This window comes from Pseudomonas sp. JS425 (assembly GCF_018223845.1).
Taxonomy (GTDB): Bacteria; Pseudomonadota; Gammaproteobacteria; order Pseudomonadales; family Pseudomonadaceae; genus Aquipseudomonas; species Aquipseudomonas asiatica.
The window spans coordinates 4,547,852-4,604,608 of the sequence record NZ_CP073661.1; the positions used below are offsets into that span (position 1 = coordinate 4,547,852).

The window sequence follows — 56,757 nt, forward strand, 5'->3', positions numbered from 1 at the left end:
GTCCGAGTCAGCGTGGAATCCGCAGGACTTGGCCCAATCGCTTTCGAGCAGCTCACCACAAGCCCTCGCCAGAGCCTCTTGCCAGGTAACGAACTTGAGAAGCTGCTCCAGCAGGTCAATGAAGGCGTCTTCGGCGTTTTTCCCCAAGCTCCAAAAGCACTCAGCTAGGAGGTTGGTCTCAACAAAGCGCGCTCTCTCCCCAGAAGTGAAGCGCACGTTCGCTTCATGCTGGGTATGTAGTCCCGGTCCGGTGTAGTTGCTGGAACCGACCGTCACTGCTCCAGCAGAGCAATACATTTTGGCATGCAGCCGTCTGTACCCTGTGGGATAACGGATTCTCACGTGACCAGCCCGAATCAGCTCGATGCAGTGCAATACCTGGCCGCACAGCGAGAGCGAGATTCCGCGCTTGAGCCAGTACTCTCGCATTTCCTCTGAAAAGTCGTAGCGCTTGAGATTGATCTTGGGGTTTTCAACGGTGACGGGGTCTGAGCCAAGGATGATGCGCATTGGCGTCCTCCCTACCCCACGTCCAGTGATGAGCTGAATAAGCTGCTCTAGACCGCTGTAGCCGGTCACAATCAACGATCCCCATTCGTTACAGAGGTCTCGGTCTACCACTGAATGAACGGTGCGCTCACCTAGATTGAGCGGCATTCTTGATTGATCAGGCAGTTTCTTACCGTCGAACGGGTTCTGCTCAGGATCGAACAATGAGCTTTGCATAACCACCTCGTCACCTGTGGGTGAGTGACGTAGCTTAAGGCGATTTCCCAAGCTCCGGTGACGACCCGACTGAGGGTAGGCCACAGCGGCCTAGGTCTCGCCATCCGCCGCCTCGCCCGAGATTCCTCAAAACAGAGGTTCGTAGTAGCATTTTGCAGTCATCGTGCACGCAGGGAGCCGAGTGCCTGCGACCAAAAGCAAAGGCGAAGCCAACACATGAAAATTGAATTTCTGACTGATCGTGGTTTTGAAGGATCTGTCTCAGTTGAGGCAGGCCCTTTTAAAAAATGGCTCAAGATCAATCATCCAGAAGTGGAAGTCGTATCTCCACAGAACGCAACAATCTTTGATCTTCACGACTACTCTTACATCATGCCTTTGGTAAACTTGGCCAATGACATGACTCTTCAAAACCACCTATCTCTTGTCATTCAATACCTAGAAACCTACACAAGCAGCCGCCTAGAGGGCGACACTGACGAAGTACAGATAAGCGCCTTCTATCAAGATGGAAGTATCACCAAGGAATTCAAATTTAAGGGCAGCACAGACGCCCTTAAAAGCAGTATGAAAAAATTCGACCTAAACAAATTCATGGAAGCACCTTAATGTATGGACTAAGACTTCTCGAAAATGAATTTCCAGAATCACAGACCCTCACCCAGCAGATCTTAAAGCTCATATCCGCCAGAAGCTACGACGATGCGTTAACGCTTGCCAAGAATACACATACCACTATCAACGATATCAAAGCTGGTGCAGCCGAAGATTTCGTAAAAAATAATTGCTTCATCTATTCCGTCTTCTTTGAGTTGCTATCCAGCTTAGCTTCCTACTGGAAATGTATAGAGGCCGAAAAATATCATGACTCATGGTGCAATCTACAGGACGCCCTGGATTGCCTTAGGCAGCTAAAGCGCTTTTACAAAGAAGACAGCATCATCCTAACATTTCTGACTCGCCAGCTTCTTTCTATAGAGAAAGCCTATCCCTACAAGCACTTCTCAAGCTGCGGGTTCATAATTGAAAAATTTGAGTGCAGTATTTGCTCAAAAAACTTGGATGGTGACGAGTGCCCGCATATTAAAGGAGAGCTATATTCTGGCGTCATGGCGAGAGCCATCGCACGGCAAATCAAAAACATTGATCACTTGGCGATCGTAACAAAACCTAAGAACAAGCGACTAGTGCTCATACCGGATGACAACCACCAGCAATTTGATTTATTCCGAAAGCTGATATCTGAATTCAACTCAAAAAAATGCTCGCCGCTAAGCATTGCCCGAGTTAAATTGATTGAGTCACATCGCCCAGACCCTGACCAAAAGCGCGCACCCCGGAACTCTATTTGCTATTGCGGGAGCGGGAACAAATACAAAAGCTGCTGTATTAAATTAGAAAGAATGGCACACATCCACATGGACATTGCTCTAGGATCTTTGATGGACCACCAAGTTATCTAGCAGGCTTCGCCGGAAGGTAACCAGCATTCATTAAGCCGGTGACTAGCGAATGTGGAGCGAGAACCGGCTTTCCAGAATGAGAGGACACAAAAATTACGCTCAATTGAATCAACCCGGAAATCAACCCAAGCGCGCTGGAGAATGCTCCGCATCCTGAGACGCGGAACATCGCTGTAATAGATACGACAAATTTCCAAGCACTTTATCTATCTGGAGTTAAAGCTCCGAATCAGAATGTTTTTGAAACGATCGGCTTGGAATTACCTTTAGCGATTAGGTTGATCCGCTGAGGCTCAACAAGAACATGACGCAATTCGACTGGTTTACCGCCAAGCCGATCTCGCTCTACGTAGCGTACGTATCCGTAAATCTCATACTTCAGACTGGCTCGGTTTGACTCGATCAACCTGGCAATAGACTCATCAGAAATTTCGAGATTCATCTTGGAGCCATTCACCACGCCGATCAAAAAGTTTGTTGTGCTAGGTTGGAGATAACACCTAGGCTTCTGCGCCCTTGAAAATGAATTCGAATTTCGCATCTCCTCAGGTGTGTATCCCAACTTTTCAGAGAACAGACAGTTTTCCGAAACAAACTTATGACCCTCAAAGTCATAGGGTTTGAAATGTAACTGCTCCATTAACCCAACATTCAAATCGTTTAGCTAATCCCGGATGCTGTGCTCCCGATTTCTTGCTGGCGCCCATCCGCCATGATGCGACCTCGATGCAAAAGTCAAAAATCTCTAGCCCAAACCGTCGACTTCTGAAAATCCATCGACGGCCTACCTGCTCTGGTCAAGTCGGACATCAATCTCGCGGTATTTGACCCGTGCTTTTCGTCGATAACCTTCCCCAACTGAGGATGAAACCTGCGCAGCATTACTGTCAGTCGATCCTCCATGCCAAGGTTTTCTACCCGTAACTCACCAGGGGCCAGAGGCTGCTAGGCGCGGAACCCAAATTTTGCACCATTGAATAGCCATTACCTGGCGATTCTGTGCCACTGAAATGGCCTGGCCTTGGCATTCTTATACCGACTGAATGGAATCGGACTATTTAGCACCATTTCTGTGCCACAGAATTGCCATTTAATGCCACGGAAATGCAGGATTCTGTTCTTTCTGTCCTCATTTGAGCCCCTTTGGTCCTGTACCGGGGGTAGGACTTTTTTTGTATCGGGCTCAGGACTTTCTAGTTTTCCAGGGGAGGCAGCCCCAAAAAATGTCCCGAGTCTATTACGTGTTTGGCGTATTTGGCGGTACAACAAAGGACATCCCAAGAGAGCCTCGGCATGACCCACCCTGGGATAGGTTCAGGCTTGACGTGGTAACTCTCGCGAGCAGTTCCACGGCAGCAGCGCTTCATAGTCCGCCACCGACTGCGCATGCGGCAGTCGCTCCAGCACGTGGCGCAGCCACGCATAGGGCTCCTGACTGTTGGCTTTGGCGGTCTCGACTAGGCTATAGATTTGAGCGCTGGCAACGGCGCCCTTGGGCGTGTCGCTAAACAGCCAGGCCTTGCGCCCAATGACAAAAGGCCTTATCGCTCTTTCTGCCGGATTGTTGTCGATCGGCAGGTGACCCGCCTCGACATAACGTTTGAGTTTGTTCCAGTTGCTGGCCAGATAACCGACGGCTTTGCCCAGTGCGTTTTGCGCGGTCACTTGCGGCTGGGTTTTCTCCAGCCAGCCGTGCAGTTGCGCAAGGATCGGCAGGCTGTCTTGCTGACGACCTTGGTGGCGCTGCTCGTCGCTGGCGTCTTTCAGGTCACGCTCGATTCCGTACAACTTGTTGATCAAGTTCAGCGCGATATCGGCCCGCCCAGTCTTGCCTTTCGGTTGCACTTTCTGCGCTTCAACAAACTTGCGTCGAGCATGCGCCCAGCAGCCCATACGCTCGATACCTGGTTGTACGGCCACGGCGTTGTAACCGGCGTAATCGTCGGTCATCAAATAGCCGCAATAACTTTCCAGCAGACGCGAAGGCACTTCCTGCGCACGGCTGGTCGAGTAGTCGAACAGGATCACTGGTTTGCCGGGTGGGCCGCCGGTTTGCACCCACATCCAGGATTGGCTGGTCGCCTCTCGATCCGGTTCTTTCAGCACCTGCACGCGGGTTTCGTCGCAGTGGATCACGCGACTTTCCAGTAGCCGATCACGCATCAGATTGAGCAGCGGTTGCAGATGTTCGCCGCACTGGATCACCCAGCGGGCCAGGGTTTGACGCGAGATGTCGATACCATGACGGCTCAGCACTTTTTCGAAGCGGTGCAGTGGCAGGCCATCAACGTATTTGGTGGTCAGCAGCATCGCTAAAACACTGGGGCTGGCCATACTCTTTTCGATCAGCTGCGCCGGCTTGTCGGCGGTGACCGGGGCGGTTTCACAACCGCGGCAACCGTAAACCTTGCGAATGTGTTTGATCACGCGGATCTGCATCGGCACGATTTCGAGCTGCTCGCTGACTTCTTCACCGATGGTGTGTTTGCGGCAGCCACAGGTGCAGGTCAGTTCGTGCTCGGGGAGTTCGTGGATAACTTCGATGCGTGGCAAATCCGCAGGCAGCGGCTTGCGTTTACCACGGCGCTTAGTCGGCGCGACGGCTTCTTCATCAACGTCTTCGGCAACAGGTTCAGCGACGCTTTCGGCTTCGTTGAACAATACTAATTGCGGTGTTGCCGGATCAGTCGTTTGTTCTGACTTGCGACCAAACAAGCGCTGGCGCAGCAGCGCATTCTGCTCTTCAAGATGAACGACCTTGGACTGCATCTGAGCAATTAATTGCTTGAGCACAGCCGGGTCATCGGGAAGGGTGTCGGGCATGGAAATCATGCCGCGGATTATACCCAATCAAGCCACGAATCGCGGGGTCAAAACCTGATGTGGACGGTTGCGCCACAGATCAAAGCCGTCGAGTAGCCAGTTCAGCTCCTGAACCGTCAGCACGATGGCGTCGTCGGTGATATCGGGAGATGTTTTAAAACGTTCGGATTCGAGGCGCTTGAGCCAAAGGCAGAAGCCGTTGCGCTCCCAATAAAGGATTTTCACTCGATTACGGGGCCGATTAAGAAAAACGAACAGCACAGGGTCGAACACGGCCACCTTGATATCTAGTTCGACCAGGGCGGCCAGACCGTCGATGGATTTTCGGAAGTCCACCGGTTTGGGGTAAAGGTATACCTTTTCGACTTTGGTGTCGGGTCGCATCATGACGTGCTGGCTCCAGAGAGAAATCGGGAGCACAGCTTCAGGGATCAACTGTCGGCTTTGAATGTGGTGTTCATGGATCCCTTACTTTGAAATCAGCATCAACAATCATCCGAACACGATAGTTCCCAGCGACTTTCTTTGATTCCTCCCTTACGAAATCTGCCATTTTTTGGGCAATCTCGCGCTTCTGGAATGCATCATTCGTATCTTTAAGCTGGCTTTCATAAGAAAACAATTGCGGCGCATCTCGCTGAATCAGAATCGAACCGCTGGTCGATTTTGCGATTTCTTCATCGCTTTCTTCCCAGCTACGCAACGCGCTATAAAATCTGATTGGATTGAGCATGGTAAGAATATCAGTATATTCTGAATCATTAGCAAGCGTTGGTGCCTCCATCTCCGTTCTCAACGGCTTGTTACGATTCTCGAAATCGTCATCCTCTTTAGCTTTAGCGCTGTTAGGCTCAGACGACTTGGAGTGAGAGGCCTGTACAGGATGGTTTTCGTCATGGTTACTAGACTCGCCACTTCCGCAAGCACTCAATAAAACCCCGCTCATAATGAGCGCTACCACAGCACCCCAATTACTGAAAACATAATTGCGTTCCATAAGGCCATCCTTAGACATTTTTCCACGCCGCATTTAATTCAGAAACCGCGCGCTTCCAGTAACGTTTTTCGACACCGGACTTGTAGAATTGAAAGCCTACAAAACCAGCTGCGAGCAACATCGCCATTTTCAAGTACACATCAAATAGTGCACTCAGATTCCCATGAACGTACTGGACTGGGAACCACACAACAATGCTCATGATCAGCACAAACAGTGCGAAGATTCTACTACCTCTGAAATGCCTGTAACGCCCGACTAGAGGATAGCCTGTAATCAGAGAATACCCTCCCAAGACAATTCCTAAGAGGTACCCCAGCCAAGGTATCGAACAGCAGGCTGCTATGAACACAGCCATCAAAAACCCCTTGAAGGAATTGTGCATAAACTTCATATCCAGCGGATCTTCTACAGGAATCTCAGGCCTCCGCTTGAAAGCTATGATTTCTCCATTGAAGAACGCCAAGCCAATTTTTGCTCCTGGCCGAGTCGGCACGAAGGAGTTCTCAAGGAATACATTCGACACCTGGCCTGAACTGAGATCCTTTAACCATACATTTTTTTGATGAGTAGTTTGTATCTCATCAAAATCCCCATGCACGCTGCTCATCTCATCATTACTAAGAACTTCAAACACTGCTGCTTTAAAGCGCATAACCCACCTAGTTGACCCTGTGAATTTATTAACCCCGCCTATTCAGACGCGGAAACAGTTAATTCTTCACCCTACTAATGATTTGACAAAACTCATTTCGAGCACCGACCTCTGGGGTATAAACCCCACCGGAAGCCACAAAGGTCAAAGACACCTCTACATCTTGACCTGCCCCTTTAACAAGAGCATTGAGGGGTGCTTTTTTATCGCTTAAATTGACATTCTGAAACGCAGAAATTACACCGAGTCGTTCACTAGAGCTTTGGATATAATAGCCATCGCCGGCCAAGATCTTATAAAGACTGGCATATGCATCTTTCTCAGAAATACCATTAATCACTTCAGAGGTGGAAAATCGTTTCCCGCTGAGAAAACTTCCCTGCGTTGAGAAATTCGATTCGCAACCGCGTGGAGATATGGATGTGCTAGCGCATCCAGTGACAACAAAAGTACTGAGTATCCCTACACTGATCAACCGAGTGATCGCGCCCATTCTGCCTACACTTTCATTAATCATTAACGCGAGTGTCCTAATACCAATAAGTGCGAGTGCGACATTTCTTAGGGAGCTATCTATCTAGGAGGTCTCTTAGCCACTCTGCTCCGCCGAGACGCAAAATTCCGGAGGTGACGCAATGGCCTCCCCTCCACCATGACCACTTGTCGACATGGACACACCACGAAATGGGTCGTAAATGCCGTGGTCATAATGCCATCATAGCCGGCACCTTTCCGGCATGGCAAGAATCTCAGCAAAATCAGACAACACAGGGGCTCTAGAGCAGCTAGGCGCGTCAATCAGGGCCCGAAGAAAGCTTCAGAAGCTCTCTCAAGAGGCTCTCGCGGACTCGGCTCAGATTGACAGGGCGCATATGGGAAAAATTGAGCGAGGTGAACGAAATGTCACCTTCCTGAATATCGTCAGGATCGCAGCAGCCCTGGGCTGTAGGACCTCAGACATCCTATTGGATGCAGATCTCTAGAGCCCGGTACTTTGCTGAAGGCAGAGGATTCATTCGCTCTGTTGAACCAGAGCTAGCACCAGCATGCTAAGGCACAGGTGCTGGTTGAGGTAGGCCTCCCTTGCTTCTGCCGCTTTCAAACGAAGGCGGTCTACGTCTTCAGGCTTAACTTCGCCCTCGAAAGCAGCTTTGACCTCCGATAGCACACGGAGATAGCTCTGAAACGCTGCCTCGATATTCGCGAGCTGTGGAATGAAGATTTGCGTATGAAACTGTGCCATGGGATCCCTCCCCTGCCTCTATTTCCTTAGTCCAGCATAGACCGCGGGGCTGAGGCCGCCTGACTAGGTCACGATTTGGTTCATGCCCATGCAGGCGGCGCCTGCCCTCAATCCCCGAAGCACTGGCTCTACAGCGGCCATCTTTGATCACTGTCCCACCGATGCCGATTTCCTCCAGGCTGTCGCAATAACCGCAGCGAGCAGCATTCAAAGACAAAAAATGGTAGTCGCGTGCATCCGCCCCACCATCTGCAATCTGGAGACGCCCCCTGTGTAACGCATTCTCTTTGGGTAACGAGTCGCGTGTTACCTAAAAAAATAACGTTACCAAAGCTAAATCTCGCGGCTAAACGAAGCTGTAGAGCCTCTCGCATCCTGCTCACTCCGCAGCCACCAGAATCCTGTCTATAGCGCTCTGCATGGCTACACCCTCCTGACCCCACTCAAAAAGGGCATAGCTCAAACATCAACCAGCACTGGGAACATTCCGGCAGCGCCGGCTCCGTAATCTGCTCGCACACTGAAAATCGCAGAGTGCATTAGGGAGAGCAGTTCGTACATCGCCCGCACATCACAACGGGGCTAGTAGCTCCTGCTCGAAGCTCCAAGATGCCTGATTCACACCCAGTTTGAATATCTGACGATCGGGTTGGAAAATCTCAGCAAAATCGGGCTCGTCCATAAATGTGCTCCGGGCCCCAAGGTAGACCTCACGAATTGGCATCTTGTGGTGGTAAAGATACAACCCTTCAGCATTCGCATTCAGTGTGGCGACATGATAGCCAGGCTCGGCGTTGGCCTCCCCCATTTCATGCGACTCAAGAGGTCGCGTAAGCGTGTAATTGGACCGAAGCGGATCCTCTTGGTCCTCCTCAACCGTACGCGTCCAATCAATCACCTTTTTGACAATGCGGACCTCCTCTTCGTACACCCAGCTCGCGTGCTTGGTCAGGAACAAGCGCCTGGCTAATGCACGATCAGCGGCAACTGACTCGAACCCCATAGCGTGCTGGTACACCGCGTTCAGCGCCTCCATACTCTCAGGGCTCAAAGCAAATGGCGTCTTTGTACTGGTGTACAAGACGTCTCCAGAGTCAACGGTGATCAAGTTGTAGTCGGGCGAATTAAGAAATGGCCCGGACACATCGTATCCAATCACCAAGCCCTGGTGCTGGTCTGCATAGTGAGCCCACATGAGGGGATTCAACGCGCTGCGTGTCATGCAGAGAATGGCGACCTGATCCTTGAGCTGATCAATTCTTGCCTTGAGCGTTTCCTGCTTGCCTTCCGGGCCAACGCTGTTCGACAGGGCTGTTAGCTCGAACGGATCATTGAAAAACTCGGGCTTGCGGAAGCCTAGATTCTGGCTCCTGAGGGCAGCCTTACCACCAGCGCAGCTGTAGTACTTGTAAAGGATCGTCACGCGAAGCTCCTGTCTCGGCGAATCGCGTAATCTTAATGGCTCAGCTTGCTGTCGTCTCGCTGAGAGCGGCCTTGGCGCAATCCGTTCTCCTGGACCATCTTGCGGCCACAGAGTTCTGACGCATTGCGCTGAGAGAGCTTCCTCACAAGCGAGGAGTATTTACGCTGATGAGTGTATAGGAGACGCCTGAGGCGCCTAGCTGGCCTGGTCGTTTTTTAACCAGATAAGAAGTAGTTACCGTAGTAGTAACTAGGTGATGGCGTCCCCGGCGGGAGTCGAACCCACATCAAGGCCTTAGGAGGGCCCCGTTCTATCCATTAAACTACAGGGACGTTGTGCTTCAGCCCAGACTTCATCGGGGTTCACCCCCTCTGAGCGACGCAGATACTACCGATCGTCGCCATCCAATGCCAGTCCAAAATAAATAGCTTGCGCATGCCCTTAGGAGGGGGATGCTCTATCCAATTGAGCTACTGAGACGCAAGTGCCGGCAGCGAACGCTGCACAGCAGGACGGCCAGCATGTTAACCAGCATGCTGGCGTTTGTCATGCCTCAAGCGGGCTTTTTCGCGTAATCCTTTTCTGCCAATGCTACACCTGCGGCAGCACACCTTCATCATGCAGCAGCGTGAACAATGCCGTGACCGCGGTTTCCAGGGTGGTGGAGTTGTCCAGCACATGCAGCGACGGATCTGCCAGCGCCTGCAAGCGTGCATTACGTGCCAGGCGCTGCTCGATTTCTTCTGCGCTTTCCCGGCCGCGCGCCAACAGGCGCTCGCGCAGCACCTCGTGCCTGACCTCGACCAGCACTGCCAACAGGTTCGGGTAGCGCCGGCGCGCCTCGGCGAGATAAGCCCGCGAACCATTCACCAGCACCGACCTGCCCGCCGCCAGCCACTGATCCACCTGCAATGGAATGCCGTAATCCAACCCATTGGCGCGCCAATGCATGGCGAACGCGCCCTGAGCTCGCAATGCTTCGAACTGTTCGGCCGTTACGCCATGGGCGGCTTCGCCCTTGGCTTCAGCCGAACGGGTAATGACGCGACGAGCAATTTCCACCCCGGCGGCTGCCAGCCGCTCACGGGAAGCGTCAATCAGGGAATCTTTCCCGGAACCCGACGGTCCTACCAGATATATCAACCGGCCTGTGCCTGATTTGCGGTCGCTTGCGTCATGTTGCATAGCCACTATGCTCTATGGAGGGAACCGGCACATTCTATGGACTTTCCCGGGCTTTTGCTGCGTTTTACCAGTTTTTGACGGCAAAAGTCTGACGATTGGGCAAGCCGGTGCATGTAAAACTTTTCAAACCAGTACTCATTTCTGATAATTGGTACTGGCACAAAGCCTTTATCCGGCTCACTATTTGTCACAGAATTGACGCCAAGGAAACGGCGACCATGAGGCAAGATGAGCATCCATTTTTCACAGACGGTTGAACATTTAGTCGTCGCCACGGTCGTACTACCACCCCGTGCGGCCAATTTGAGAACCGCTTCCCCTGAACCAAAATCTGGTCAATTTATATGCGCCCAATGAAACAGGCTATTTATTCGAGCCGCACCGCTGACAAGTTCGTCGTCCGCCTGCCCGACGGGATGCGTGAGCGCATTGCCGAGGTAGCGCGCAACCATCACCGCAGCATGAACTCCGAAATCATCGCGCGCCTGGAACAGAGCCTTATCCAGGAAGGTGCGCTGGGTGACGATTTGAGCATGCGCCTGGACAGCCCCGAACTGTCCCTGCATGAACGCGAATTGCTGCAACGCTTCCGCCAACTGTCGCATCGCCAGCAGAACGCGCTGGTGGCCCTCATCGCTCACGATGTGGAAATGGCTGCCGACGCCTCCTGAGGTTTGCAGCCGAACATGAAAAAGCCAGCGTAAGCTGGCTTTTTTGTAGGTGGTGTCTCTGCAAGAGACGCGATCCGCGGGTTACAGCAGAAACACTGTGGCCAGCCCGAGGAAGATGAAGAACCCACCACTATCGGTCACCGCGGTAATCATCACGCTGGAGCCCATCGCCGGGTCGCGCCCCAGGCGTGTCAGGGTCATCGGGATCAACACCCCCATCAAGGCCGCCAACAGCAGGTTCAAGGTCATCGCCGCAGTCATCACCAGGCCCAACGACCAGCTGCCATACAGCCAGAACGCCACCGCACCGATCACCCCGCCCCAGATCAGGCCGTTGAGCAGCGATACCGCCAGCTCCTTGCGCATCAGGCGGCTGGTGTTGCCCGGCGACACCTGGTCCAGCGCCATGGCGCGCACGATCATGGTGATGGTCTGGTTACCGGAGTTGCCACCAATACCCGCCACGATCGGCATCAGCGCAGCCAGGGCCACCAGTTTCTCGATCGAACCTTCGAACAGGCCGATCACTCGCGAGGCAACGAAAGCGGTAATCAGGTTGATGGCCAACCAGGCCCAGCGGTTGCGCAGCGAACGCCAGACCGAGGCGAAGATGTCTTCTTCCTCGCGCAAACCGGCCATGTTCAGCACTTCGCTTTCGCTTTCTTCACGAATCAGGTCGACCATTTCGTCGATGGTCAAGCGGCCGATCAGGCGTTCGTTCTTGTCCACAACTGGCGCAGATACCAGGTCATAACGCTCGAAGGCCTGCGCCGCATCATAGGCATCCTCCTCGGGGTGGAAGGAGACCGGATCGGTCGCCATGACCTCCGCCACCTTCTTCTCCGGGTCGTTGACCAGCAGGCGCTTGATCGGCAATACGCCCTTGAGAATGCCGTCATAGTCGACCACGAAGAGTTTATCGGTGTGGTTCGGCAGCTCTTTCAGGCGGCGAAGGTAGCGCAACACCACTTCCAGGCTGACGTCTTCGCGGATGGTGACCATCTCGAAGTCCATCAGCGCACCAACCTGCTCCTCGTCGTAGCTAAGCGCCGAACGCACGCGCTCGCGTTGCTGGGCATCGAGGGTTTCCATCAGCTCGTGAACAACGTCACGCGGCAGCTCTGGAGCCAGGTCCGCCAGCTCGTCGGCGTCCATTTCCTTGGCGGCGGCGAGCAGCTCGTGATCGTCCATGTCGGCGATCAGCGATTGCCGCACGGCGTCGGACACTTCCAGCAGGATGTCGCCATCGCGATCCGAGCGCACCAGCTGCCAGACCGTCAGGCGGTCTTCCAGGGGCAAGGCTTCGAGGATGTAGGCGATGTCGGCGGGGTGCAGGTCGTCGAGTTTGCGCTGCAGCTCGACGAGGTTCTGGCGGTGGACCAGGTTTTCCACCAGGTCGTGGTGGGCGCCTTCCTGACGATGGGTCAGGTCTTCTACCACGCGCTGGCGCTGCAGCAGTTCGACCACCTGGGCCAGGCGGTCCTGCAGGCTTTCCTGCGCTTTTTTTACTTCTACTTCAGTCATAGGCGAACTCCACTCCCAGCAGCGGAGCACGCCGGGAGAATCAATCGGTCAGATCTTTCTGTATGAATCTTGTTAGCGAGTAACTACTGGGTAAGTCCATGGTGGTTTTCCACAAGCCCCGGCGGGGCTGACGGGCGCAATCATACACTGCTAAAGCTGTCAGATCGCTTAAAATTTTTGGCCAGAACAATCGTTTGCGTGATAAAGCTGGGACAACGCTCGAAGCTATCAGTGCGACGGTTGTCATGGGTGGGAAAGCACATTCATTTCAGAAGTGTGGCGCCTGGTCGATTTAGGGGCCGCTGCGCGCCCCATCGCGACACAAGGCCGCTCCCACAGAAGAGCGCGGCACCTGCACCACAATCATTACAGAAGAGCTTAGATCGACATCAGCAACAATTCATTGGCGCAGAAAAACAAAAAGCCCGCTCAATTGAGCGGGCTTCTTGATTTGGTGTGGCGGACTCAGGAGGATTCGAACCTCCGACCGCTCGGTTCGTAGCCGAGTACTCTATCCAGCTGAGCTATGAGTCCGTGGTGGTATTTTTAGACCAGATTACCACTGGTTGGTTGAAGTGCCTTTGCAAGCAGAGCCACTTCAAAAAGTGGCGGACTCAGCAGGATTCGAACCTGCGACCGCTCGGTTCGTAGCCGAGTACTCTATCCAGCTGAGCTATGAGTCCGCGATGGTAGTTTTAGACCAGATTACCACTGGTTGATTGAAGCAGCCTTGCAAGCAAAGCCACTTCAAAAGTGGCGGACTCAGGAGGATTCGAACCTCCGACCGCTCGGTTCGTAGCCGAGTACTCTATCCAGCTGAGCTATGAGTCCGTGTCTTGCCGCGCATTATAGGTCGCTGAAACATTTTTGCAAGAACTTTTTCGTTTAAAATCAACTACTTAGCGTTCTTACCGTTTACAGCGCCCTAAGCGAATAATGGCGGTGAAGGGGGGATTCGAACCCCCGATACCCTTATGAGGTATACTCCCTTAGCAGGGGAGCGCCTTCGGCCACTCGGCCACCTCACCGCAACACGAGGCGAATATTAAACAGGCTCTTCCTCGTTTGCAACCCTTTTTTTGAAAAAACTTCAAAAAAATTAAAGGCTTGGCTCCTCGTCCTTCTCTTTCTTGATCCGCAGGTAGATTTCCTCGCGGTGCACAGCCACTTCTTTCGGGGCGCTGACGCCAATACGCACCTGGTTGCCTTTTACGCCGAGCACCGTCACGGTGATCTCGCCGTCTCCAATGATCAGGCTCTCGGCGCACCGACGAGTCAGAATCAACATAGCTTTCTCCTTACGCAAAACATTCAGGGGTAACAGTCTTGGGTGTCGCGGCCTGGTCGTGGACGACGACCGGGGCCTGGTTGATCGCCACACAGGGCAGGACGGGCCTGCGTGGCGAGCAGAAACGCGAAGGGCGCGGCAAGCCGCGCCCTTCCAGGCAGCGTATTACTCGCTCTGTCGTGCCGGGGCGTCAAGCTCGAACGCGGTGTGCAGCGCGCGTACGGCCAGCTCCAGGTACTTCTCTTCGATCACGACCGAAACCTTGATCTCGGAGGTGGAGATCATCTGGATGTTGATGCTCTCCTTGGCCAGGGCTTCGAACATGCGGCTGGCAACACCAGCGTGCGAACGCATGCCGACGCCGACGATCGAGACCTTGGCGATCTTGGTGTCGCCGATCACTTCACGGGCACCGATTTCGCGGGCAGTGTTTTCCAGCACGCTCTGCGCCTTCTCGTACTCGTTGCGGTGCACGGTGAAGGTGAAGTCGGTGGTGTTATCGTGGGCAACGTTCTGCACGATCATGTCGACCTCGATGTTCGAGGCACTGATCGGGCCGAGGATCTTGAAGGCCACGCCCGGGGTGTCCGGCACGCCGCGAATGGTCAGCTTGGCTTCATCACGGTTGAAGGCGATACCGGAAATGATCGGCTGTTCCATGGATTCCTCTTCATCAATGGTAATGAGGGTACCCGGACCCTCCTTGAAGCTGTGCAGCACGCGCAGCGGAACGTTGTACTTGCCGGCGAATTCCACCGAACGGATCTGCAGCACCTTGGAACCGAGGCTGGCCATTTCCAGCATCTCTTCGAAGGTGATCTTCTCCAGGCGCTGGGCCTGCGGCACAACACGCGGGTCGGTGGTGTAGACGCCATCGACGTCGGTGTAGATCTGGCACTCGTCAGCCTTCAGCGCAGCCGCCAGGGCCACACCCGTGGTGTCGGAGCCGCCACGGCCAAGCGTGGTGATGCTGCCATGCTCGTCGACGCCCTGGAAGCCTGCTACCACGACCACGCGGCCTTCCTTGAGGTCGGCACGAATCTTCTGGTCGTCGATCTGCAGGATGCGCGCCTTGTTGTGTGCGCTGTCGGTGAGAATGCGCACCTGGTTGCCGGTGTAGGACACCGCTGGCACACCGCGCTTGATCAAGGCCATGGTCAGCAAGGCAATGGTGACCTGCTCACCGGTCGACACGATCACGTCCAGTTCACGCGGAACCGGCTGATCGGTGATCTGCTTGGCCAGGTCGATCAGGCGATTGGTTTCACCGCTCATTGCCGACAGCACAACCACCAGGTCGTCACCCGCTTCACGGTGTTTCTTGACCTTATCGGCTACCTGCTCGATCCGCTCGATGGAACCGACAGAGGTGCCGCCAAATTTCTGTACGATCAACGCCATTTCAATGGTGCCTCAGCCCATACAGGGCCCCAAAAAACAATCCAACATGAAGAGGCCGGATGGGAGTGGCCTGTGTGGCTAATTCTTGCACCCAAATTCGGCACCAGGATTCGCCTCGCTGCGTTGCCACTCCTCGCCGTAGCCCGGCTACGACTCGTCGCGGCGCCTTGCGCGGCAAACCCTGGCACTCGAATTTGAGCGCAAGAATTAGCCGTACAGGCCACTAGACCGCCGGCCCCCTCATCTCAAAGTCCCTGCTCTGCGAATGGCACGGCCAGCGCCAGGGCCTGGTCCAGTGCGGCGACGTCGACGCCGCCACCCTGAGCCATGTCCGGACGACCACCGCCCTTGCCACCCACCGCCGCAGCGGCTTGTTTCATCAGATCGCCAGCCTTGAGTTGGCTGGAGAGGTCCTTGGTCACGCCGGCCACCAGCACAACCTTGCCCTCATGCTCGCTGCCCAGCAGGATCACTGCGTGGCCGAGCTTGTTCTTCAGCTGATCGACCAGCGCCAGCAGTGCCTTGCCGTCCTGTCCATCCAGGCGGGCGGCGAGCACCTTGGCGCCCTTGACCTCAACGGCCGCGTTGGAGAGATCATCCCCGGCGGCGCTGGCGGCCTTGGCCTGCAGCTGTTCCAGCTGCTTCTCCAGCTGGCGGTTGCGCTCGAGCACAGCCGACAGCTTGTCGATCAGGTTGTCGCGGTTACCCTTCACCAGCTGCGCGGCTTCCTTGACCTGCTCTTCGGCAGCGTTCAGGTAGGCCAGCGCAGCAGCCCCGGTGACCGCTTCGATACGGCGCACGCCAGAGGCCACGCCGCCTTCGCTGATGATCTTGAACAGGCTGATGTCACCGGTGCGCTTGGCGTGGATACCGCCGCACAGCTCCACCGAGAAATCGCCGCCCATGCTCAGCACACGCACGGTGTCGCCGTACTTCTCGCCGAACAACGCCATGGCACCCTTGGCCTTGGCGGTTTCGATGTCGGTCAGTTCGGTTTCCACCGCAGTGTTCTTGCGCACTTCACGGTTGACGATGTCTTCCAGGGCCTTGATCTGCTCCGGTTTCACCGCCTCGAAGTGGCTGAAGTCGAAACGCAGGCGCTGGCTGTCGACCAGCGAGCCTTTCTGCTGTACGTGTTCGCCCAGTACCTGGCGCAGCGCTTCGTGCAGCAGGTGGGTGGCGGAGTGGTTCAGCGAGGTGGCGTGCTGCACGTCGGCATCGACCTTGGCCTCGACCGGGGAGCCGATCACCAGCGCACCGCTGGCAACCACGCCGTGGTGCAGGAAGGCACCACCGGTCTTGGTGGTGTCGCGCACATCGAAGCGCGCAGCGCCAGCCTGCAGGTAACCGGTGTCACCCACCTGGCCACCGGATTCGGCGTAGAACGGCGTGCGGTCGAGCACGACCACGCCCTGCTCGCCTTCACCCAGCTGGTCGACGGCCTGGCCGTCCTTGTACAGGGCGATGATCTTGCCCTGGCCTTCGGTGGCCTCGTAGCCGAGGAACTCGGTGGCGCTGTCGACCTTGACCAGGCTGTTGTAGTCCATGCCGAAGGCGCTGGCGGAACGGGCACGTTCACGCTGGGCGTCCATCTCGCGCTCGAAACCGGCTTCGTCGATGGTCAGCTCGCGCTCACGGGCGATGTCGGCGGTCAGGTCCATCGGGAAGCCGTAGGTGTCGTACAGCTTGAACACCACGTCGCCCGGCACCACATCACCCTCGAGCTGGGCCAGGTCCTGCTCGAGGATGCGCAGGCCCTGCTCCAGGGTCTTGGCGAACTGTTCTTCTTCAGCCTTGAGCACGCGCTCGATGTGCGCCTGCTGGCTGTTCAGTTCCGGGAAGGCCTCGCCCATTTCAGCGACCAGCGCGGCAACGATCTGGTAGAAGAAGCTGCCTTTGGCGCCCAGCTTGTTACCGTGGCGGCAGGCGCGGCGAATGATGCGGCGCAGCACGTAGCCACGGCCTTCGTTGGACGGCAGCACGCCGTCGGCGATCAGGAAGCCGCACGAACGGATGTGGTCGGCGACCACTTTCAGCGAGGCTTGGCCCTCATTGCTGCAACCGATGGCCTTGGCCGCGGCCGACAGCAGGTTCTGGAACAGGTCGATCTCGTAGTTCGAGTGCACGTGCTGCAGCACGGCGCTGACGCGCTCCAGGCCCATGCCGGTGTCCACAGACGGCGCTGGCAGCGGGTGCAGCACGCCGTCGGCGGTGCGGTTGAACTGCATGAAGACGTTGTTCCAGATCTCGATGTAGCGATCGCCGTCTTCTTCCGGCGAGCCGGGCGGGCCGCCCCAGATGTCCGGGCCGTGGTCGTAGAAGATCTCGGTGCACGGGCCGCATGGGCCGGTGTCGCCCATGGTCCAGAAGTTGTCGGAAGCGTACGGGGCGCCCTTGTTGTCGCCGATGCGCACCATGCGCTCGGCCGGCACGCCGACTTCCTTGGTCCAGATATCGTAGGCTTCGTCGTCAGTGGCGTAGACGGTGACCCAGAGCTTTTCCTTGGGCAGGTTCAGCCATTTTTCCGAAGTCAGGAAGGTCCAGGCGAAAGTGATCGCGTCGCGCTTGAAGTAGTCACCGAAGCTGAAGTTGCCCAGCATTTCGAAGAAGGTGTGGTGACGCGCGGTGTAACCGACGTTTTCCAGGTCGTTGTGCTTGCCGCCTGCGCGCACGCACTTCTGGCTGCTGACGGCACGCGTGTAGGCACGCTTCTCCGCACCGAGGAAGCAGTCCTTGAACTGGTTCATGCCGGCATTGGTGAACAGCAGGGTCGGGTCGTTGTTCGGGATCAGCGAACTGGAGGCGACTCGGGTATGTCCCTGCTCTTCGAAGAAGCGAAGGAAGGCTTCACGGATTTCTGCGCTTTTCATAGGTTCTTCCACGGAAACGGCGGCCGTTTGGGCTAATACGTCGAATCGACGAAACGACGGCAAAGGGCGCCATTATATCCAGCCTGAACGGGAGATACAGTGTGTTTGTACACCAGAACAGCAATCGGCGGATGAAAAGCCGTTCATTAGCACGGCCAGGGCGGAAAAGCAGACCTGCGGGCCCACCCATGCGGTACATAAGCAACACCTGACCCGGGCAGTGGAACGGGATCCTGCCGGCCCACCCTCGCTGCCGGAGCACTCCATGCCTGAGCTGAACATATCCAAACTCCACTCGGACCCGCATCCGCTACCCCACGGCATCATGCAGGCCAACCCGAGACCGATCTACTACATCGACGCCCGGGAACCCGGCCACTCGCAAACCGCCTTCGACAATAACGAAGACAACCCTCGGCAGCAGACCGAGGTCAAGTACATCCAGGCCGACGAAAATGTGCGAATCACCCTCGAACGCGCCTATCCATTGGGCCGGCGCTATCGCCGCAGCACCCCGAACAGCGAGTTGCTGGTCTTCAACGTGGCCCCGCGTGCGCTGCGCGCGAATGAACAGCAAAAGCGCGTACGTATCGCCCCGCGCGAATGCCTGCTGGAAGTTACCATCAACGATGCGGTATTCATGGTCCCCGCGCATACCGCCCAAGCCATTGCCATTCGCCTCACCGATGGCAATCACCACGTGGTCATAGCCCCGGAGGTGAAGAAGACGGTGCTGATCGACATGATAGGGACCGGCAACAGGATCGAGACCGGCGCAGGTATCGTCCACATCGACGCCCATACCGGCACGCACCAGATTGTGGTCGGTAGCGGCCCGGTACTCATCGACAAGGGCGACGCGGTTGTCAACGTCACGGGGCACCGCCTGCTTGGCCGCGAGTCATCCAGGGTCGAGCTCTACCGCAATGCCGAAAACGATGCACGACTGGCCCGACCCGTGATGGCCGAACATCAGGCTCTGGGCAATATCGGCGTGCAAGTGACGGGTAGCGACCAATTCAGGCAAGCGGCAGAGGATGCGCTGGAACTGCTGCGCAAACTACCCTGCGGCCAGGCGCTACTGGCGGCCCTGGATAAAAAGGCCGGGCAGTCCGGAGCCCCGATCAGCGTGATCGAAGCAGCCAGACACCAATTCACGACCTATACACCCAGCGACCACGAAGAAGATGAAGACGAAGGCCACTTCATCATCGACGAAAACCAGAGTAGCTGGGGCTACAGCGGCGGCACACTGGCATACAACCCAGGCTGGTCGACCGCTGCGCAACTGCCACTACTCGACCTGTACCGCTGCCTGTGCCAAGGTTGGAACTCGATGTCAGGCACCGTGTTTCCGGGCCAGACCGAGGTTCAAGGCAAAAACGGCGCCTATCCGGTGGACAACCTGCTGCTACAGAGCATCGGCTTGCCCACCGATTGCAGGTTCACATTCGGCGGCAGCACCGCCCTGAACACCAACCCACCCGCCTTCACTGAAAACGGGCTGCGTCAGGCGTTGCAACTGGAGCTGCGCACACAGCCGTGAACCCAGGCTATCGGGGCCAGCTCAGCCTAATCGCTGGCCGGAGTCGGGAACGATCAGAATCCCCGCCCTGAGGCCATTCTTGACCTTGGGGTTGGGGAAGATGATGCGCGCGCCCTCCTCCTCGACCACCCAACGCGTCTCGGCCAGGTCCTCGGCCAGCAAGTAGCCCTTGCTCAGCTCGGAGAAATTCTCGATGTCCGCCGGCAAGTGCAGGTGGAAGCTGTCGCTGTGCTTGATGATCTCGCGGGAAACGCTGAACAGCTGCAGGCCATCCAGCGAGCCTTCGCCTTCGGGCTCGGTGTTTTCGATGATGCTGATCAGCCGCTCCTCCAGCTTGTCGAGGTTGACCTCCTCGTTCTGGCCGAACGGGCGGGCCTTTCCCAACTCCAGGGTGAAGGCTTCGGCCTCCAACTGCTCGTAGGTGAAGGCGCTGAAAGTGATGGAAGACTTGCTCTGCAACAACACCGCCTCCATGCCCGCCGCCGCCAGGCGTGCCAGCTCGCGACGGGAATGCTTGCGCCCCTCTTTATAAGGGTACAAGGCGAACTGCTCGATCTTCGAGCCGCGGATGGCGGTATGCAAGTCGTAGTGCAGGCGGTTGCGCCCCGGCTTGCTGAAGAATACCCGGGCGAACTGTTCCAGCTCGGCGGCACGCAATGCCTCGAAGCCACTGGACAGCTCGTGGCGGCCGTTGAACAGGCGGTTGATGTCCTGCTCGATAAAGCGCTCGCCCTTGCGGATGGCTGCCGGGTTGCCGAACAGGAACAGCACCCGGGCCTTGGGTTTGATCTTGCCGTTGGCCACGCCATGCAGCAGCCGCTCGAGCAACTCGATCGGCGCCGTTTCGTTGCCGTGGATGCCGGCGGACAGCAGCAGGTCCAGCCCGCAATCCTCGTTTTCGGCCGGGCGCACTTCGAGCGCGCCCTCCCCCAGCCAGCGCAAACGCGCGCCCTTGGGTGTCACTTGGGTCTTCTCGGCCGGTTCGTGATCGGTGAGGGTCAGCTCAAGCAATTTGCCAAGGGCGAGCATAGGTACTTCCTTAGTGGTGGTGGCCGCAATCGGGGCCATGGACGTGATCGTCGTCTTCGCCGACCTCCGCCGGTTCCATTTCCAGCTGCAGGCTGACCAGGTTGGTGGCCATCGGGCGCAGCAGCAGGTTGGCGTACTCGGTGTCGTCTTCCTCGACATCCACGCCGATCAGCAGCTGGCCACGACCATCCTGCTGAATCCACACTTCCTTGCCTTGCCAGACGACGGCAAAGCGGGTGCAGGAAGTTTCCAGCTGGGTGCCGTCTTCATCTTCCAGGATAAGGCGCAGGGCGTCGGTCATTGCAAAGTCTCTCTTCAAGGTTGGCGTTGGAACGGATACACCGAGCCCAACTTCAGGATCTGGGTCAATTCGTCCAGTGCCGTACGGCATTCCACCAGCAATTGCGGGTCGGCCAGGTCCGCCTCGCCAAGGCGATCGCGGTAATGCTTGTCGACCCACTGCACCAGGGTGTCGTACAGCGAGGCGGTCATGATAACGCCTTGGTTGACCGCTGCCAGTTCCGTTTCCTTCAACGCCACGCGCAAACGCAGGCAAGCCGGCCCACCGCCGTTCTGCATGCTCTGCTTGAGGTCGAACACTTTCACCTCCCGCACCGGGCCGCCCTGGCTGGTCAACTGGCCCAGATAGGCCCAGACCCGCTCGTTGTTGCGGCACTCTTCCGGCACCACCAGCAGCATGGAGCCGTCGTCGCGGCTGAGCAGCTGGCTGTTGAACAGGTATGAACGCACCGCGTCCTCCACCGTCACCGCTGCCCGCGGCACGCAGATGGCCTGGAAGTTGCCACCCTTGCTGGCCAGTTTAGCTCGCAGTTGGCCAAGTACCGCATCCGTCTCGAGGAAAGCGTCCTCGTGGTAGAACAGCACCTCGCCGTTGCCCACAGCAATCACATCGTTGTGGAACACGCCCTGGTCGATTACCGCCGGGTTCTGTTGAGCGTAGACCACGCCGTCATCGCTCAGGCCATGCAGCCGGGCCACGGCCTGGGAGGCTTCCAGGGTCTGCCGGGCCGGGTACTTCTGCGGCGCCGGGTAGCGGCTGTCGAAGGCGCTGCGGCCGTAGACGAAGAACTCCACGCCGGCCTCGCCATACGTACGGCAGAAGCGCGTGTGGTTGGCCGCCCCCTCGTCACCGAACTGTGCCACGGCAGGCAGTGCCGCGTGGTGGGCAAAGTGCTTGTCGTTGCTGAACATGGCCCCCAGCACGCGACTGGTGGTCGGGTGCTCGATGCTGCGGTGGTACTTGCAGTTGAGGTTGGCAGCAGTGAAATGCACGCGGCCATCGGCAGTGTCGGCACTGGGGCTGACCGTGGCGGCGTTGGCCACCCACATGCTCGAAGCCGAGCAACTGGCCACCAGCAATGGCATGGCTTCCTTGGCGGCACGCTGGATCACTTCGGCATCGCTGCCGCTGAAGCCCAGGCGGCGCAGTGCAGCCACGTCCGGGCGCTCCTGCGGTGCCAGCACGCCCTGCTTGAAGCCCATGTCGGCCAGCGCTTTCATCTTCGCCAGGCCCTGGCGCGCGGCTTCGCGCGGGTTGGAACCCTGCTGGCTGTTGCTCTGCGAAGCCACGTTGCCGTAGGACAGGCCGCCATAGTTGTGGGTAGGCCCCACCAGACCATCAAAATTCACTTCGTAGGATTTCATCGGCTAGGCTCCGTGACCTGTTGTTATAGGGTGACGCCCGGCGTCAAGGTTGCCGGCAAGGCAAGGCTGGCGGTCTCCAGCGAAGCCACGGGGTAAGCGCAGTAATCCGCTGCGTAATAGGCGCTGGCGCGGTGGTTGCCACTGGCGCCCACGCCGCCGAACGGCGCACTGCTGGCGGCACCGGTCAGTTGCTTGTTCCAGTTGACGATGCCGGCGCGGCTGCGCAGCCAGAAGTACTGGTAACGGGCGTGGGAGTCGGACAGCAAGCCGGCGGCCAGGCCGTACTGGGTGTTGTTGGCCTCATCGATGGCGGCATTGAAGTCGGCATAGCGGATCACCTGTAGCAGCGGGCCGAAGAACTCTTCGTCCGGGCGCTCGGCCACAGCGGTGACATCGACAATGCCTGGGGTCAGCAGTGCGGCGTCGGCCTGCGGCTGGGTCATTTCCAGCAGCTTCACGGCACCCTTGGCGACCAGTTCGGCCTGGGCCGCAATCAGCGCCCGCGCCGCCTGCAGCGAGATCACCGAACCCATGAACGGCGCCGGCTGCTGGTCGAACGCCCCGACCGTGATGGATCTGCTCACCTCGACCAGGCGCGCGATCAGCGCATCACCCCAGGCGCCTTGCGGCACCAGCAGACGACGGGCGCAGGTGCAGCGCTGGCCGGCGGAAATGAACGCCGACTGGATAATGGTGTACACCGCCGCATCGAGGTCCTTGACCTCGTCCACCACCAGCGGGTTGTTACCGCCCATTTCCAGGGCCAGGATCTTGTCCGGGCGGCCGGCGAACTGCTGATGCAGCAGGTTGCCGGTGCGGCTGGAGCCAGTGAAGAACAAGCCATCGATACCTGGGTTGGCGGCCAGTGCCACACCCGTTTCGCGCGCGCCCTGCACCAGGTTGAGCACACCCGCCGGCAACCCGGCGGCAATCCAGCAATTGACGGTCAGTTCGGCCACCTTGGGCGTCAGCTCACTGGGCTTGAACACCACGCAGTTACCAGCCAGCAGCGCTGGCACGATATGGCCGTTTGGCAGGTGACCAGGGAAGTTGTACGGGCCGAACACCGCCACCACGCCATGGGGCTTGTGCCGCAGCACGGCCGTGGCATCGGCCAGCGGGCCGCTCTTTTCGCCGGTGCGCTCGCGGTAGCTCTGCACCGAGATCGCGACCTTGTTGATCATGCTGGTGACTTCGGTCGCCGACTCCCACAGGGGCTTGCCGGTTTCCTCGCCGATGCACTGGGCCATGGCTTCGGCATGCGCTTTCAGTTGCGCGGCGAACTTCTCCAGCACATCGATACGCGCCTCCAGGCTCAATTGCGCCCAAGCCGGGAAGGCCTGACGCGCAGCCTGCACGGCGGCATCCACCTGGCTGGCGTCAGCACCCTGCCCCTGCCAGACGACGGCTTGCGTCACCGGGTTGAGCGACTGCAGGGTTTCGCCCTGGCCAACCTGCCAATTGCCTGCGATGTAATGCGTGGTCATTTACTGGGCCTCCCGGCTTGCCGACAGCGGCACGGCGCGCACGTTGTCGCCGGCGCCCATGCGCAGGCGCTTGGCGGTCAGGGGGTCGACCACCAGGGTACCGGCAGCCAGCCGCGCAGGTGCGGCCGTGATGCGGCAATCGTCGCGCTTGCGGTTGTGGATGATGTAAGGCGTCGCGTCATCGCCCGGCGTGCCCACCGCCAGCACCAGGGTCTGGCTCTCGCGCACGGCGCGAATCCTGGAGGTGTCGCACTCGATGGCGGGGCCGGCGTCGAAGATGTCGACGTAGCCCTGGTAGTTGAAGCCTTCCTGCTTGAGCATGGCCAGCGCCGGCTCGGTGTCCTTGTGCACGCGGCCGATCACGTTGCGCGCCGCCTCGGACAGGAAGCAGGTGTACAGCGGGAACTTCGGCATGAGTTCGGCAATGAACGACTTGTTGCCCACGCCGGTGAGGTAGTCGGCCTGGCTAAACTCCATCTTGAAGAAGTGCCGGCCCAGGCTTTCCCAGAACGGCGAGCGGCCCTGCTCGTCGGACATGCCGCGCATTTCGGCGATGATCTTCTTGCCGAACAGCTCGGGGAACTCGGCAATGAACAGCATGCGCGCACGCGACAGCAGGCGGCCGTTGAGGCCGGAGCGGTAGTCGCTGCGCAGGAACAGCGAGCACAGCTCGGAGTTGCCGGTCAGGTCGTTGGCCAGGAACAGGGTGGGGATTTCGCGGTAGATCTTCAGCTCCTGCGAGGCGCTGACGGTCAGCCCGACCCGATAGTTGTACCAGGGCTCGCGCAGGCCGACGGCACCGGCGATGGCACTGATGCCCACCACCATGCCTTCGTCGTTTTCCAGCACGAACAGGTAGTCGGTGTCGCCACGCTCGGCTTCGCCGCGGAAGCTCTTCTCCGCCCAGCCAACGCGATGCCCCAGGCGCTCTTCGTTGGCCGGCAGCGTGGTCAGCCCGGTGGTACCGGTGCTGCGTGCCAATTCGATCAACGCAGGCAAATCGCTGCTGCGTACAGGACGAACGATCATGCTATCTCCTTTTGCGGCGGCGGCGGCCGGCGCGAAACTCTTCTAACGCATCAATCCCGAAACGTCTGTTGCCAGACCTCAGACCGCAACCAGGCGCACGCTGGCACCCTCGCCCACCCCCAGCGCCTCGGCGGCTGCCGGGCTCAGGCTGACCGGCTTGCCGGGCACCCAGTCCAGGTCCAGCAGCACCGCGCGGTAGTCCTGCAACTGGCCGTTGCACACCAGGTACGGGCGCCCGCCCTTGACCGGGGCTTCCTCGAGCCTCACCGGCACAACCCGGCTCTGGGCGATCGAGCGGATACCCGAGGTGCGCGCATGCAGGGTCGGGCCACCGTCGAAGATGTCGATGTAGTGCTCGGTCTCGAAGCCTTCGCGCATGAGGATGTCGAAGGTAATCTGCGCCCGCGGGTGCACCTGGCCCATGGCTTCCTGAGCCAGGTCAGGCAGCAGCGGCACGTAGATCGGGTAGTGCGGCATCAGTTCGGCGAGGAAGGTGCGGCTCTTCAGGCCGCACAGGCGCTCGGCGTCGGCGTAGTTGAGGTCGAAGAAGTTGCGGCCGATGGCATCCCAGAACGGCGATTCGCCCTGCTCGTCGCTGTAGCCGACGATCTCGGTCACCACCGAGTCGGCGAAACGCTCCGGGTGAGCGGCCATGAACAGCAGGCGGCCACGCGAATTGAGCTCGGCCCAGCCACTGTTCACCAGTTCCGGCAGCACATAGAAGCTGGTCAGCAAGCTGTTGCCGGTCAGGTCATGGCACAGCGAGAGCACATGGATCTTGTTGTGGATCTTCAGCTCGCGCGAGGCGTGCACGAAGGTCTCGTTACGAAAGCTGTAGAACGGCTCGGAGTAGCCGGCCGAAGCGACGATGGCCGAGCAACCGGCCAGCTTGCCGGTTTCGCTGTCCTCGAGCACGAAGAAGTAGCTTTCTTCACCGTTGAAGCTGACCTCGGCGGCGAAGGAAGTCTCGGATGCGGCGATCTTGTCGCCCAGGCGAGCGGTGTCGTCCGGCAGCGAGGTGACACCAATGGGGCTGTCTGCAGCCATGCGCTGCACTTCGTTCAGATCAGCCATTTGCGCGGGGCGCATCACCAGCATGGTGTCACTCCTTTGGAATCGGGCCGCTCACGGCGGCACGGAAAAACGGCAGATGCACTGGCACCTGCACTGGAATCGGGTATCACCGGCCCGGTACAGACTCGGGCTGAGCCTGCACCGTGGCCGGCAAAGAGACCGCGGGCGGATCAGCCCTTGGTCAGGGTGGCCACGGCGCGCTCGAAGCGGTCCAGGCCTTCGTCGATGTCGGCGTCTTCAACTACCAGGCTTGGCGCGAAGCGGACCACGTCCGGGCCGGCCTGCAGCACCATCACGCCTTCTTTCTCGGCGGCGTTGAGCACGTCCTTGGCCTTGCCTTTCCAGGCCTCGGTCAGCACGCAGCCCAGCAGCAGGCCAACGCCACGCACCTGGCTGAACAGGTTGTACTCCTGGCCGATCTGCTCCAGGCGGACCTTGAAGCGCTCATGCTTGGCCTTGATACCGGCCAGGGTTTCCGGGGTGTTGACCACGTCCAGCACCGCGCAGGCGACGGCGCAGCCCAGCGGGTTGCCGCCGTAGGTGGTGCCGTGGGTGCCGACAGCCAAGTGCTTGGCCAGCTCGGTGGTGGTCAGCATGGCACCGATCGGGAAACCGCCGCCCAGGCTCTTGGCGCTGGTCAGGATGTCCGGGGTAACGCCGTAGTGCTGGTAGGCATACAGCGAACCGGTACGGCCAACGCCGGTCTGCACTTCGTCGAAGATCAGCAGGGCGTTGTGTTCGTCACACAGTTTGCGCGCGCCTTCCAGGTAGGCCTTGTCGGCCGGCACCACGCCGCTCTCGCCCTGGATCGGCTCGATCACCACGGCGCAGGTCTTGTCGGAAATCTGTGCCTTCAGCGCTTCCAGGTCGTTGTACGGCACATGGCTGATGCCGGTGATCTTCGGGCCGAAACCATCGGAGTACTTCGGCTGGCCACCGACGCTTACGGTGAACAGGGTACGGCCGTGGAAGCTGTTCACGGTGGCGATGATTTCGTGCTTTTCCGGGCCGAAGCGGTCGTGGGCAACACGACGGGCCAGCTTGAAGGCGGCCTCGTTGGACTCAGCGCCGGAGTTGCAGAAGAACGCACGGTCGGCAAAGGTGGCGTCCACCAGCTTGTGGGCCAGGCGCAGGGCCGGCTCGTTGGTGAACACGTTGGATACGTGCCAGAGGGTGTTGACCTGCTCGGTCAGGGCCTTGACCAGTGCCGGGTGGCAGTGGCCCAGGGCGTTGACCGCGATGCCACCGGCAAAATCGATCAATTCGCGACCCGACTGGTCCCAGACACGGGAGCCCTCGCCTCGCACAGGAATGAAGGCCGCCGGAGAATAGTTGGGGACCATGACCTGGTCGAAATCGGCACGTTGCACCGGGGCTTGCTCAACGGACATCTGAGTCTCCTGAAGAGGAACGCTGGCCTGGAAGTGGCGAGCGATGGGGGGATTGTAAGGACTGATCCGCGCCTGTCCTTGCGGCCAAGCGACAACTTGTTACAGCGCAAAACCCAGTTTTGACAAGGCTTTCGGCAATGCGACAAACACTGTCGCAATCGCGCAGTGTACGGGAGAGAGGGGGCTGGGTGAACGGGTGTACACATATAGAAGCGTGGTTGCCTGTACCGGCCGATTCGCGGGCACGCCCGCTCCCACCTGGACCGCACAGGCTTCAAACATCGCACAGACCTGCGGGAGAAAGGGCGCTGCCTGCACCGGCCTCTTCGCGGGTGAACCCGCTTGTATGGTTAGACTTGAAGGGGTGGTGGGACTAAATGCCCGATTCTGACTGTTCACAGCAGTACAGACCGTGGGAGACATCGCCCCACCCCTTCCACCAAAGCGCCGATAAAGAATGCATCGTTTGCAAGCGACGATAGAAGCAAGCCAGCGCCTCTTGGTGAAACCCCTTCAAGCCGAAAAACCATAACGTGAGGAGCCGCCCATGGCAATGCAGGTAGGTAAGTTGATCGTGGGTGCGGATGTCGCGAAGGCTGAGCTGGTTATCCACCACGATGATCGCGACGAGATCATCAGGCTGAAAAACTCCAAACTCGAGATCAGAAGGTGGCTCAAGCAACAAACCCTCAACACCGCTATCGCTGTTGAGGCGACCAATGTCTACCACTTGGACCTGGTTGAATTGGCCCACAGCCTAGGCTTCGAGGTCTGTGTCATCGATGGTTTTCAATTGAGCAACTACCGGAAAAGTGTTGGGGGACGGGTTAAAACCGACCCCTCCGATGCTCGGTTGTTGTCCCGTTTTTTAAAAAATGAAGGCGAGGACCTTCGCCCTTGGAGCCCGCCTCCCGCTGTCTACGGCAAGCTTCAGAGCCTCTTGCGACGCAGAGCCGCCTTGGTGACTGCTCGTACTGCAATGACTCAGAGCTGGGCTAACGAAAGCCTTTTGAAAGCCGCCTTCGAAACTTTTGTGAAGTCGATAGATCGGCTGGATCAGTTGATTCAAAAGAAGATTAAAGAAGTACTGCGAGACGCTGGGCTACAGGAACAAGTCGCTCGCTGCCAGGCAGTAGAGGGCATTGGTTTTCTCACCGCCGCAGCATTGGTGATGGCTTTTACAAGGGGCGAGTTCAAAAGCAGTGACTCGTACATTGCATTCCTAGGAATGGATTTACGAGTCAGTGATTCCGGGCAGAAGAATGGGCGACGTCGCCTCACCAAGCGAGGTTGTTCAGAAATTCGTCGCTTATTGCACAACGCTGCGATGGCGGCCAGCAGATCGGCAGCCTGGAAAGGGCTTTACGAACAGCATCGGAGCAGTGGTAAAGCAACAACCCAAGCTTTGGTAATCCTGGCAAGAAAGCTCGCGCGGGTGGCATTCGCCCTGATGAAAAATCAGGACGAATACGTCACTAAAGGCGCGAAACTGGCTTGCTGAAAACCATAGAATCTCCCATAGGACCTGTGCAAGATTCGAACGTTGTGCGGCCCCTGTGGGAGCGGCTTCAGCCGCGAAAGGGCCGGCACAGGGTAAGGAAATATCAGCCTTTTTCGGCAGGCGCCGAGCTCAGTTCGAACGGGCTGCTGCTACGACGCTGGTTGCGGTCCTCCCGCGGCGTAGCACCAAAGAAGTTGCGGTAGGCACTGGAAAAATGCGGCCCCGAGGAGAAGCCGCAGGACAGCCCGATCTGGATGATCGACTTGCTGGTCTGCATCAGCATCTGCCGCGCCTTGTTCAGCCGCAGCTCCAGGTAATACTGGCTCGGCACGCGGTTCAGGTACTGCTTGAAGATACGCTCCAGCTGCCGGCGCGACACGCACACGTGCTGGGCAATTTCGTCGGTGGTCAGCGGCTCTTCGATGTTGGCTTCCATCAGCAGTACCGCCTGGGTCAGCTTGGGGTGGCTGGAGCCCAGGCGGTTCTGCAGCGGAATACGCTGGCGCTCGCCACCCTCGCGAATGCGCTCGACCACCAGTTCCTCGGACACCGCCCCGGCCAGCTCCGCCCCGTGATCACGGGCCAACACTGCCAGCAGCAGGTCGGTCACGGCCATGCCGCCACAAGCTGTCAGGCGATCGCGGTCCCAGTCGAACAGGTGACTGGTGGCGATGACCTTGGGGAAGCGCTCGGCAAAATCATCCTGCCAGCGCCAGTGCACCGCAGCCCGGTAACCGTCGAGCAGGCCCAGCATCGCCAGAGGGTAGACCCCGGCCGACAGGCCGCCAATCATGCAGCCACTGCGCGCCAACTGCTTGAGCGCCGTCGACAACGCAGCCCCCACCGTCAGCGGCTGCTCGTCAGCCAACAGGAACAGCTTGTGACATCCCTCCAGGCGACCGTTCCACGGCTCGCCCGGCAAGCGCCAGCTACCCTCTTGCGCCGGCTCCGCCTGCAGGAAGACCAGATCGTAGACCACCTCCGGGTGCACCCGCTGCGCCACCTGCAACACTTCCTCGGCCAGCGCCAGAGTCAAGGGCTTGGTGCTTGGCCAGATGAGAAAACCGATTCGCTGGGTGGTCATAGGTGCGGTCCGAAACCTGAGGTCGTTCGAGTCTGTGCGCCGGGTCAGGCTGCGCTCGCCGCGCAGCATGCCCTATTCTGGTGCAAAAATGCAGCTTTTACTTCAGGCTGCCGGAGAGGAACTGCTTCAGGCGCTCCGACTGCGGGTTGGCCAGCACTTCGCGTGGGCAGCCGGTTTCTTCCACCAGGCCCTTGTGCAGGAACACCAGCTGGTTGGAAACCTCACGGGCAAAGCCCATTTCGTGGGTCACCACCACCATGGTGCGGCCTTCCTGGGCCAGCGACTGCATCACCTTGAGCACATCGCCCACCAGTTCCGGGTCCAGCGCCGAGGTCGGCTCGTCGAACAGCATGACCTCCGGTTCCATGGCCAGCGCCCGGGCAATTGCCACGCGTTGCTGCTCGCCACCGGACATGTGCCCCGGGAAGGCATCCTTGCGGTGGGCGACTCCGACCTTGGCCAGGTAATGCTCGGCCTTTTCCAGGGCCTCCTTGCGATTCACACCCAGCACATGCACCGGCGCTTCGATGATGTTTTCCAGCGCGGTCATGTGCGACCACAGGTTGAAGTGCTGGAAAACCATCGACAGGCGCGAGCGCATGCGCTGCAACTGACGCGGGTCGGCGGCCTTGAGCGCGCCGTCCTTGCCCGGTACCAGCTTCAACTCTTCGTTGTTGAGCAGGATCTTCCCGGCGTGCGGTTGCTCCAGCAGGTTGATGCAGCGCAGGAAGGTCGACTTGCCCGAACCGCTGGAGCCGATGATGCTGATGACATCGCCTGCCTTGGCCGACAGGGACACGCCCTTGAGCACTTCATGGCTGCCGTAGCGCTTGTGCAGGTCTTGGACTTCGAGTTTGTACATGCTGTCGATTCTCACAAAGCGGTCAGTGCTTGCGCGGCGCCAGGTAGCCGAGCCAGCGGCGTTCGGCCATCTTGAACAGGCGCACCAGGATGAAGGTCAGGCACAGGTAGAACACGCCCGCCGTGATATAGGCCTCGAAAGGCAGGTAGTACTGGGCATTGACCGTGCGCGCAGCGCCAGTGATGTCGATCAGGGTAACGATCGACGCCAGGCTGGTGGTCTGCAGCATCATGATCACTTCGTTGCTGTACTGCGGCAGCGCCCGGCGCAGGGCCGACGGCAGCAGGATGCGCCGGTACATCTTCATGCGCGACATGCCCATGGCCTTGGCCGCCTCGATTTCGCCATGCGGCGTGGCCTTGAGGCTGCCGGCGATGATTTCGGCGGTGTAGGCACTGGTGTTGATGCCGAATGCCAGGCAGGCGCAGAAGGTAGCACTGGACAGCAGCGGCCACAGGAAGCTTTCGCGCACCGCCTCGAACTGTGCCAGGCCATAGTAGATCAGGAACAGCTGCACCAGCATCGGCGTGCCGCGGATCACGTAGGTGTAAAGCCACGCCACGAGATTGACCGCTGGCTGCTTGGACACTCGCATCAGGCCCAGCGGAATGGCCGCCAGCAGCCCGAAGAACAGCGAAATCGCCAGCAGCTTGAGGGTGGTCAGCAGGCCGCCGAAGTACATCGGCAGTGCCTCCCAGACGACGTTGTAGTCGAAGATCATAGTTCAGCCACCTTGACGCCAACCGAGTAGCGGCGCTCGAGATACTTCAGGGCCAGCAGCGAGATGCTGGTCAGCACCAGGTACAGGGCCGCCACCGCCAGGAAGAAGGTGAAAGGCTCACGGGTGGCATCGGCCGCCTGCTTGGCCTTGAACATCATGTCCTGCAGGCCCACTACCGAAATCAGCGCGGTGGCCTTGGTCAGCACCAGCCAGTTGTTGGTGAAGCCCGGGATCGCCAGGCGAATCATTTGCGGCACCTGGATGCGGAAGAACACCTGGCGGTTGCTCATGCCATACGCCACGCCCGCTTCGGCCTGGCCTTTGGGAATACCGAGGAACGCACCGCGGAAGGTTTCCGACAGGTAGGCACCGAAGATGAAGCCCAGGGTACCGATACCCGCGATCAGCGGATTCAGGTCGATGTAGTCTTCATAACCGAGCAGCGGCGCAACCCGGTTGATAATGTCCTGCCCGCCGTAGAAGATCAGCAGGATCAGGACCAGGTCCGGAATACCACGAATCACCGTGGAATACAGATCGCCCAGCCAGGCCAGCCAGCGCACCGGCGACAAGCGCAGCGCCACACCGATCAGGCCGAGCACGATGGCCAGGGCCATCGACGACAGGGCGAGCTGAAGCGTCAGCCACGCCCCGTCGAGGATGACTGCCCCGTAGCCTTTCAACATGATGAGGTCCTCGACCTAGAGAATGAAAAATGGTGCAAACCTCAGAGCCTCTGCTGTTTGCACCATTGCACAGGTGAAACCCGACGTCTTAGTTCGAGTCTGGACCGTAGATATCGAAGTTGAAGTACTTCTTCTCGATTTCTTTGTACTTGCCGTTGGCACGAATGGCGTCGATGGCCGCGTTGATGCGGTCGACGTTGGCCTTGTCACCCTTGCGCACGGCAATGCCGATGCCGTCGCCGAAGTACTTGGCGTCGGTGAAGGCCGGGCCTACGAAGGCGAAGCCCTTGCCGGCGTCGGTCTTGAGGAAGCCGTCTTCCAGCAGGGTGGCGTCAGCCACGGTGCCATCGAGGCGGCCAGCTGCCACGTCCAGGTAGATTTCGTTCTGGGTGCCGTAAGGAACCACGGTGGCACCTTTGGCGCCCAGTACTTCCTTGGCGAAGCGGTCGTGGATCGAGCCGCGCTGCACACCAATCTTCTTGCCCTTGAGCTCATCCAGGCTGTCGCTGACGGCGGTACCTTCCTTCATCACCAGGCGCGCCGGGGTCAGGTAGTAGCGCTTGGTGAAGTCGACCGATTTCTTGCGGTCTTCGGTAATCGACATGGACGACAGGATGGCGTCGATCTTGCGCACTTTCAGCGCCGGGATCAGGCCGTCGAACTCCTGCTCGACCCAGGTGCACTTGGTCTTCATCTCTTCGCACAGGGCGTTGCCGATGTCGTAGTCAAAACCGGCAATGCTGCCGTCTGGCTGCTTGAAGGCGAAGGGTGGGTAGGCGGCTTCGATGCCGATTTTCAGCGGTTTTTCATCGGCCTGCGACACCAGGGAAAACACGGACAGCGCCAGGGCGCCAAGCAGTGCGAGCTTCTTCATCAGGTAACTCCATCGGTACGGGGCAATACAAGGCAGGTAACGGCTGCCCGATATGCGAATGGGTACAACGCGAGCCGCGCAGGGTTCGACCAAGGCCGCAGACCACGAGCGAGTGAGTGGCATTTTAACGACAGCCCGGTAGTCGATATTTCTTCAAAGCGACAACTACTTACAGAAGCGCTTGAAACGGCAACGGGCGATGTTGACAGCCATTGCAAAATATGCAAGAGCGCAAGAAATAGAACCTATAGTACTAGCAATTCCCGGGCCTATTATTGGCAAAGCCTTGTAATACGGCAAGTGCAGCGTGCCGTGTCGCAAAAAAGGCTGCGAAAACGCACCGAAACAGGCCGGATTTGTTTCCTGGCGCCCCGATATTGTGCGACGCCGGTGACAGAACAGTTACCGATGAATGTCGGGTAACAGTAAAGCAAAAACCCCGCCGGTTGCCCGGGCGGGGTTCTTGTTGGCTGGCCTCACTGATACAACACAGCCCTCAGGCATATACCTCACCCTGTGGGAGCGGCTTCAGCCGCGAACACCGGCAACGCCGGTGCCATCCACCGCGCTGGGTTCTTCGCGGCTAAAGCCGCTCCCACTGAGATAGCGCAACGCATCCAGCGTTTGCGAGCTTCGCTATCAGGCCGAAGCCAGGCTCATGGCCTTGTGGGTATCGATCAGGTGTTGCACCACACCCGGGTCGGCCAGGGTCGAGATATCACCCAGGGCATCGTACTCACCGGTGGCAATCTTGCGCAGGATGCGGCGCATGATCTTGCCCGACCGGGTCTTCGGCAGCCCCGGCGCCCACTGGATCACATCCGGCGAGGCGATCGGGCCGATTTCCTTGCGCACCCAGTTCTTCAGCTCCAGGCGCAGCTGCTCGCTGGCCTCGATACCGGCATTGAGGGTGACATACACATAGATGCCCTGCCCCTTGATGTCGTGCGGCACACCCACCACCGCAGCTTCGGCCACTTTCGCATGCGCCACCATGGCGCTTTCGATTTCGGCAGTACCCATGCGGTGACCGGACACGTTCAGCACGTCATCCACGCGACCGGTGATCCAGTAGTAGCCATCCTCGTCGCGGCGCGCACCGTCGCCGGTGAAGTACATGCCACGGAAGGTCTTGAAGTAGGTATCGACGAAACGGTCGTGGTCGCCGTACAGCGAACGCGACTGGCCCGGCCAGGAATCGAGGATCACCAGGTTGCCCTCGGCAGCGCCCTCGATCAGGTTGCCCAGGTTATCCACCAGCGCCGGCACCACGCCGAAGAACGGACGCGTTGCCGAGCCTGGCTTGAGGCCGGTGGCGCCAGGCAGCGGGCTGATCAGGATGCCGCCGGTCTCGGTCTGCCACCAGGTGTCGACGATCGGGCAACGCTCCTTGCCCACGGCCTTGTAGTACCAGTTCCAGGCTTCGGGGTTGATCGGCTCACCCACCGAGCCCAGCAGGCGCAGGCTGGAGCCATCGGCACCTTCGACTGCAGCCTGCCCTTCGGCCATCATCGCGCGGATAGCGGTTGGCGCGGTGTACAGGATGTTGACCTTGTGCTTGTCGATGATCTTCGACACACGAGTGATGTCCGGGTAGTTCGGCACGCCCTCGAACAGCAGGGTGGTGGCGCCGTTGGCCAGCGGGCCATAGACGATGTAGCTGTGGCCAGTGACCCAACCCACGTCGGCGGTGCACCAGTACACCTCGCCCGGGCGATAGTCGAACACGCGCTCATGGGTCAGCGCTGCATATACCAGGTAGCCACCGGTGGTGTGCAGCACGCCCTTCGGCTTGCCGGTGGAGCCGGAGGTATAAAGGATGAACAGCGCTTCCTCGGCACCCATCTCTTTCGGCGCGCAGTGGCTGGAGGCGACTTTCATCAGGTCTTCGTACCAGATGTCGCGGTGCTGGTGCCAGGCAATGTCGCCACCGGTGCGCTTGCACACGATGATCTTCTGCACGCTGTTGGTTTCAGGGTTGGTCAGCGCCAGGTCGACGTTGGCCTTGAGCGGGGTACGGCGGCCACCGCGTACGCCTTCGTCTGCGGTGATCACGACCTTGGACTTGCAGTCGATGATACGGCCGGCCAGCGCTTCGGGCGAGAAGCCGCCGAACACCACCGAGTGAATCGCACCGATACGGGCACAGGCCAGCATGGCGACCACGGCTTCGGGGATCATCGGCATGTAGATGGTGACCACGTCACCCCGGTGCACATCCTGGCCACGCAAGGCGTTGGCGAACTTGCAGACCTGCTCGTGCAGTTCGCGGTAGGTGATGTTGCGGTGTTCGGAAGGGTCGTCGCCTTCCCAGATGATGGCCAACTGGTCACCGCGCTCTTCGAGGTGGCGGTCCAGGCAGTTGGAGGAAACGTTCAGAGTGCCGTCGGCGAACCATTTGATATCGACGTGATGGTCGTCGAAGGAGGTCTGCTTGACCTTGGTGAACGGCTTGATCCAGTCGATGCGCTGGGCCTGCTCGCGCCAGAAGCCGTCCGGGTTGATCACCGATTGCTGGTACATGGCCTTGTAGGTGGCCTCGTCGGTCAGGGTGGTGGCCGCAACCTCGGGACGAACGGGATACAGTGGAGCCGCACTCATCTGTGTTACCTCGGTGTAATAGTTGTTTTTGTATGGAACCGTTTGTAACTGTACCAGAGCGACAAAAGCCATTCGACGTTGGTAGTAATTTGGTACGCCCGTCCCGACAAAGCGCTCTGGCACGCACCTTACAGCCCAGGCGAGAAATTACGGGCGCGGTTTACCAGAGGATTGTTACAGATTCTGTCAAAACACTTTATCAAAAGACCCACTGTTTCGGCCTTGGCCCCAGCCATAAAATTCACCTCGCCAGCAACGGCAAGGCGATTAACAACTGGTAACAGCCCCCACGAAGGCAAGCGTTAATCCCCCTCCAAACCTGATAGTTAAAACTAGCAATACTCGCGGCGCCATAAGCGCCGCGTGCCCCCCTCACGACCTTAGACAGGTAAATTGAAAATGAAAGCTTTACTGGTATTGGTACTTGGCAGTCTTTGCGGCGCGGCGATGGCCGGCGAAGCCAAAGATGCCGAGCAGATTCCGGTTGAACAGTACAGTTACTCGCAGCACCTGGACATTGCCCGCGTCATTTCCATGAGCGAAGTGCCCAATGTGTGCGAAGTCGTGCCAGCCCGCATGACCTACGAGGACTCCAAGGGCCAGAAGCACATTCTCGAATACCGCGTGATGGGGAACGGCTGCTCGAACGGCTGATACCTTGTGAATTGGGGGCCCTGCGGGCCCCATTCGCGGGCTTGCCCGCTCCCACAGGTACAGCGCCTGCCCTGAATTTGGCGCGGTACCTGTGGGAGCGGGCAAGCCCGCGAAGAATATTGCACCTGATTAACAGGTTATTGACCAACCGCTTATTAATCTACCGACTTGCCCAACGAATAATCCCTCAACTTGTTGGCAATAGTCGTATGCGAAACACCCAGTCTTTTACCTAAAGCCCGACTACTCGGGAATTCCCCCATCAAACTTTCCAGCACCGCTTTTTCAAAGCGCCCGACAATCTGCGAAAGATCCCCGTCCAGCGAAAACTCACCCAGCGGTTGGCGCACGCCGTAATCCGGCAAACGTATATGTTCACTTTTGACCACGCCGCCTTCGCATAACGAAACCGCCTGGAACAACACGTTTTCCAACTGCCTTACATTACCCGGCCAATGATACTGGCCGAGTTTGTCCATCGCCGCCGGCGCCAGGCGCGGCATGGCGCAGCCGATCTGCCGGCTGGCCTGGTCGAGAAAGTGCTGCACCAGCCCTTCCAGGCCATCCATGCATTCGCGCAATGGTGGAATGTGCAGCGACAACACATTGAGCCGGTGATACAGGTCCTGACGAAACTCGCCCCGGGCACACAATTCGGACAAATCCACCTGGGTCGCGCAGATCACTCGCACATCCAGGTACACCTCTTCATCGCTGCCGACACGACGGAAGCAGCCATCCTGCAGAAAACGCAGCAGCTTCACCTGCAGGCGCGGGCTCATCTCCCCTACCCCGTCGAGAAACAACGTGCCACCGGCGGTCAGCTCCAGCAGCCCCAGCTTGCCCTCGGCCCGCGCCCCTTCGAATGCCCCGGGGCCGTAGCCGAACAGCTCGGTCTCGGCCATCGACTCGGGCAACCCGGCGCAGTTGAGCGCCATCAACGGCGACTGGCCGCGCGGGCTTGCCAGGTGGCAGGCACGCGCCAGCAACTCCTTGCCGGTGCCGGTCTCGCCCTCGATCAGCAAAGGCGCGTCCAGCGGCGCCATGCGCCGCGCCTCGCGCACCACCGCAGCCATCACCCGCGAGCTCTGGAAAATACTGTCGAAACCGCGCAGCTCCTGCTTGCGCACGTTATAGATGCGCTCACCGATTCGGTCGGCGCGGTGCAGGGTCAGCACCGCGCCGGCCAGCGCCTCGCTGTCGTCGTGCTCGGACTGCAGCGGCGCGATATCGGCCAGGAACACATCGCCCTTGACCTTGATGCGCAGGCCGTTGATGCGCGACTTGTTGGCGCGCACCAGCTCCGGCAGGTCGAAGTCCTCCACATAGCGGGCCAGCGGCATGCCCGGCACCTCGTCCACCCGCACCCCCAGCAGCTGCGCAGCGGCACGGTTGGCGGCGACGATGCTGCCGCCCATGTCGATCGACAGTACCGGAAAGTCCAGCGCACCCAGCAACGCATTCAGCTCCATGTGCCGGCGCTCGCTGGGCATCAGCCCCACGCGCTTGACACCGAATACCCCGGCAATCGCCTCGAACTTCGGCCGCAGCGCCTGGAACTGCAGATTGATCAGGTTCGGGCAATGCAGGTAGATGGCGTTGCCATGGTCACCGCCCACCTCGCCGCGCAGCACGTTGATGCCGTACTCCACCAGCAGGTTGAGGATGTCGCGCAGGATGCCAATACGGTTCTGGCAATGCACTTTGATACGCATGAGGGCTCTCGAAGCGCCGATGTTTTTCAACACCGCGCAGAAAAGTCGTAAAGATAAGCTGACAAAAACAGCCGAAGCTTCAGCCAGACGCCTCGGATTTTCCGACACCTGCGTCTTTTTGTAAAATTATCGTTACGAATTCATCGTCGCGAGCCAGCCGCCCCCGCGCCCCACCCCGTGCAAAGCGGCCAGCGAAGGGATATTCCTTAGGCATGTCCTGCACATAACAAGAAAAGCCCTCACCAGGAGAGCCACATGAAACAGACGCAATACGTGGCACGCGAGCCCGATGCGCATGGTTTTATCGATTACCCGCAGCAAGAGCATGCGGTATGGAACACCCTGATCACCCGTCAGCTGAAAGTGATCGAAGGCCGCGCGTGCCAGGAATACCTGGACGGCATCGACCAGCTCAAGCTGCCCCATGACCGTATTCCGCAACTGGGCGAGATCAACAAGGTGCTGGGCGCGACCACCGGTTGGCAGGTTGCCCGGGTCCCGGCGCTGATCCCCTTCCAGACCTTCTTCGAACTGCTGGCCAGCAAGCGCTTCCCGGTAGCCACCTTCATCCGTACCCCGGAAGAGCTGGACTACCTGCAAGAGCCCGATATCTTCCACGAGATCTTCGGCCACTGCCCGCTGCTGACCAACCCCTGGTTCGCCGAATTCACCCATACCTACGGCAAGCTCGGCCTGGCCGCGACCAAGGAACAACGCGTTTACCTGGCGCGCCTGTACTGGATGACCATCGAGTTCGGCCTGATGGAAACCGCGCAGGGCCGCAAGATCTATGGCGGCGGCATCCTCTCGTCGCCAAAGGAGACCGTCTACAGTCTGTCTGGCGAGCCCGAGCACCAGGCCTTCGACCCGATCGAGGCCATGCGCACACCGTATCGCATCGACATCCTGCAGCCGTTGTATTTCGTGCTACCGAACATGAAGCGTCTGTTCGACCTGGCCCACGAAGACATCATGGGCATGGTTCACAAAGCCATGCAGCTGGGCCTGCACGCACCGAAGTTTCCACCCAAGGTCGCTGCCTGAGCGACCTTGCCGATAACAACTCGAACCGGAAAACACCACATGAATGCCTTGAACCAAGCCCATTGCGAAGCCTGCCGCGCCGACGCACCAAAGGTCACCGACGAAGAGCTGGCCGAGCTAATTCGCGAAATCCCGGACTGGAACATCGAAGTACGTGACGGCCACATGGAGCTGGAACGCGTGTTCCTGTTCAAGAACTTCAAGCACGCCCTGGCGTTCACCAATGCCGTGGGCGAGATCGCCGAGGCCGAAGGCCACCACCCGGGCCTGCTGACCGAGTGGGGCAAGGTCACCGTGACTTGGTGGAGCCACTCGATCAAAGGCCTGCACCGCAATGACTTCATCATGTGCGCACGCACCGACAAGGTGGCGGAGACGGCTGAAGGCCGCAAGTAAGCACTGAGAAACTGGAGCCTGTGGGAGCGGGTTCACCCGCGAAGCAGACACCGCGGTGCATGGCACCGGCTTCGCCGGTGTTCGCGGGTAAACCCGCTCCCACAGGGGCCCCAGTTTTTTGCAGGAAAAATGTTCGCTGTTCGCCCGCAAAACCGACAAGCGACCGCCAAAAAAACCCAAACTGTCATCCAGACTTGTGTATCCTGCCCCAGCTTTGCAAAGCTTCAAACGCGCCTGGCGCAGACTTTTCACTCACACTTGCGAGGAACGACGAGATGCATGAAATCCCGAATCTTCCCTTCCCAAGCCTGAACCCAGAAGAGCCAACCGTTACCGTTCACGCCGAACCGGCAGCTGCCGTCGAGCAGGATGGTGACGATCAATCCAGCGCTGACCAGGAATAACCGCGCATCCCCCGACTGTGTGAAAACGGCTGACCTGCGGGCCACCCCCCGTCATCACGTTTTCACACCGTCCAGAACCCACGTAGGCCCTCATGCCCCACTCACCGCGCCCCCTTGCGGTCACCCTGCAAGTCGTCTCCATCGTCCTCTTCACCTTCATCGGCTACCTGAACATCGGCATCCCGCTGGCCGTATTGCCCGGCTATGTGCACAACGACCTGGGCTTCAGTGCCGTGGTCGCGGGCCTGGTGATCAGCGTGCAGTACCTGGCCACCCTGCTCAGCCGCCCCACCGCCAGCCGCATCATCGACAACTACGGCAGCAAGAAGGCGGTCATGTATGGCTTGGCCGGCTGCGGGCTCTGCGGGGTGTTCATGCTGGCCTGCGCCTTCCTCACCCACCTGCCCTGGCTTAGCCTGGCCTGCCTGCTGGTCGGCCGCCTGGTACTCGGCAGTGCGGAAAGCCTGGTGGGCTCCGGTTCCATTGGCTGGGGCATTGGCCGCGTAGGTGCTGAAAACACGGCCAAGGTCATTTCCTGGAACGGCATCGCCAGCTATGGCGCGCTGGCCATCGGCGCTCCGTTGGGCGTGCTGATGGTCAAGAGCCTGGGCCTGTGGAGCATGGGCGTGAGCATCATCCTGCTGTGTGCGCTCGGGTTGCTGCTGGCCTGGCCCAAACAGGCCGCACCGATCGTCAGTGGCGTGCGCCTGCCGTTCCTGCGGGTGCTGGGCAAGGTGTTCCCGCACGGCTCGGGGCTTGCCCTGGGCTCGATCGGCTTTGGCACCATCGCCACCTTCATCACCTTGTATTACGCCAGCCGTGGCTGGGCCAATGCGGCACTGACCCTGAGCCTGTTCGGCGCCAGTTTCATCAGTGCGCGACTACTGTTCGGCAACCTGATCAACCGGCTTGGCGGGTTCCGGGTGGCGATCGCCTGCCTGTCGGTGGAAACACTCGGGCTGCTGATGCTGTGGCTGGCGCCTAGCGCCGAACTGGCGTTGGCGGGGGCCGCACTGAGCGGGTTCGGCTTCTCGCTGGTGTTCCCGGCACTGGGGGTGGAGGCGGTGAACCAGGTGTCAGCGGCCAACCGCGGGGCGGCGGTGGGGGCTTATTCGCTGTTCATCGATTTGTCGCTGGGGGTGACCGGGCCACTGGTAGGCGCGGTGGCAGCGGGGTTCGGGTTTGCTTCGATGTTTCTGTTTGCGGCAGCGGCGGCGGCTTGCGGGCTGGTGTTGAGCCTGTATCTGTATCGGCAGGCGCAGCGAAGGCGGGATCGCGCACAGGAAACCTGATTTATGTACTGCCTGCACTGGCCCTATCGCCGGCAAGCCAGCTCCCACAGGACCGCATGAACCAAGGCTGACGCTACACCTGTGGGAGATTCTATGGTTTTAGGGAAGTTTTTTAAGCGGCTTTTGACCGATACTCATCTCCGCTTTTCAGTAGGGCAAATACTACTCGCGCCAATTTGCGTGCGAGCATGACAAGCGATGCTGTCGTGCTAAAACCACGTGCCAGGCGCTCTTCGTAGTACGATTTCCATACTGCCGTGCGGCATGCCGACATGGCTGCGTTGTGAAGGAGGCGTCGAGCTTCGGGGTCTCCTCGCTTCGTGAGCTTGGATTGCCCTTTTTTCTGCCCCGACTGCGCAATCCTCAGATCCATACCCAAAAAGGCGATAAACGCATCACCCCCGCTGAAGTTGCCACGCTGAAACGTCGCAGTCAGGCGTGCAGCCGTTAGAAAACCAATCCCCTCGACCTTCATGCAGCGCTTTACCTGAGGCATCAGTCCGGCCTTTTCCAGCAGACCCTTGATCATCTTCTCCACCAGCAGCTCAAGCCGCTGCATCGCACGCAGATGTGTCTTGAAGGCGGCTCTAAGTAGCGGTTCATTAGCCCATCCCTGAGACAGGCTGGTTCGTGCCTGGACCAGTCCCGCACGTCGCCGAAACAGGCTCAGAAGTTGTCGATAGATAGCCGGTGGCGGCGCCCAAGGCGTAAGGTCCTGTCCTTCGTTCTTCAGATAGCGGGCCAACAGCTGGGCATCAATTGCATCTGTCTTAGCGCGTACGTTGACGCCTTTGCGGTAATGGCTCAGGGCGTAACCATCTACCACGTAGATCGTATGCCCAAACTCAAAGGCCAGATCCGTAAACAGAACGTGATAGATGTTGGTCGCCTCGATGGCCACGGACATCGCACCCGAGAGGCCTTTGAGCCATTTCTTAATAGCTGCTTTGGTATTGGGGATTGCTATGAGCTCTGCTGATTCATCGTCCCAGATGACCAGTTCCGCTTTGGCCACATCCACGCCAATCAGCCGCTTTGAATCAGCAACCACCATTGCCATGAGCAACTCTCCTCGATAGTGTTGAAGCACTTGAAGGGTCACCCAGAGGCGCTGGCTTGTGTCTTTCGTCGGTCTGAGCCCGGAAGCATTCTTTATCGGCGCTTGGGTGAAAAGGGAGGAGGGGCGAGATCTCCCACGGTCTGTACTGCGCTAACAGTCAGAAGCTGGCTTTGTCCCTCCTCCTCCCTTCAAGTCTAACCATACAAGCTGGCTTGCCGGCGATGGGCTGCAAGGCAGCCCCCGGGGCCGTGAAGGTCAGCGCTGAGCGTACTGCAGCACCACTTCCAGCGGGTGGCGCATCTGCCGCTCGGTCATGCGCTTGACCTGGCTGCGGCACGAGTAACCGGTCGCCAGCGGCTCGCCTTCTTTGTCCAGCTTGGTCGCCCACGACTGCTCGAAGATGGTCCGCGAGGTGTCCTGGTTGCGCGCCTCGTGCCCATAGGTACCGGACATACCGCAGCAGCCAGTCGCCTCGGTCACCAGCTTCAGGCCAAGGCGGGCAAACACCTGCTCCCACTGCTTGGTGCTGGCCGGCACGTTGGTCTTCTCGGTGCAGTGCGCCATCAGGCGGAAAGTGCCCGGCGCGGTCGGTGCCTGCTCCGGCAGCACGTCCATCAACCACTCCTGTGGCAACAGCACCTGCGGGCAGCCATCCAGGCCCGGCACTTTCTGGTACTCCTGGCGATACACCAGGGTCATCGCCGGATCCAGGCCCACCAGCGGCACGCCGCAGTCAGCCAGGGCCTTGAGCTGGGTGGCATTGCGGATCGCCGCCTTGGCGAACGCACCGAGGAAGCCCTGAACGTGCAGTGGCTTGCCGTTGGCACTGTACGGCGCCAGGAACACCCGGTGGCCCAGACGGTGCGCCAGGTCGATGAAGGCCGACAGCAGCGGCGTCTCGAAGTAACGGGTAAAGGCATCCTGCACCAGCACGATGCTGCGCTCGCGCTGGGCCGGGGTCAGTTCACGCAGGGCCGGCACGCTGGCCACGCCGACGCGGCAGCGGGTCAGGGTGGCCTGGAAGTTGAAGCGACTGATCAGCGGGCTGTCGACCATGCCGACCTTGTCGGCCAGCAGCTTGCTCACCCACTTCGAGCCCATCACCGCGTTGTACAGCCCGGGCGCGTGGGCCAGGTACGGGATGGTGAACTCCAGCGAACCGATCAGGTAGTCACGCAGCGGGCGCTGGTAGCGGCCGTGGTACAGCTCGAGGAAGCGCGAGCGGAAGTCCGGCACGTTGACCTTGATCGGGCACTGCCCGGCGCACGACTTGCACGCCAGGCAGCCGGCCATGGCGTCGTACACCTCATGGGAGAAGTCTTCCTGGCCCTGGCTGCGCGCACGGTTGTTGCGCAGGCGTGCCGGCAGGCCCTTGAGCCACGACACCTTGTTGCGTGCCGCCGCCAGCACGTCGATATCGGCTTCGCCCTGCAGGCGCAGCCATTCGCGCATCAGCGAGGCACGGCCCTTGGGCGAGTGCTGGCGCTCGCGGGTGGCCTTCCACGACGGGCACATGGCGTCGTTGGGGTCGTAGTTGTAGCAGGCGCCGTTGCCGTTGCAGTGCACGGCGCTGGGGAAGTCCTGCCACACGCGTTCGTCGATGGTGCGGTCGAGATCGCCGCGCAGGGTTACGCCATCGACCGGGGTCAGGCCTTCGGCACTGCCCAACGGGGTGCAGATCTTGCCCGGGTTGAGCTGGTTGTGTGGGTCGAAGGCGCCTTTAAGGCGCTGCAGCGCCGGGTACAGCTCGCCGAAGTACTCCGGCACGTATTCAGAACGCAGGCCCTTGCCGTGCTCGCCCCACAGCAAGCCGCCATAGCTTTTGGTCAGCGCCGCCACGGCGTCGGAAATCGGCTTGACCAGTGCGGCCTGGGCCGGGTCCTTCATGTCCAGCGCCGGGCGCACGTGCAGCACGCCGGCATCGACGTGGCCGAACATGCCATAGGCCAGGCCGTAGCCATCGAGCAGTGCACGGAAGTCGGCGATGTAGTCGGCCAGTTGCTCCGGCGGTACCGCGGTGTCTTCCACGAACGGTTGCGGGCGTACTTCGCCCTCGACGTTGCCCAGCAGGCCCACCGAACGTTTACGCATGGTATAGACGCGGGTCACCGCCTCGGCGCCCTCGGCCAGGGTGTGGCCCAGGCGCTCGACGCTGGTGTCGTTCTGCAGGTGCTGGATGAACGCTTGCACCTTGGCATTGACCTCGGCCGGCTCGTCGCCGCAGAACTCCACCAGGTTGATGCCCAGGGTCGGGCGCTCGGGGTCGGCCGGGAAGTATTCGGCGACGCTGTGCCAGACGATATCCTTCATCGCCAGCATCAGCACCTTGGAGTCGACAGTCTCGATCGACAGCGGCTTGTGCGCCATCAACGCGTTGGCGTCACGCAGGGCATCCATGAAGCTGGTGTAGCGCACGTTGACCAGCACGGCGTACTTGGGGATCGGCAGCACATTGAGCTTGGCTTCGACCACATAGCCCAGCGAGCCCTCGGCACCGCACAGCACGCTGTTGAGGTTGAAGCGGCCCTGCTCGTCGCGCAGGTGGGCCAGATCATAACCGGTCAGGCAACGGTTGAGCTTGGGGAAGGTGGCTTCGATGAGATCGGCCTGGGTTTCCTGGATCTCCCTCGCCATGCGGTACACCTCGCCGACCCGGCCGGGCGCAGCACAGGCCTGCTCCAGCGCGGCATCGTCGATCGGCAGGCTGTGCAGGCGCTCGCCGCCGAGCAGCACGCTGTGCAGCTCCAGTACGTGGTCGCGGGTCTTGCCATAGGTGCAGCTGCCCTGGCCGCTGGCGTCGGTGTTGATCATGCCGCCGACAGTGGCACGGTTGGAGGTGGACAGCTCGGGGGCGAAGAACAGCCCGTGCGGCTTGAGCGCAGCGTTGAGCTGGTCCTTGACAGTACCGGCCTGCACCCGCACCCAGCGTTCCTCGACGTTGATTTCGAGGATTTTGTTCATGTGCCGCGACAGGTCGACGACGATACCGTCGGTCAGCGACTGCCCGTTGGTGCCGGTACCACCACCGCGCGGGGTCAGCTTGACCTGCTGGAAGCGCCCCTCGGCCATCAGCGTGGCGACCCGCGCCACATCATCGGCGTCCAGCGGGAACACCGCCGCCTGTGGCAAGCGCTGGTAGATCGAGTTGTCGGTGGCCAGCACCGTGCGGGTGCCGTAGTCGGCACTGATCTGGCCACGGAAGCCGCTGTTGCGCAGGGCTTCGAGGAATTCGGGGTAGTTGGCGCTCGGGGCAACGGTCGGCAGCTGGGCGATCATCGAAGGATGGCCTCTTGATATTGGCTAATTCACGGGATTCCTGTCGTTCCGGCATGGGTGATGACATGCGGAGGTGACGTGCAGGCCAATGTTCCTGTAGTTTCGCTTCAGGGGCAAACGGATAATCCTGCCGCTATTAATGACTTTTATGAATGAATTACCGCCATCTCACCCCGTCCATGTCGCTGCTACTGGCTTTCGAGGCTGCCGCCCGGCATGAAAGCTACACCCGAGCCGCCGCCGAGCTGTCGCTCACCCAGAGCGCGGTCAGCCGCCAGGTGCAGGCGCTGGAGCAGCAACTGGGCCTGACCCTGTTCCGCCGCGAGGGGCGCCAGGTGCAGCTGACCGATGTCGGCCGCCTGTACCAGCGCGAGCTCAGCGAGGCACTGGGGCGCATCCGCAGCGCCACCTTGCAGGCGTTGGCCTACCAGTCGGGGGTAGGCACCTTGCGCCTGGCCACCCTGCCCACCTTCGGTTCGAAATGGCTGCTGCCGCGGTTGCATGCCTTCTACAGCGCACACCCGGGCATGCTGGTGCACATACATTCACGCATCGAAGCCATCAACTTCGACACCAGCGAGATCGATGCCGCCATCGGCGTGGCCAGCCACGACCTGCCGGGGTTGATCTGCCATCGCCTGCATGCCGAGGAACTGGTGGTGATATTGCCGCCTGAGGCTGGTGCGGACAGCCAAGGCTGGAGCCCTGCACGCATCAGTGAAGAGGTGCTGCTGAATGTGGCCAACAACCCGCATGCCTGGGGCGAGTGGTTCTCGCACCATGGCCTGGCGCACCGGGCGATGCGCCTGGGGCCGAGCTTCGAGCTGACCTCGCACCTGATCCAGGCGGTACGGGCCGGGATCGGCATCGGGCTGGTGCCGCGCATACTGGTGGAGGAAGAACTGGCCAAGGGTGAGCTCTACAGCCCAGGGGTGGCATTTGCCAGCCAGCGCAGTTATTACCTGATCTACCCCCCGCGCAATGAGGCATTGCCGTCGCTGCGGGCGTTTCGCAGTTGGTTGCTGGAGCAGATCTGATTTTTGCCTGTGCCGGCCTCTTCGCGGGTAAACCCGCTCCCACAGGTATAGCGCTGCTTTCAGATCAGGTGATGTCCCTGTGGGAGCGGGTTTACCCGCGAAGGGGCCGGTACAGGCAATAAAAAACCCGAAGCCAGTTCCTGACTTCGGGTTATTTGCACGCTACCTGCAGCGCCTTACCTGGCCACGCTACCAGCAGCCCCAAGGGCCTGCGCCTTGCGACGCGGCTTGACCATGTAGACCACGAACATGGCAAACAGCCACACCGGGATCGCATACACGGAAACCTGGATACCCGGGATCATCGCCATGATGCCCAGGATCAGCACCACGAACGCCAGGCAGATGTAGTTGCCATAGGGGTACCACAGCGCCTTGAACAGCGGCTTCTGGCCAGTGCGGTCCAGGTGCTGGCGGAACTTCAGGTGCGAGTAACTGATCATCGCCCAGTTGATCACCAGGGTAGCCACCACCAGCGACATCAGCAGTTCCAGGGCGTTTTGCGGCATCAGGTAGTTGAGCAGCACCGCGATCAGCGTCACGCCTGCCGACGCCAGGATCGAGCGCACCGGCACACCGCGGCTGTCGACCTTGGCCAGCGACGCCGGAGCGTCACCTTGTTCGGCCATGCCCAGCAGCATGCGGGCGTTGCAGTAGGTGCCACTGTTGTACACCGACAGCGCTGCAGTCAGGACCACGAAGTTCAGCAGGTGCGCGGCCACGTCACTGCCCAGCAGCGAGAACACCTGCACGAACGGGCTGCTGCCATAGCTGCCACCGGAGGCATCGATACTGGCTACCAGGTTGTCCCATGGGGTCAGCGACAGCAGCACCACCAGGGCACCAACATAGAAGATCAGGACACGGTAGATGACCTGGTTGATTGCCTTGGGGATCACGGTCTTCGGCTTGTCGGCCTCGGCAGCGGTGAAGCCAAGCATTTCCAGGCCACCGAAGGAGAACATGATGAACGCCAGGGCCATCACCAGCCCGCTGACACCGTTCGGGAAGAAGCCACCGTGCGACCACAGGTTGGCCACGGTTGCCTCGGGGCCGCCGCTGCCGCTGGTCAGCAGGTAGGCACCCAGGCCGATCATGCTGACGATGGCCACCACCTTGATGATGGCAAACCAGAATTCGGCCTCACCGAAGAACTTCACGTTCATCAGGTTGATGGCGTTGATCAGCACGAAGAACGCTGCCGCCGTAACCCAGGTGGGGATCTCCGGCCACCAGTAGTGGACATACTTGCCGACCGCCGAAAGCTCCGACATGCCCACCAGGATGTACAGCACCCAGCAGTTCCAGCCCGACAGGAAGCCGGCGAAACCACCCCAGTAGGTGTGGGCGAAATGGCTGAACGAGCCGGCCACCGGCTCTTCGACGATCATTTCGCCGAGCTGGCGCATGATCATGAAGGCGATGAAGCCGCAGATGGCGTAGCCAAGGATCATCGACGGGCCAGCGGATTTCATCACGCCTGCCGAGCCGAGGAACAGGCCGGTACCAATCGCACCACCGAGGGCGATCAACTGGATATGGCGGTTCTTCAGGCCCCGCTTGAGCTCGCCTGAATGCATGTTTTGTCCACTCATGAACGAAGTCACCTGCATTGTTTTTATCTGTGACGGAATCGGACCCACCGCGCTCGTGGCGCAGCGGAATGGGCAAGGTGGTTACCTTGGGTTTCCTGACCTCAGGTGCCGCCGGAGCGGGTCAACCAGGCGTGATCAAGAGTGCGCGGTACGCAAAGGAGTCACAGGTAAAACGCGGCGCACTGTATACCCCTGCAAACGCGCAGGCGTCAACGCGTTGCATCCTTTCCTCGGGAAAAAACGCAGCGATCCTGTGGTGTGGGCCTTGAAAGGCGAAGTGATCGGCGTACATGGCGCCTCCATTTGTTGTTTTGTCAGCCCGGCTCTGTGGACAGGCTTTTGCACACGGCAATGGCGGCTATAACACCGTGGGGCGGGGCTTTGGGCAAGGGTGGGCGGGGCTTTGTCGGCTGTTTTGACGGTGAGCCGGCGGCAAGGTTTGTTTACACGATTCGACCTAATCTGAAATCCGGGCTGAAACCGACCACATTCGTACAATTTTCTTTACAAGGTGGTTCAGGAACTTGCCAGTCGTCCGAAAAATTCTTTTTGTTCAGTATCTTGGGTCCGCTTTGCGGCCCTTTCGCGACACAAGGCCGCTCCCACAGGTGACGCGTTTTCTGTGGGAGCGGCCTTGTGTCGCGATGGGCTGCGCAGAAGCCCCAAATTCTCACAGCCATAAAAAACCAGCCCGAAGGCTGGTTCTGTTTCAACGCAAAGGCCAATCAGCCACGCGGTTTGCCGCGGCCACGGCCTGCCGGCTTGTCACCTTCAGGCTTGGCCGGACGCTTGCGCATCTCGCTCGGGCGTTCGGCCACGGTGCTGCCACGGCCGGTCTTGCGCGGGGCCTCTTCACGCGCCTGGCGCGCCGGGCGTTCCCCGGCAGCAGCACCTTCGTGGGCCGGGCGCAGGCTGCGCACGCGCTCGCCACGGCCCAGCGGGCGGGTCGATTTGCGCTGCAGGCGCTCCATCTTGTCCTTGGCCTTGAGCTTCATGGCTGGCAGCGCCACCGGCTGCAGGCCTACCTCTGCGGCGAGGATGTCGATTTCGCCCTGGGTCATTTCACGCCAGCGGCCCATCGGCAGGTCGGAGTTGAGGAACACCGGGCCGAAACGCACGCGCTTCAGGCGGCTGACCACCATGCCCTGGGACTCCCACAGGCGACGCACTTCACGGTTACGGCCTTCCATCACCACGCAGTGGTACCAGTGGTTGAAGCCTTCGCCACCGGGTGCCTTCTGGATGTCGGTGAACTTGGCAGGGCCATCTTCCAGCATCACGCCGGCCTTCAGGCGCTCGATCATCTCGTCGTCGACCTCACCACGCACACGTACCGCGTACTCACGGTCCATCTCGTAGGACGGGTGCATCAGGCGGTTGGCCAGTTCACCGTCGGTGGTGAACAGCAGCAGGCCGGTGGTGTTGATGTCGAGGCGGCCGATGTTGATCCAGCGGCCTTCTTTCGGCCGTGGCAGGCGGTCGAACACTGTCGGGCGGCCTTCCGGGTCGTCACGGGTGCAGATCTCGCCATCGGGCTTGTTGTACATGATCACCCGGCGGGTGGCCTCGGCGGCCTCTTCGCGCTTGATCAGTTTGCCATCCACGGCAATGGCGTCGTGCAGGTCGACGCGCTGGCCGAGGGTGGCCTCGACGCCGTTGACCTTGATGCGGCCCTGGCTGATCCAGGCCTCGACGTCACGGCGCGAGCCAACGCCAATGCGCGCCAGCACTTTCTGCAGCTTTTCGCCGGATGGAGGGGTGATCTCGGTATCTTGCAGGTCTTGCTCACTCATCTGGGCACCTCCCGGTGTAGGAATGAAATAAGGGTTCTGGCGACGAACGCGCCAAAAGGCCGCGCATCATACGCGGTTCGGCGGGGGAACGCACTGGAGGGTAGAGGGTTTTGTGGGCTTTGCGAGGGGTTTCTGCCTAATGGTTATGTATTGGCAGTACCGGCCTCTTCGCGGGTAAACCCGCTCCCACAGGTACCGCATCACTCTCAGGGCCTGTGATATCCCTGTGGGAGCGGGTTTACCCGCGAAAGGGCCAGCACAGACAACAGAAGATTCAAGGCTGCACCTTGCCCTCTTCTTCAACAGCAGCCTCAGGCTCTTCCTCGCGCAAATCATCGAAATCGGTCTTCAGCCCCTCTTCCATGGCATCCAGCTCCACCAGCAGGCTACGGAAGCTGGTCTCCTCCTTCGGCTCGGCAACCTCTTCCTCTTCCCCAAGGCTGGCATCCGCCAATGCCTGCAGGTGCGCCGGCACTGGCGCATCATCCGGGTCGAGCAGCGGCTCCGGCTCCATCTCCCGCAGCTCGGCCAAGGCTGGCAGTTCGTCCAGGCTCTTGAGGTTGAAATGGTCGAGAAACCCCTTGGTAGTGGCGAACATCGCCGGCCGCCCGGGCACTTCGCGGTAGCCGACCACGCGGATCCACTCGCGCTCCATCAGGGTCTTGATGATGTTGCTGTTCACCGCCACGCCGCGCACATCTTCGATTTCGCCACGGGTGATAGGCTGGCGGTAGGCGATCAGGGCCAGGGTTTCCAGCAGCGCGCGCGAGTAGCGCTGCGGGCGCTCTTCCCACAGGCGCCCGACCCACGGCGCAAAGTCCTCGCGAATCTGCAGGCGGTAACCGCTGGCCACCTCCTTGAGCTCGAAGGCGCGGCCGTTGCACGACTTGCCCAGCAGCTCCAGCGCCTGCCTGAAGACCTTGGGCTCTGGTCGCTCGGCTTCCTCGAACAGTTCGTACAGGCGCTCCAGGGATTGCGGCTTGCCCGAAGCCAGCAGGAAAGCTTCGATCAGCGACGCCAGGTCGCGGGGTTCATTCAGGTTCATCAGGGTCTTCAACAAGCGCCGGGCGAAGCCGCACGTGGATGGCGGCGAAGGGTTCATTCTGCACCAGTTCGATCAGCGATTCCTTCACCAGCTCGAGAATCGCCATGAAGGTCACCACCACGCCCAGCTTGCCCTCCTCGGCGGCGAACAGCTCGACGAACGGCACGAAACCGCCACCCTTCAGGCGTTCCAGCACCTGGCTCATGCGCTCGCGGGTGGACAAGGTCTCGCGGGTGATCTGATGGCTTTCGAACAGGTCGTTGCGGCGCATCACCTCGGCCATCGACACCAGCAGCTCTTCCAGGCTGACCTGGGGCAACAGCTTGCGCACCTTGGCCTGTGGCGCCTCCAGGCGCGGCACCACCACCTCGCGGCCGACCCGTGGCAATTCATCGATACCTTCGGCGGCAGCCTTGAAGCGCTCGTACTCCTGCAGCCGGCGAATCAGTTCGGCGCGCGGGTCACCCTCCTCCTCCTCGACCTCGGCCGAGCGCGGCAGCAACATGCGCGACTTGATTTCGGCGAGCATGGCAGCCATCACCAGGTATTCGGCGGCCAGTTCCAGGCGCACGCTCTTCATCAGCTCCACGTAGCCCATGTACTGGCGGGTGATTTCCGCCACCGGGATGTCGAGGATGTCGATGTTCTGCTTGCGGATCAGGTACAGCAACAGGTCCAGCGGGCCTTCGAAGGCTTCGAGGATGATTTCCAGGGCGTCCGGCGGGATATACAGGTCCAGTGGCAGCTCGGTCAGTGCTTCCCCATAGACCAGGGCCAGCTGCAGCTGCCGAGGCGTTTCGGCCTGTTCGGCCGGTGCCTCGGGCGTTTCCACCTGGCTCACGCGTTGACCAGGAACGGCGTGGGGTCGCCGCAGCCTTCACGGACCAGTTCCGGTTCATCGCCGGACAGGTCGATGATGGTCGATGCCTTGAGGTCACCGAAACCGCCGTCGATCACAAGGTCGACATGGTGCTCCAGGCGCTCGCGGATCTCGTAAGGGTCGGTCATCGGCTCGGTGTCGCCTGGCAGGATCAGGCTCACACTCATCAACGGCTCGCCCAGTTCGGCCAGCAAGGCCAGGGTAATGGCATGGGCCGGCACCCGTAGCCCGATGGTGCGCCGCTTATCGTGCAACAGCAGGCGCGGCACTTCGCGCGTGCCGTTGAGGATGAACGTGTAAGGCCCCGGCACATGTGCCTTGAGCAGCCGGAAGGTGCCGGTGTCGACCTTGGCGTACAACCCCAGCTGCGACATGTCGCAGCACATCAGGGTGAAGTTGTGGGTCTTGTCCAGCCCGCGCAGGCGCCGCACCCGTTCGATGGCCGCCTTGTCACCCATCTGGCAACCCAGTGCATAGGCCGAATCCGTCGGGTACACCACCACACCGCCCTTGCGGATAATCTCGACAGCCTGCTTGATCAGGCGCTGCTGCGGGTTCTCCGGATGAATCTGGAAAAATTGGCTCACGTAGTCGTCCTGTTCATACCGCCAAAGGCTGTTCATGGCTGAATCGGCGCCACAGAGGTGGCAGGTCCTCGGGCAAAGGCCGGTAGGCACCGATCTCGCCCCAGGTGCCGGGGCCGTGGAAGTCACTGCCAGCGCTTGCCAGCAGGCCGAACTCACGGGTAAGGATGGACATGGTGCCCACCTGCTCGGCAGGCATCATCCCGTTGACCACTTCAAGCGCCTGCCCGCCTGCCTGAATATAGTCGGCAATCAGCCTTCTGCGCTTGCTGCGGGTCAGATCGTAGTGCATGGGATGCGCCAGGCTCACCCATGCATTGGACTGGCGCAAAGTGGCGACGGTTTCATCGAGGGTCGGCCAGTGCTGCTTGACGTCCCCCAGCTTGCCGGCGCCAAGCCATTTGCGAAACGCCTCGCCGCGATCCTTGACGTGCCCGGCACGCACCAGGTACTCGGCAAAATGCGGGCGCGCCGGGGCGTTGCCGCTATCGCCCAGTTCGTGCTGCACGGCGCGAGCGCCGTCGAGGGTACCGGGCATGCCCTTGGCCGCCAGCCGTTTGTCGATTTCTTCGGCGCGCAGCCAGCGGCCACGGTGCAGCGCTTCGATCGCCGCCAGCAGGGGCGGTGCGTCGAGCGGGAAGTCATAGCCCAGCACATGGATGGTCGCGCCACCCCAGGTGCACGACAGCTCCACCCCGCTGACCCAGTGCATGCCCTTGTCGCGGCACGCCTGGCGCGCCTCGGGCAGGCCTTCGATGGTGTCATGGTCGGTCAGTGCCAGCGTTTGCACCCCATGCTCATGGGCCCGGGCGACCAGTATCGAGGGCGACAGGGCGCCGTCGGAGGCCGTGCTGTGACAGTGCAGATCAACATTCATGGAGGAGCGCTTTCGCTGGAATCGATGTTTGTTATTATGCCGTCACATCCCGATTCTGGCTGCCATTGTGAAACAATTCATCGATTTCATCCCGCTGCTGCTGTTCTTCATCGTCTACAAGCTCGACCCGCGCCCCATGGAAGTCGCCGGCCACAGCTTCGAATTCGGCGGCATCTACAGTGCCACGGCCATGCTGATCATCAGCTCGCTGGTGGTCTACGGCGCGCTGTTCCTGCGCCAGCGCAAGCTGGAAAAGGGCCAGTGGCTCACCCTGGTGGCCTGCCTGGTGTTCGGCGGCCTGACCCTGACCTTCCACAGCGAAACCTTCCTCAAGTGGAAGGCACCGGTGGTGAACTGGCTGTTCGCCCTGGGCTTCGCCGGTAGCCACTTCATCGGCGACCGGGTGCTGATCAAGCGCATCATGGGCCACGCCCTGAGCCTGCCCGATGCCATCTGGACCCGCCTGAACCTGGCCTGGATCGGCTTCTTCCTGTTCTGTGGCGCGGCCAACCTGTTCGTCGCCTTCACCTTCCAGGACTTCTGGGTCGACTTCAAGGTGTTCGGCAGCCTGGGCATGACCGTGATGTTCCTGGTAGCGCAGGGCGTGTACCTGTCGCGCCACCTGCACGACGACCCTTCTACCTCCAAACCCAAGGATTGACATGCTCTACGCCATCATCGCCAGCGACGTCGCAAACTCCCTGGAAAAGCGCCTGGCTGCCCGCCCGGCGCACATCGAACGCCTGCAGCAACTGAAGGCCGAGGGCCGCGTGGTACTGGCCGGCCCGCACCCGGCCATCGACAGCAACGACCCGGGCGAAGCGGGTTTCAGCGGTAGCCTGATCGTTGCCGAGTTCGACTCCCTCGCCGCGGCGCAAGCCTGGGCCGATGCCGACCCTTACATTGCCGCGGGCGTGTACGAAAAGGTGGCGGTCAAGCCGTTCAAGCAAGTGCTGCCTTGATCTGAGACCGCATGGGCTTCTTCGCGGGTAAACCCGCTCCTACAGGCGCAGTGCAAGCTTGAAGCCTGCGCCGTCCCTGTGGGAGCGGGTTTACCCGCGAAGAAGGCCACGCGGTACCGGCAGTTATACTGTTGCCATCAGTCTGCGGTATCTTTGCCACTGGCGGGCCGAATAGTCGCCGTCAATGGTTGAATTGAGTGAGTCATGAGCGAGCTGTTACTGATAGATGATGACCAGGAGCTGTGCGAGCTGCTCGGCAGCTGGCTGACCCAGGAAGGGTTTACCGTGCGCGCCTGCCACGATGGCCAGAGCGCACGCCAGGCCTTGGCCACACATGCCCCGGCGGCCGTGGTGCTGGACGTGATGCTGCCCGACGGCAGTGGCCTGGAACTGCTCAAGCAGTTACGCAGCGAGCATGCCGAACTGCCGGTACTGATGCTCTCGGCCCGCGGCGAGCCGCTGGACCGTATCCTTGGCTTGGAACTGGGCGCCGACGACTACCTGGCCAAACCTTGCGACCCGCGTGAACTCACCGCTCGCCTGCGTGCCGTGCTGCGCCGCAGCCACCCCACCGCCACCACCAGCCAGGTGGAGCTGGGCGACCTGGTCTATAGCCCTGCCCGTGGCGTGGCCAGCATCGATGGCCGTGAAATGACCCTGACCCTGTCCGAAAGCCGCATTCTCGAAGCGCTGCTGCGCCAACCCGGCGAGCCGCTGGACAAGCAGGAACTGGCGCAGATCAGCCTGGGCCGCAAGCTGACCCTGTACGACCGCAGCCTGGACATGCACGTCAGCAACCTGCGCAAGAAGATCGGCCCCCACGCCGATGGCCGGCCACGCATCGTCGCCCTGCGCAGCCGTGGCTATTACTACTGCCTCTGAACATCTTTACCGAGCCTTTACCATCCGCTGACCGCGCTTGACGGTGATCTCCCTAGACTGTGCTCATCCGGTAACCACCGGCCCATGAAAGGAGAGACACCATGCGCAAGACCCTTATCGCCCTGATGTTCGCCGCCGCCCTGCCGACCGTGGCCATGGCCATGCCTGAAGGCGGCATGCGCCACGATGGCCCACATCATCGCGGTGATGCGCCTTTCCACCAGCTGGACCTGAGCCGTGACCAGCGCCAGCAGATCGGCAAGCTGATGGGCGAGCAGATGAAACAGCGCCGCGACATTACCGAGCGCTACCTGTCCAAACTGCCGGCCGCCGACCAGAAGGCGATGAAGGACGAACTGCAGGCCAACCGCGACAAGACCGACAGCGCGGTCCGCGCCCTGCTCAAGCCCGAGCAGCAGAAGAAGTTCGACGAACTGCAGAAGGAACGCGCCGCACAGAAAGCCGAGTGGCAGGAGTTCCAGGCCTGGAAAGCTGAAAAAGGCAACAAGGCCCAGTAAGCTGTCCGCCCGATGCCCGGCCCGCCTCAGTGCGAGCCGGGCTTTTCTTGTTAGCAGGAGGTGCACTTGCGTTCACTGTTCTGGCGCATCCTGGCCAGTTTCTGGCTGGCCATCACCCTGGTTGCGGGCCTGTCAATCCTGCTGGGCCACATGCTCAACCAGGACGCCTGGATCCTCAGCCGCCACCCGGGCCTGAATACCCTGGCCAGCAAGTGGGCCAAGCATTACGAACAGGAAGGCCTGGCTTCGGCACAGCATTTTTTGGAACGGCGCAAGGACCGCTACAAGATCGACGTGCAGGTGCTCGACGACAGTGGCGAAGCCGTGGTGCCCGGCACCTTCCCGCGCCGTGCGGCGGCCTTCGAGGCACGCCAGCACAATGACCAGCGGCACCTGCCGTGGCGCCGGTTGACCGAGGAATACACCAGCCCCGACACCGGCCAGACGTACCTGCTGATCTACCGCATCCCCCACCCGGCGCTGGATGCCTGGCACCGCGAAAGCCTGCTGTGGCCGCTCAGTGCGCTGGGCATTGCCCTGGTGGTGCTGACCCTGTTCAGCCTGCTGGTGACCCTGTCCATTACCCGCCCGCTCAGCCGTCTGCGCAGCGCCGTGCACGACCTGGGCCAGACCACTTACCAGCAGAACAGCCTGGCGCAGCTGGCGGCGCGACGTGACGAATTCGGCGTACTGGCCAAGGACTTCAACAAGATGGGCGCGCGCCTGCAAAGCACCATCGGCAGCCAGCGCCAGTTGCTGCGCGATGTGTCCCATGAATTGCGTTCACCGCTGGCCAGGCTGCGTATCGCCCTGGCCTTGGCCGAGCGCGCCGAGCCTGAGCAACGTGAAGCGCTGTGGCCACGCCTGACCCGCGAATGCGACCGCCTGGAAGACCTGATCAGCGAAATTCTCGCCCTGGCACGG

At 60.2% G+C, this 56,757-nt stretch carries 52 protein-coding genes and 5 tRNA genes (2 of these 57 only partly in view); 17 read left to right on the top strand and 40 right to left on the bottom strand.

Annotation, left to right across the window (positions count from 1 at the left end):
* A protein-coding gene (locus tag KDB76_RS21075; protein ID WP_038409053.1) for a phospholipase D family protein crosses the window boundary here: on the bottom strand, positions 1-726 show its 5' portion. The gene continues 39 nt to the left of window position 1, outside the view; 726 of the gene's 765 nt are visible here — the first part of the coding sequence; the start codon lies at positions 724-726; its stop codon lies off the left edge, out of view.
* Between the two features lie 216 nt (positions 727-942).
* On the opposite strand from KDB76_RS21075, the gene KDB76_RS21080 reads away from it, so the two are divergent.
* Positions 943-1,335 (top strand): hypothetical protein, encoded by a 393-nt coding sequence (locus tag KDB76_RS21080; RefSeq protein WP_038409051.1) that lies wholly within the window; start codon positions 943-945, stop codon positions 1,333-1,335.
* Positions 1,335-2,189, top strand: a complete 855-nt coding sequence (locus KDB76_RS21085) for an SEC-C metal-binding domain-containing protein (protein WP_038409049.1) — start codon at positions 1,335-1,337, stop codon at positions 2,187-2,189. The genes KDB76_RS21080 and KDB76_RS21085 overlap by 1 nt, the downstream gene beginning before the upstream one ends.
* A gap of 1,314 nt (positions 2,190-3,503) precedes the next feature.
* On the opposite strand, the gene KDB76_RS21090 is transcribed toward KDB76_RS21085, so the two are convergent.
* From KDB76_RS21090 to KDB76_RS21110, 5 genes are all read right to left on the bottom strand, one after another.
* Positions 3,504-5,021, bottom strand: coding sequence for an IS66 family transposase (locus tag KDB76_RS21090; RefSeq protein ID WP_024086152.1), 1,518 nt, complete (start codon positions 5,019-5,021; stop codon positions 3,504-3,506).
* A gap of 18 nt (positions 5,022-5,039) precedes the next feature.
* Positions 5,040-5,399, bottom strand: a complete 360-nt coding sequence (gene tnpB / locus KDB76_RS21095) for an IS66 family insertion sequence element accessory protein TnpB (protein WP_024086151.1) — start codon at positions 5,397-5,399, stop codon at positions 5,040-5,042.
* A 70-nt stretch (positions 5,400-5,469) separates the two neighbouring features.
* Positions 5,470-6,009: a hypothetical protein gene (locus KDB76_RS21100; protein WP_212632183.1), complete on the bottom strand. Its 540-nt coding sequence runs from the start codon at positions 6,007-6,009 to the stop codon at positions 5,470-5,472.
* A 10-nt stretch (positions 6,010-6,019) separates the two neighbouring features.
* The gene (locus tag KDB76_RS21105) at positions 6,020-6,664 is read right to left on the bottom strand and encodes a hypothetical protein (RefSeq protein WP_212632184.1); all 645 of its coding nucleotides are present in this window, start codon (positions 6,662-6,664) and stop codon (positions 6,020-6,022) included.
* Positions 6,665-6,722: 58 nt separating this feature from the next.
* The gene (locus KDB76_RS21110) at positions 6,723-7,181 is read right to left on the bottom strand and encodes a hypothetical protein (protein ID WP_212632185.1); all 459 of its coding nucleotides are present in this window, start codon (positions 7,179-7,181) and stop codon (positions 6,723-6,725) included.
* Between the two features lie 220 nt (positions 7,182-7,401).
* On the opposite strand from KDB76_RS21110, the gene KDB76_RS21115 reads away from it, so the two are divergent.
* A complete protein-coding gene (locus KDB76_RS21115) occupies positions 7,402-7,647 on the top strand; it encodes a helix-turn-helix transcriptional regulator (protein WP_212632186.1) in 246 nt (81 codons plus the stop codon).
* A gap of 29 nt (positions 7,648-7,676) precedes the next feature.
* Here the strand turns inward: KDB76_RS21115 and KDB76_RS21120 are convergent, their stop codons facing one another.
* The 4 genes from KDB76_RS21120 to phnN form a co-directional block, all read right to left on the bottom strand.
* On the bottom strand, positions 7,677-7,907 hold the full coding sequence (locus tag KDB76_RS21120; protein WP_212632187.1) for a hypothetical protein: 231 nt from the start codon (positions 7,905-7,907) through the stop codon (positions 7,677-7,679).
* A 571-nt stretch (positions 7,908-8,478) separates the two neighbouring features.
* Positions 8,479-9,330, bottom strand: a complete 852-nt coding sequence (locus tag KDB76_RS21125) for a DUF2971 domain-containing protein (RefSeq protein WP_212632188.1) — start codon at positions 9,328-9,330, stop codon at positions 8,479-8,481.
* A gap of 257 nt (positions 9,331-9,587) precedes the next feature.
* Positions 9,588-9,662: transfer RNA gene (locus KDB76_RS21130), tRNA-Arg, on the bottom strand.
* 259 nt (positions 9,663-9,921) lie between these two features.
* The gene (gene phnN / locus KDB76_RS21135; RefSeq protein WP_038410065.1) at positions 9,922-10,515 is read right to left on the bottom strand and encodes a phosphonate metabolism protein/1,5-bisphosphokinase (PRPP-forming) PhnN; all 594 of its coding nucleotides are present in this window, start codon (positions 10,513-10,515) and stop codon (positions 9,922-9,924) included.
* Positions 10,516-10,859: 344 nt separating this feature from the next.
* Between phnN and KDB76_RS21140 the strand changes: the two genes are divergently transcribed.
* Complete coding sequence (locus KDB76_RS21140; protein ID WP_015271261.1) at positions 10,860-11,186, top strand: Arc family DNA-binding protein; 327 nt, start codon at positions 10,860-10,862, stop codon at positions 11,184-11,186.
* An 81-nt stretch (positions 11,187-11,267) separates the two neighbouring features.
* Here the strand turns inward: KDB76_RS21140 and mgtE are convergent, their stop codons facing one another.
* The 8 genes from mgtE to alaS all read right to left on the bottom strand — a co-directional run bounded on the left by mgtE (position 11,268) and on the right by alaS (position 18,269).
* On the bottom strand, positions 11,268-12,710 hold the full coding sequence (gene mgtE, locus KDB76_RS21145; RefSeq protein ID WP_015271262.1) for a magnesium transporter: 1,443 nt from the start codon (positions 12,708-12,710) through the stop codon (positions 11,268-11,270).
* A 457-nt stretch (positions 12,711-13,167) separates the two neighbouring features.
* A tRNA-Arg gene (locus KDB76_RS21150) sits at positions 13,168-13,244 on the bottom strand.
* A 72-nt stretch (positions 13,245-13,316) separates the two neighbouring features.
* Positions 13,317-13,393: transfer RNA gene (locus KDB76_RS21155), tRNA-Arg, on the bottom strand.
* A 71-nt stretch (positions 13,394-13,464) separates the two neighbouring features.
* Positions 13,465-13,541 (bottom strand) — tRNA-Arg (locus KDB76_RS21160).
* A 106-nt stretch (positions 13,542-13,647) separates the two neighbouring features.
* A tRNA-Ser gene (locus KDB76_RS21165) sits at positions 13,648-13,738 on the bottom strand.
* 71 nt (positions 13,739-13,809) lie between these two features.
* Positions 13,810-13,998: a carbon storage regulator CsrA gene (gene csrA / locus KDB76_RS21170; RefSeq protein ID WP_003254503.1), complete on the bottom strand. Its 189-nt coding sequence runs from the start codon at positions 13,996-13,998 to the stop codon at positions 13,810-13,812.
* A 165-nt stretch (positions 13,999-14,163) separates the two neighbouring features.
* Positions 14,164-15,399 (bottom strand): aspartate kinase, encoded by a 1,236-nt coding sequence (locus KDB76_RS21175; RefSeq protein WP_013973645.1) that lies wholly within the window; start codon positions 15,397-15,399, stop codon positions 14,164-14,166.
* A gap of 245 nt (positions 15,400-15,644) precedes the next feature.
* On the bottom strand, positions 15,645-18,269 hold the full coding sequence (gene alaS / locus KDB76_RS21180; protein ID WP_015271263.1) for an alanine--tRNA ligase: 2,625 nt from the start codon (positions 18,267-18,269) through the stop codon (positions 15,645-15,647).
* Between the two features lie 265 nt (positions 18,270-18,534).
* On the opposite strand from alaS, the gene KDB76_RS21185 reads away from it, so the two are divergent.
* Positions 18,535-19,815, top strand: a complete 1,281-nt coding sequence (locus tag KDB76_RS21185; protein WP_038410066.1) for a M91 family zinc metallopeptidase — start codon at positions 18,535-18,537, stop codon at positions 19,813-19,815.
* Positions 19,816-19,836: 21 nt separating this feature from the next.
* Here the strand turns inward: KDB76_RS21185 and astE are convergent, their stop codons facing one another.
* The 7 genes from astE to KDB76_RS21220 all read right to left on the bottom strand — a co-directional run bounded on the left by astE (position 19,837) and on the right by KDB76_RS21220 (position 27,490).
* The gene (gene astE, locus KDB76_RS21190; protein WP_013973648.1) at positions 19,837-20,844 is read right to left on the bottom strand and encodes a succinylglutamate desuccinylase; all 1,008 of its coding nucleotides are present in this window, start codon (positions 20,842-20,844) and stop codon (positions 19,837-19,839) included.
* Between the two features lie 10 nt (positions 20,845-20,854).
* A complete protein-coding gene (locus KDB76_RS21195) occupies positions 20,855-21,145 on the bottom strand; it encodes a topoisomerase II (protein ID WP_003256592.1) in 291 nt (96 codons plus the stop codon).
* 14 nt (positions 21,146-21,159) lie between these two features.
* The gene (gene astB, locus KDB76_RS21200; RefSeq protein ID WP_013973649.1) at positions 21,160-22,509 is read right to left on the bottom strand and encodes an N-succinylarginine dihydrolase; all 1,350 of its coding nucleotides are present in this window, start codon (positions 22,507-22,509) and stop codon (positions 21,160-21,162) included.
* A gap of 23 nt (positions 22,510-22,532) precedes the next feature.
* Positions 22,533-23,996 carry a succinylglutamate-semialdehyde dehydrogenase gene (astD, locus tag KDB76_RS21205; RefSeq protein ID WP_038410067.1) on the bottom strand — a complete coding sequence of 488 codons (1,464 nt, stop codon included), beginning with the start codon at positions 23,994-23,996 and terminating at the stop codon, positions 22,533-22,535.
* Positions 23,997-25,025 carry an arginine N-succinyltransferase gene (gene astA, locus KDB76_RS21210; RefSeq protein WP_013973651.1) on the bottom strand — a complete coding sequence of 343 codons (1,029 nt, stop codon included), beginning with the start codon at positions 25,023-25,025 and terminating at the stop codon, positions 23,997-23,999.
* Between the two features lie 78 nt (positions 25,026-25,103).
* Positions 25,104-26,123 (bottom strand): arginine/ornithine succinyltransferase subunit alpha, encoded by a 1,020-nt coding sequence (aruF, locus tag KDB76_RS21215; protein ID WP_013973652.1) that lies wholly within the window; start codon positions 26,121-26,123, stop codon positions 25,104-25,106.
* A gap of 146 nt (positions 26,124-26,269) precedes the next feature.
* Positions 26,270-27,490 (bottom strand): aspartate aminotransferase family protein, encoded by a 1,221-nt coding sequence (locus KDB76_RS21220; RefSeq protein ID WP_212632189.1) that lies wholly within the window; start codon positions 27,488-27,490, stop codon positions 26,270-26,272.
* A gap of 547 nt (positions 27,491-28,037) precedes the next feature.
* Here KDB76_RS21220 and KDB76_RS21225 point away from each other — a divergent pair.
* Complete coding sequence (locus tag KDB76_RS21225) at positions 28,038-28,991, top strand: IS110 family transposase (RefSeq protein ID WP_212632190.1); 954 nt, start codon at positions 28,038-28,040, stop codon at positions 28,989-28,991.
* Between the two features lie 103 nt (positions 28,992-29,094).
* Here the strand turns inward: KDB76_RS21225 and argR are convergent, their stop codons facing one another.
* The 6 genes from argR to acs form a co-directional block, all read right to left on the bottom strand.
* Positions 29,095-30,075: a transcriptional regulator ArgR gene (argR, locus tag KDB76_RS21230; RefSeq protein WP_024087503.1), complete on the bottom strand. Its 981-nt coding sequence runs from the start codon at positions 30,073-30,075 to the stop codon at positions 29,095-29,097.
* Between the two features lie 97 nt (positions 30,076-30,172).
* Positions 30,173-30,937, bottom strand: a complete 765-nt coding sequence (locus KDB76_RS21235; protein WP_013973655.1) for an ABC transporter ATP-binding protein — start codon at positions 30,935-30,937, stop codon at positions 30,173-30,175.
* Between the two features lie 22 nt (positions 30,938-30,959).
* Entirely contained in the window at positions 30,960-31,658 is a 699-nt protein-coding gene (locus tag KDB76_RS21240; protein ID WP_003260115.1) for an ABC transporter permease, read from the bottom strand.
* On the bottom strand, positions 31,655-32,344 hold the full coding sequence (locus KDB76_RS21245; RefSeq protein ID WP_003260113.1) for an ABC transporter permease: 690 nt from the start codon (positions 32,342-32,344) through the stop codon (positions 31,655-31,657). The genes KDB76_RS21240 and KDB76_RS21245 overlap by 4 nt, the downstream gene beginning before the upstream one ends.
* 88 nt (positions 32,345-32,432) lie before the next feature.
* Complete coding sequence (locus tag KDB76_RS21250; protein WP_023661364.1) at positions 32,433-33,218, bottom strand: ABC transporter substrate-binding protein; 786 nt, start codon at positions 33,216-33,218, stop codon at positions 32,433-32,435.
* 639 nt (positions 33,219-33,857) lie between these two features.
* Complete coding sequence (acs, locus tag KDB76_RS21255) at positions 33,858-35,819, bottom strand: acetate--CoA ligase (RefSeq protein WP_023661365.1); 1,962 nt, start codon at positions 35,817-35,819, stop codon at positions 33,858-33,860.
* 399 nt (positions 35,820-36,218) lie between these two features.
* Between acs and KDB76_RS21260 the strand changes: the two genes are divergently transcribed.
* The gene (locus KDB76_RS21260) at positions 36,219-36,473 is read left to right on the top strand and encodes a DUF2790 domain-containing protein (protein WP_003260110.1); all 255 of its coding nucleotides are present in this window, start codon (positions 36,219-36,221) and stop codon (positions 36,471-36,473) included.
* Positions 36,474-36,628: 155 nt separating this feature from the next.
* Here KDB76_RS21260 and KDB76_RS21265 read toward each other — a convergent pair whose 3' ends face one another.
* Positions 36,629-38,188: a sigma-54-dependent phenylalanine hydroxylase transcriptional regulator PhhR gene (locus tag KDB76_RS21265; protein WP_024087504.1), complete on the bottom strand. Its 1,560-nt coding sequence runs from the start codon at positions 38,186-38,188 to the stop codon at positions 36,629-36,631.
* 255 nt (positions 38,189-38,443) lie between these two features.
* Between KDB76_RS21265 and phhA the strand changes: the two genes are divergently transcribed.
* From phhA to KDB76_RS21280, 4 genes are all read left to right on the top strand, one after another.
* Positions 38,444-39,232, top strand: a complete 789-nt coding sequence (phhA, locus tag KDB76_RS21270; protein WP_003260109.1) for a phenylalanine 4-monooxygenase — start codon at positions 38,444-38,446, stop codon at positions 39,230-39,232.
* Between the two features lie 39 nt (positions 39,233-39,271).
* Positions 39,272-39,628, top strand: coding sequence for a 4a-hydroxytetrahydrobiopterin dehydratase (locus KDB76_RS21275; protein WP_003254532.1), 357 nt, complete (start codon positions 39,272-39,274; stop codon positions 39,626-39,628).
* Between the two features lie 275 nt (positions 39,629-39,903).
* On the top strand, positions 39,904-40,032 hold the full coding sequence (locus KDB76_RS30090) for a hypothetical protein (RefSeq protein ID WP_015271274.1): 129 nt from the start codon (positions 39,904-39,906) through the stop codon (positions 40,030-40,032).
* Between the two features lie 92 nt (positions 40,033-40,124).
* Positions 40,125-41,324 carry an MFS transporter gene (locus KDB76_RS21280; RefSeq protein ID WP_038410068.1) on the top strand — a complete coding sequence of 400 codons (1,200 nt, stop codon included), beginning with the start codon at positions 40,125-40,127 and terminating at the stop codon, positions 41,322-41,324.
* Positions 41,325-41,436: 112 nt separating this feature from the next.
* Here the strand turns inward: KDB76_RS21280 and KDB76_RS21285 are convergent, their stop codons facing one another.
* Both KDB76_RS21285 and KDB76_RS21290 read right to left on the bottom strand, forming a co-directional pair.
* On the bottom strand, positions 41,437-42,384 hold the full coding sequence (locus KDB76_RS21285) for an IS110 family transposase (protein ID WP_038408539.1): 948 nt from the start codon (positions 42,382-42,384) through the stop codon (positions 41,437-41,439).
* 255 nt (positions 42,385-42,639) lie between these two features.
* Positions 42,640-45,660, bottom strand: a complete 3,021-nt coding sequence (locus tag KDB76_RS21290) for an FAD-binding and (Fe-S)-binding domain-containing protein (RefSeq protein ID WP_024087507.1) — start codon at positions 45,658-45,660, stop codon at positions 42,640-42,642.
* 152 nt (positions 45,661-45,812) lie between these two features.
* On the opposite strand from KDB76_RS21290, the gene KDB76_RS21295 reads away from it, so the two are divergent.
* Entirely contained in the window at positions 45,813-46,697 is an 885-nt protein-coding gene (locus KDB76_RS21295) for a LysR substrate-binding domain-containing protein (protein ID WP_013973663.1), read from the top strand.
* A 176-nt stretch (positions 46,698-46,873) separates the two neighbouring features.
* Here KDB76_RS21295 and KDB76_RS21300 read toward each other — a convergent pair whose 3' ends face one another.
* The 6 genes from KDB76_RS21300 to KDB76_RS21325 form a co-directional block, all read right to left on the bottom strand.
* Positions 46,874-48,292, bottom strand: a complete 1,419-nt coding sequence (locus KDB76_RS21300) for an amino acid permease (RefSeq protein WP_162472729.1) — start codon at positions 48,290-48,292, stop codon at positions 46,874-46,876.
* 725 nt (positions 48,293-49,017) lie between these two features.
* Positions 49,018-50,085 (bottom strand): 23S rRNA pseudouridine(2605) synthase RluB, encoded by a 1,068-nt coding sequence (gene rluB / locus KDB76_RS21305; protein WP_013973666.1) that lies wholly within the window; start codon positions 50,083-50,085, stop codon positions 49,018-49,020.
* Between the two features lie 274 nt (positions 50,086-50,359).
* Positions 50,360-51,130 (bottom strand): SMC-Scp complex subunit ScpB, encoded by a 771-nt coding sequence (scpB, locus tag KDB76_RS21310; protein WP_013973667.1) that lies wholly within the window; start codon positions 51,128-51,130, stop codon positions 50,360-50,362.
* Positions 51,117-51,842: a ScpA family protein gene (locus tag KDB76_RS21315; protein WP_162097115.1), complete on the bottom strand. Its 726-nt coding sequence runs from the start codon at positions 51,840-51,842 to the stop codon at positions 51,117-51,119. The genes scpB and KDB76_RS21315 overlap by 14 nt, the downstream gene beginning before the upstream one ends.
* Before the next feature lie 125 nt (positions 51,843-51,967).
* Positions 51,968-52,597 (bottom strand): L-threonylcarbamoyladenylate synthase, encoded by a 630-nt coding sequence (locus tag KDB76_RS21320; protein WP_038408376.1) that lies wholly within the window; start codon positions 52,595-52,597, stop codon positions 51,968-51,970.
* Between the two features lie 13 nt (positions 52,598-52,610).
* Positions 52,611-53,471, bottom strand: coding sequence for a PHP domain-containing protein (locus KDB76_RS21325; RefSeq protein ID WP_023661025.1), 861 nt, complete (start codon positions 53,469-53,471; stop codon positions 52,611-52,613).
* Between the two features lie 67 nt (positions 53,472-53,538).
* Between KDB76_RS21325 and KDB76_RS21330 the strand changes: the two genes are divergently transcribed.
* The 5 genes from KDB76_RS21330 to KDB76_RS21350 form a co-directional block, all read left to right on the top strand.
* Entirely contained in the window at positions 53,539-54,132 is a 594-nt protein-coding gene (locus KDB76_RS21330; RefSeq protein WP_003259096.1) for a septation protein A, read from the top strand.
* A 1-nt stretch (position 54,133) separates the two neighbouring features.
* The gene (locus tag KDB76_RS21335; protein WP_013973672.1) at positions 54,134-54,433 is read left to right on the top strand and encodes a YciI family protein; all 300 of its coding nucleotides are present in this window, start codon (positions 54,134-54,136) and stop codon (positions 54,431-54,433) included.
* A gap of 204 nt (positions 54,434-54,637) precedes the next feature.
* Positions 54,638-55,315: a response regulator transcription factor gene (locus KDB76_RS21340; protein ID WP_013973673.1), complete on the top strand. Its 678-nt coding sequence runs from the start codon at positions 54,638-54,640 to the stop codon at positions 55,313-55,315.
* A 101-nt stretch (positions 55,316-55,416) separates the two neighbouring features.
* Complete coding sequence (locus KDB76_RS21345; protein ID WP_013973674.1) at positions 55,417-55,833, top strand: Spy/CpxP family protein refolding chaperone; 417 nt, start codon at positions 55,417-55,419, stop codon at positions 55,831-55,833.
* Positions 55,834-55,893: 60 nt separating this feature from the next.
* Positions 55,894-56,757: the 5' portion of a HAMP domain-containing sensor histidine kinase gene (locus KDB76_RS21350; protein WP_013973675.1), read on the top strand. The gene runs 477 nt beyond the window's last position; the window shows 864 of its 1,341 coding nt (coding positions 1-864); the start codon lies at positions 55,894-55,896; the stop codon falls past the right edge of the window.

Bases quoted from the DNA above. Each gene is read 5' to 3' on its own strand.
- KDB76_RS21080 (WP_038409051.1), top strand. From the start codon at position 943: ATGAAAATTGAATTTCTGACTGATCGTGGTTTTGAAGGATCTGTCTCA.
- KDB76_RS21085 (WP_038409049.1), top strand. From the start codon at position 1,335: ATGTATGGACTAAGACTTCTCGAAAATGAATTTCCAGAATCACAGACC.
- KDB76_RS21090 (WP_024086152.1), bottom strand. From the start codon at position 5,021: ATGATTTCCATGCCCGACACCCTTCCCGATGACCCGGCTGTGCTCAAG.
- tnpB (WP_024086151.1), bottom strand. From the start codon at position 5,399: ATGATGCGACCCGACACCAAAGTCGAAAAGGTATACCTTTACCCCAAA.
- KDB76_RS21100 (WP_212632183.1), bottom strand. From the start codon at position 6,009: ATGGAACGCAATTATGTTTTCAGTAATTGGGGTGCTGTGGTAGCGCTC.
- KDB76_RS21105 (WP_212632184.1), bottom strand. From the start codon at position 6,664: ATGCGCTTTAAAGCAGCAGTGTTTGAAGTTCTTAGTAATGATGAGATG.
- KDB76_RS21110 (WP_212632185.1), bottom strand. From the start codon at position 7,181: ATGATTAATGAAAGTGTAGGCAGAATGGGCGCGATCACTCGGTTGATC.
- KDB76_RS21115 (WP_212632186.1), top strand. From the start codon at position 7,402: ATGGCAAGAATCTCAGCAAAATCAGACAACACAGGGGCTCTAGAGCAG.
- KDB76_RS21120 (WP_212632187.1), bottom strand. From the start codon at position 7,907: ATGGCACAGTTTCATACGCAAATCTTCATTCCACAGCTCGCGAATATC.
- phnN (WP_038410065.1), bottom strand. From the start codon at position 10,515: ATGCAACATGACGCAAGCGACCGCAAATCAGGCACAGGCCGGTTGATA.
- KDB76_RS21140 (WP_015271261.1), top strand. From the start codon at position 10,860: ATGCGCCCAATGAAACAGGCTATTTATTCGAGCCGCACCGCTGACAAG.
- mgtE (WP_015271262.1), bottom strand. From the start codon at position 12,710: ATGACTGAAGTAGAAGTAAAAAAAGCGCAGGAAAGCCTGCAGGACCGC.
- csrA (WP_003254503.1), bottom strand. From the start codon at position 13,998: ATGTTGATTCTGACTCGTCGGTGCGCCGAGAGCCTGATCATTGGAGAC.
- KDB76_RS21175 (WP_013973645.1), bottom strand. From the start codon at position 15,399: ATGGCGTTGATCGTACAGAAATTTGGCGGCACCTCTGTCGGTTCCATC.
- alaS (WP_015271263.1), bottom strand. From the start codon at position 18,269: ATGAAAAGCGCAGAAATCCGTGAAGCCTTCCTTCGCTTCTTCGAAGAG.
- KDB76_RS21185 (WP_038410066.1), top strand. From the start codon at position 18,535: ATGCCTGAGCTGAACATATCCAAACTCCACTCGGACCCGCATCCGCTA.
- astE (WP_013973648.1), bottom strand. From the start codon at position 20,844: ATGCTCGCCCTTGGCAAATTGCTTGAGCTGACCCTCACCGATCACGAA.
- KDB76_RS21195 (WP_003256592.1), bottom strand. From the start codon at position 21,145: ATGACCGACGCCCTGCGCCTTATCCTGGAAGATGAAGACGGCACCCAG.
- astB (WP_013973649.1), bottom strand. From the start codon at position 22,509: ATGAAATCCTACGAAGTGAATTTTGATGGTCTGGTGGGGCCTACCCAC.
- astD (WP_038410067.1), bottom strand. From the start codon at position 23,996: ATGACCACGCATTACATCGCAGGCAATTGGCAGGTTGGCCAGGGCGAA.
- astA (WP_013973651.1), bottom strand. From the start codon at position 25,025: ATGATCGTTCGTCCTGTACGCAGCAGCGATTTGCCTGCGTTGATCGAA.
- aruF (WP_013973652.1), bottom strand. From the start codon at position 26,123: ATGCTGGTGATGCGCCCCGCGCAAATGGCTGATCTGAACGAAGTGCAG.
- KDB76_RS21220 (WP_212632189.1), bottom strand. From the start codon at position 27,490: ATGTCCGTTGAGCAAGCCCCGGTGCAACGTGCCGATTTCGACCAGGTC.
- KDB76_RS21225 (WP_212632190.1), top strand. From the start codon at position 28,038: ATGGCAATGCAGGTAGGTAAGTTGATCGTGGGTGCGGATGTCGCGAAG.
- argR (WP_024087503.1), bottom strand. From the start codon at position 30,075: ATGACCACCCAGCGAATCGGTTTTCTCATCTGGCCAAGCACCAAGCCC.
- KDB76_RS21235 (WP_013973655.1), bottom strand. From the start codon at position 30,937: ATGTACAAACTCGAAGTCCAAGACCTGCACAAGCGCTACGGCAGCCAT.
- KDB76_RS21240 (WP_003260115.1), bottom strand. From the start codon at position 31,658: ATGATCTTCGACTACAACGTCGTCTGGGAGGCACTGCCGATGTACTTC.
- KDB76_RS21245 (WP_003260113.1), bottom strand. From the start codon at position 32,344: ATGTTGAAAGGCTACGGGGCAGTCATCCTCGACGGGGCGTGGCTGACG.
- KDB76_RS21250 (WP_023661364.1), bottom strand. From the start codon at position 33,218: ATGAAGAAGCTCGCACTGCTTGGCGCCCTGGCGCTGTCCGTGTTTTCC.
- acs (WP_023661365.1), bottom strand. From the start codon at position 35,819: ATGAGTGCGGCTCCACTGTATCCCGTTCGTCCCGAGGTTGCGGCCACC.
- KDB76_RS21260 (WP_003260110.1), top strand. From the start codon at position 36,219: ATGAAAGCTTTACTGGTATTGGTACTTGGCAGTCTTTGCGGCGCGGCG.
- KDB76_RS21265 (WP_024087504.1), bottom strand. From the start codon at position 38,188: ATGCGTATCAAAGTGCATTGCCAGAACCGTATTGGCATCCTGCGCGAC.
- phhA (WP_003260109.1), top strand. From the start codon at position 38,444: ATGAAACAGACGCAATACGTGGCACGCGAGCCCGATGCGCATGGTTTT.
- KDB76_RS21275 (WP_003254532.1), top strand. From the start codon at position 39,272: ATGAATGCCTTGAACCAAGCCCATTGCGAAGCCTGCCGCGCCGACGCA.
- KDB76_RS30090 (WP_015271274.1), top strand. From the start codon at position 39,904: ATGCATGAAATCCCGAATCTTCCCTTCCCAAGCCTGAACCCAGAAGAG.
- KDB76_RS21280 (WP_038410068.1), top strand. From the start codon at position 40,125: ATGCCCCACTCACCGCGCCCCCTTGCGGTCACCCTGCAAGTCGTCTCC.
- KDB76_RS21285 (WP_038408539.1), bottom strand. From the start codon at position 42,384: ATGGCAATGGTGGTTGCTGATTCAAAGCGGCTGATTGGCGTGGATGTG.
- KDB76_RS21290 (WP_024087507.1), bottom strand. From the start codon at position 45,660: ATGATCGCCCAGCTGCCGACCGTTGCCCCGAGCGCCAACTACCCCGAA.
- KDB76_RS21295 (WP_013973663.1), top strand. From the start codon at position 45,813: ATGAATTACCGCCATCTCACCCCGTCCATGTCGCTGCTACTGGCTTTC.
- KDB76_RS21300 (WP_162472729.1), bottom strand. From the start codon at position 48,292: ATGAGTGGACAAAACATGCATTCAGGCGAGCTCAAGCGGGGCCTGAAG.
- rluB (WP_013973666.1), bottom strand. From the start codon at position 50,085: ATGAGTGAGCAAGACCTGCAAGATACCGAGATCACCCCTCCATCCGGC.
- scpB (WP_013973667.1), bottom strand. From the start codon at position 51,130: ATGAACCTGAATGAACCCCGCGACCTGGCGTCGCTGATCGAAGCTTTC.
- KDB76_RS21325 (WP_023661025.1), bottom strand. From the start codon at position 53,471: ATGAATGTTGATCTGCACTGTCACAGCACGGCCTCCGACGGCGCCCTG.
- KDB76_RS21335 (WP_013973672.1), top strand. From the start codon at position 54,134: ATGCTCTACGCCATCATCGCCAGCGACGTCGCAAACTCCCTGGAAAAG.
- KDB76_RS21340 (WP_013973673.1), top strand. From the start codon at position 54,638: ATGAGCGAGCTGTTACTGATAGATGATGACCAGGAGCTGTGCGAGCTG.
- KDB76_RS21345 (WP_013973674.1), top strand. From the start codon at position 55,417: ATGCGCAAGACCCTTATCGCCCTGATGTTCGCCGCCGCCCTGCCGACC.